The sequence below is a fragment of the Nocardia halotolerans genome (assembly GCF_042650145.1).
Lineage (GTDB): Bacteria > Actinomycetota > Actinomycetes > Mycobacteriales > Mycobacteriaceae > Nocardia > Nocardia halotolerans.
The window spans coordinates 114,522-170,735 of record NZ_JBHSDL010000014.1 but is presented as its reverse complement, the minus strand read 5'-3'; the positions used below and the strand labels follow the sequence as shown (position 1 = coordinate 170,735).

The window sequence follows — 56,214 nt, the reverse complement described above, 5'->3', positions numbered from 1 at the left end:
AGGCCGGGGTGCTCGGGGTGCTGCGCAAGTCCGAGGGTGTCGCCACCGTGGTCAGCGCGGTGCGCCGGGCCGCCTCCGGCGAGCAGGTGGTCACCACCGACTGGGCCGCGGCCATCGACGGTGACCCGCAGCTGTCCGACGTGGGGCTGAGCCCGCGCCAGGAGGAAGTGCTGATGCTCTACGCCTCGGGGGAGAAGGCGTCACGGGTGGCCCGGCTGACCGGGCTGTCCGAACAGACCGTCAACGACTACCTGGGCCGGATCCGGCAGAAGTACGCCGACGCGGGCCGGCCCGCACCCACCAAGACCGATCTGTACAAACGCGCCGTCGAGGACGGGTGGCTGCCCGTGCCGGAACGCCGGCAGCACACGTGAGCCCGACCGCGGTCGCCCCAGCGCCCGCACCCGTCGCCGACATCGAGCTCTCGCGGGCGGCGACCGATCAGATCCTGCGCCGGATCGGCCTGGTGCTCGGCATCGGCGCCATGATCGTGATGGCGCTCGAACTTCCCGCGGTGCTGGTGCAACCGAGCAATCTGTCGCACTGGCCCGAGATACACCTGGTGTCGGCGTACGCGCTGTTCGCGGTGCTGGCCGTGGTGTCGGTGCGCGGCAGTGTGCGCGGCATCCACCGGATCGCGGCCGCGGCCGCGGTGTGTTATCTGGGCGTCACCGTGATGACGCCGCTGGTGTATCCGGTGGTGCACGAGGGTTCGTACGCGTCCTGGCCGTACCGGGGGCTGGCGCTCGGTGTGCTCGCGGCCGGGCTGGCCTGGCCGCGGCGGGTGGCCGCGGGCTTCGCGGCGCTGCTCGCGACGGCGACCAGCGTGTCGAACATGTTCGTGGTGCCGGGCGGTTCGCTGTGGGACCTGTTCGGTGACATCACCCGGGCGCTCGGGGTGGCCGCGCTGTTCCTGTGGTGCGTGGTCTACGCGCGCTCGGCCGCCGAGCGCGTCGACCGGGAGGCGGTCCGGCAGCGGCACCGGGCGGCGACCATCGCGGCGACGGCGGCCCGCGAACGTGAAGGCGCCCGGTTCGCCGCGCTGATCCACGACGCAGTGCTCTCCACGCTGCTGGAAGCCTCGCGTTCACGCGAGTCCTCGCCGGTACTGCGCACACAGGCCGCGCGCACCCTCGACCAGCTCGAGCGCTCGCGCGGCGCGCCCGAGCTCGACCACTTCGATGCCGCGGCGACGATCGACTATCTGCGCGACGCGGTGCGCGAAGTGGATCCCGAACTCGCGGTGCAGGTTTCCTCGCGCCGCGATGCCGATCTGTGCCTGCCGGTGGAATCCGCCCACGTACTCGGCGCCGCGCTGATGGAGGCCGTGCGCAACAGCCTCCGGCACGCCGACGTCGCGGGCCGCGTGGTGCGCCGCGAAGTATCGGTCACCATCGCCACCGGCGGTATCCGGGTGGTCCTGGCCGACGACGGCGCCGGCTTCGACCCGGCCCGGGTGCCGGCCGATCGGATGGGTATCGCGGGCAGCATCCTCGCGCGCATGCGCAGCCTCGCCGGTGGCGCCGCCTTCGTCGAATCGGCACCGGGAGCCGGCACCGTGGTGACGCTGGTCTGGGGCAGCGATGGGTGAACAGGACCTGCCGTTCGGGATGCGCGACCTGTTCGGCCTCAGCGAGGGCACCGGGTGGCTGTTCCTGGTGATCTTCGAAGCCACCGTGGTGATGTATCTGGCGGTGAACTTCCAATTCGCGCCACCGGCGGCGGCTTTCGCGGCCCTGCTGGTGATGATGGTCGCCGCCCTGGTGGTGCTGGTGTTCCCGGTCGACCCGCTGCCGTGGCCGGCGACCGCCTACGTCGCCGCGGCCGGTCCGGTCGCGATGGCGCTGACGGTGCCGTGGGTGGACAGTCCCTCGGGCTTCTCCCATCAGCTCTGGACCGCCTACCCGACCTCGTATCTGCTGTCGATGCTCGTGCTGCGCGGCCGGATCGGGTCGGCCTGGCTCGGGGTGGCGGCCGCCGCGGCGGTGCTGGTGACCCTGGGCGTGTTCACCGACTGGTACCCCGAGACAGTGGTGCGGGCGCTGACTCCGGTGGCCACCGTCGGCGCGGTGACGGTGTTCATGGCGATCGTGCGGCCCACCCAGCGCACCCTGCGTGAACTGGGCAGCCAGGCCAATCGGCGCGCGTCCACCGAGGCGGCCCTGGTCGCGGCCACGGCCGAGCGGGACCGGCAGCTGGCCCGGCTCGATCGAGTGGCCCGGCCGATGCTGGCGCGCGTCGCGGCGGGCCGCACGCTCACCGATGACGAACGCGAACAGTGCAGGCTGCTCGAAGCCGAACTGCGTGACGGCCTGCGCGCCCCGGATCTGGTCACCGAGCGACTCAGCGCGGCCGCGCGGGGGGCGCGCGGGCGCGGCGTGGAGGTGACCCTGCTCGATGACGGCGGTTTTCGCGGCGTCCCGGAATGGGTGCGCCGCCACGTGATCGATGCCGCCGTCGACGCGCTCGAGGCCGCCGAGTCGGGCACGGTGACCGTGCGGGTACTGCCGGTCGGCAGACGGTGGGTGGCGACCGTACTGGCCGCCGCGCCGTCGGGGGATCGGCGCGTCGAGATCGATACCGCGGGCCAGGTGCGGGTCTGCGCCTGAGCGCGGCCGACTTGTCGGACCCCTGTGCCAGGCTCACGGGCATGCAGCGGATGAATGCGGCGGCGGCCAGGCGAACGGCCCTGGCCGCCCAGGGTTTCGGCAAACGCAGACCGGCGAATCCGAACCGGCGCGCGGTACTCGATGTGGTGGCCAGAACCCGCCTGCTGCAGCTGGATTCGGTCTCGGCGGTGGTGCGCGCGCACTACGCGCCGGTGTTCAGCCGGATCGGCCCCTACGACCGCACGCTGCTCGAACGCGCGGCCTGGAGCGACAGCCCGCGCGCCCGCCGCGGCCTGGTCGAGTACTGGGCGCACGAGGCGGCGCTGATCCCCGTCGCGGACTGGCCGCTGCTGCGCTGGCGGATGGCCGAATACCGGCACGGGCGCTGGGCGGGCATGCGCAAGGCCGCCGAACGTAATCCGACGCTGGCCAAGGACATCCTCGACGTGATCACCGAGGTGGGCGCCGCCGGCGCGAGCGAGATCGAACGGCACCTGGAGCTGGAGAAACCACGCACCAAGGGCACCTGGTGGAATCTCAGCGACACCAAGCTGGTGTGTGAGCAGCTCTTCGCCGCGGGGGAGTTGTCGATCGCGCGCCGGGCCGGCTTCACCCGTCACTACGACCTCACCGAGCGCGTGGTGCCCGCCGATGTCCGCGACCGCGAGATCGCCGAGGACGACGCCGTGCGCGAACTGGTGCGCCGCGCGAGCCGGGCCGTCGGCATCGGCACCGAGGCCGACATTCGCGATTACTACCGCCTGCACCGGCGCCAGAGCTCCCCGGCGATCGCCGAACTGGTCGACGCGGGTGAACTCGTGCCCGTGCAGGTCGAGGGCTGGAACGCGCCCGCCTATCTGCACGCGCAGGCGAGCACTCCGCGCCGGGTCACCGGGGCGGCTCTGCTGTGCCCGTTCGACCCGCTGATCTTCTTCCGCCCGCGCACCCAGCGGGTCTTCGACTTCCACTACCGGCTCGAGATCTACACCCCCGAACCGCAACGGGTGCACGGGTACTACGTGTTCCCGTTCCTGCTCGACGGCCGGCTCGTCGGCCGGGTGGACCTGCGCGCCGAACGCGGCAACGGCCGATTACTCGCCCCGGCCGCGTTCGCCGAACCCGGCCATGCCACCGCCGAGACCGCGCACGCGCTGCGCGGTGCGCTGCGTGAGATGGCCGACTGGCTCGAACTCGACGACGTGGTGATCGGCGAGCGCGGCGACCTCGCGCCGCTGCTGTGAGCGGCCCCGGTCACCAGCCCTTGGGGCCCTGCCCGCGCATCTGATCGCGCAGTGCGCCGGTGACGGCACCGGAGAGCCACGAATTGAGCGACTGGCCGTTCTGCTGCGCGGCCTCCTCGGCGCGCGATTTGAGTTGTTCGACCAGCCGCAGGGTGACCCGGCTGATGTCGCCGGTCATCTCCTCGAAGGTGGGTGGCTCGTCCGAATCCGTGGACGTGTTCTTGCGCACGTCGGCGACGACGTCGGTCCCGTCGAGCCGCAAGTGCACAGTGCGGTCACCGAGCTCGGTGCTGATCTCGGCGGCGAGCTCCGACATCGCCGCCAACAGCACGAGCCGACTCGAACTCTCCGCCGCCGCGGCCAGCGCAGCGGCGGTGGCCTGCGTTTTCTCGTCGCCGAGAGCGGCCGCGGCGATCAGTTCCTCGCGCAGCCGCGCGGTATGAGCGTTCAGATCCATGACATCAGTGTGATGTCACCGATGACATCACGCAAGGTAGTGAACCCTTCCCCGCGCCGACTTGGGCCGCTAGGGTGTCGAGAGGCGACTGGGGACCGGGTAGCCTTTCTGACCATGACGAACGGTGAATCGACGCCAACGGAGCTGCACGCGTCCGGCACGGTAGGTGTCGCGATGGTGACCCCCTTCAGTGCTGCGGGCAAGCTCGACGTCGATGCCGGGGTGGCACTGGCCGAGCGCCTGGTCGCGCGTGGTGTCGATCTGCTGGTGGTCTCCGGGACCACCGGCGAGTCGCCGACCACCACCGAAACCGAGAAGGCCGACCTGTTGCGGGCGGTCGTCGACGGTGTCGGCGACCGTGCCACCGTGATCGCCGGTGCCGGTACCTACGACACCGCCCATTCGATCGAGCTGGCCCGCGCCGCCGAGAACGCCGGCGCCCACGGCCTGCTGGTTGTGACGCCCTACTACTCGCGACCGACACAGGAGGGTCTGATCGCGCATTTCACCGCGGTCGCCGACGCGTCGTCGTTGCCGATCACGTTGTACGACATTCCACCGAGGTCGGTCGTGCCGATCGCCCTCGATACGATCCGGCGCCTGGCCGAACATCCCAACATCGTCGCGGTGAAGGACGCCAAGGGTGACCTCGTCACCGGCGCGGATCTCATCTCGAGCACCGATTTGGCCTTCTACTCCGGCGACGACGGGCTCAATCTGCCCTGGCTGTCGGTGGGTGCGACCGGATTCATCAGTGTAATCGGGCACCTGGTGCCCGAACGTCTGCGCGAGATCCACCGGGCCTACACGGCCGGTGAGGTGACTCGTGCCAGGGAACTCAACGCCACGCTGCTGCCGCTGTACGCGGCTATGACCCGTCTGGGAGGTGTGGCGATGTGCAAGGGAGGACTTCAATTGCTCGGAATCGATGTGGGTGAGCCGCGTTTGCCCCAGCTCATGCCCACAACCATCCAGCTCGACGAGCTGGCACTTGATCTGCAGGCCGCGGGGGTGACCGCATGACAGAACCCACCGGCCGCAAACCCCGCCGCCGCGCCGCTTCGCGCGCCGCCGGCGCACCGGAGCCGACACCGGCCGAAATCGCACAGGCCGAAACCGCACCGGCCGCCGCCGAGCCCGCCGCGCCGCCACAGGCCCCGGAACCGGCCGTCGCCGAGCCCCTCGCCGTGATCGGCGCGGAGGCGAACCTGGCCGGTGCGGCCGCGGGGAGCTCCGAGTCGCTCGAGATCGGTCAGGAACCCGCGGCACCCGAGCGCGAGGCCGCGCCCGAACGCAGCGCGCCGAAGAAGACGAGTTCGCGCCGCGCCAAGAGCAAGCCCCCCGCCGAACCGCAGGCTGCCCAGCAGCCCAGCCGGCGCGGTGGCGGCGGCAAGGGCAAGCAGGGTGGCCGTGGCCGCGGCGACGGACCGTCGGAGCCGCGCGTGAAGGCCGTCCAGGACCGCCTGTCGCTGCCGCCCAAGCTGCCCAAGAACGGCCTGCGCGTGTTCGCACTCGGCGGCATCGGCGAAATCGGTCGCAACATGACCGTGTTCGAGTACAACGGCAAGCTGCTGATCGTCGACTGCGGTGTGCTGTTCCCCGAGGATCAGCAGCCGGGCGTCGACCTGATCCTGCCCGACTTCCGGCCCATCGAGGACCGGATGGACGACATCGTCGCCGTCGTGCTCACCCACGGTCACGAGGACCACATCGGCGCGTTGCCGTTCCTGCTGCGCATGCGCTCCGACATCCCGGTGATCGGCTCGAAGTTCACCCTCGCGCTGGTCGCGGCCAAGGCCCGCGAGCATCGCCTGCAGCCCAAGCTGCGTGAGGTCGCCGAGGGCGAGACCACGGTGCACGGGCCGTTCGAGCTCGAGTACTTCGCGGTCAACCACTCGATCCCCGACGCGCTCGCCATCGCGATCCGCACCCCGGCCGGCGTCGTGCTGCACACCGGCGACATCAAGCTCGACCAGCTGCCGCTCGACGGGCGCCTCACCGACCTCGCGGGCTTCTCGCGCCTGGGCGACGAAGGCGTCGACCTGCTGCTGATCGACTCCACCAACGCCGAGGTCCCCGGCTTCGTCACCCCCGAACGCGAAATCGGCGGAGTACTCGACAACGTGATCGGCAAGGCGCGCAACCGCGTCATCGTCGCCTCGTTCGCCAGCCACGTGCACCGCATCCAGCAGGTGGTCGACGTGGCGCAGAAGTACAACCGCAAGGTGTGCTTCGTGGGCCGCTCGATGGTGCGCAACATGCAGATCGCCCAGGATCTGGGTTATCTGACGGTGCCCGACAATGTCGTCGTCGAAATGGACCAGGCCGCGAACCTGCCCGGCAACCGCCTGGTGCTGATCTCCACCGGCTCCCAGGGCGAACCGCTCTCGGCGCTGTCGCGGATGGCGCGCAACGAGCACCGCCAGATCAACATCCGCGAGGACGACCTCGTGGTGCTGGCTTCCTCGCTGATCCCCGGCAACGAGAACTCGGTGTTCGCCGTGGTCAACGGCTTGGCCCGGCTCGGTGCCACCGTGATCACCCAGCAGAGCGCGAAGGTGCACGTGTCCGGCCATGCCTCGGCCGGTGAGCTGCTGTACCTGTACAACGCGGTGCGCCCCACCAACGCCATGCCGGTGCACGGCGAATGGCGCCACCTGCGCGCCAACGCCGCACTCGCGGTGGCCACCGGGGTGCCCGAGGAGCGGGTGATGCTGGCCGAGGACGGCGTGGTGGTCGACCTGGTCGACGGCATCGCCTCCATCGTCGGCCGGGTGCCCGTGGGCTATGTCTATGTCGACGGCCTGTCGGTCGGCGACGTCGGCGAGTCGACCCTGTCGGATCGTCTGGTTCTGGGCGAGGGCGGTTTCATCTCGATCGCCATCGTCATCGACTCGACCACCGGCAAGGCGGTGAGCACTCCCGAGATCAACGGGCGCGGCTTCTCCGACGACCCGGGCGCGCTCGGCGGCGCCGGCGAACTGGTGGAGGCGGAGCTGCTGCGCCTGGCCGGCGAGGGCATCACCGACACCCACCGTATCGCGCAGGGCGTGCGCCGGGTGGTCGGTCGCTGGGTCGCCGACGTCTACCGTCGCCGTCCGATGATCGTGCCGACGGTGATCGCGGTCTGATCCGCCCCTGAACCACGAAACCGCCGGGTGACACTGTCACCCGGCGGTTTTCGTTGTTGGTGCCTATTCCTGGCAGGCGGCGGAATCGAGCTCGGCCGCCTTCACGATGTTGCAGGTGAACACGTGCGACACGCGCCAGCCGCCGTCGGCCGCCACGAATTCCACCGTCGCGCCCTCGACCGGGCGGCCGTCGATGGTGACGTCGGCGGGGGCTTTCACCTTGCCATCGGCCGGCGTGCCGACGCTGGTGATCTCGGCCTCGACATTGTTCTTCTTCGCGGCCTCGACGAACTTGTCGACCAGTTTCGGGTCGCGTTCGGCGTCTTCGATGAGGTTCGCCTTCTCCTCGTCGGTCAGCTCACCGGCCATGGCCTTGGTCAGGCGGGCGTTGAGCTCCTCGACGGTGGGCGCGGGCAGGTTCGGCACGGTGGTGGTCATCGGTGCGGCACCTTCCTGGGTGCCCTCCACCTTCGTCCCGGCCTCGAACTCGGCGCCCGCGCTGGTGCCGGGTTCGTCGGCGGCGGGTTCGCTGCTGCACGCGGACATGCCCAGCGCGGCGGCGATCGCCGTCACGGCGGCCGCCGTCTTGAACTTGCGGTTGTTCACTGATCTCCCCAGATGAGATGTGGCGCCGAAGTGACTCTCCGGCAGGTCGTCGCGGCTCACAGCTGATAGCCGGAGGTGCAGTTCCAGTTGATGATCCTGGCGGCGCCGCGGTTGGCGTTGAGCGCGCCGCGTTTGGCCGAACGCAGCGACGGCCCCGAGGCCCAGCTGTAGGAACGGTTCGATTCGGCCAGGGCGCCACATCCGTTGCGCCACGAAATCTTCACATCACAGCCCGGTCCGCCCCCGCTGCGCCGGCAGCCCGCCATCGCCGCGGATTCGGCCGCGGCGAAGCTCGCGTAGTTGGCTGTGATGCTGGACGCGCCGTTGCGCGAGAGCGCGAGCGCGCCGTAGTTGGCGGACTGCGCCTGAGCCGGCGCGACATGGCCGGCCAGCAAGGCGCCGACAGTCGCGGTCATGACCAGCGCGCCGGTGAAAACTCTCTTCACTTGATTCCCCTCGTATATCCGGCCCACGACCCGGTGGGCCAGGTGACAACGTACCGAGCCCAATGTGTTGTGCGCCACCCTTCGGGAGGCCAATTGCGGCCGGTCACAAGGGAACTGAAAGGTTTCGCGCGGTGCGTGCGCGCCCGGAGGCGCTCGCCGGGCGGCTCCGGGGCCCGCGAAACGCGGTTGCCGCGCGGGTTTTCCCTGCGCTGACCGGGGCCCCGCGACCTGCGCATCCGGGTGAGATCATCCTCGCAACCGGGGCGGGACCAGTGTTGCGGATGGTCGCGACGGTGCCCGAGCGGCTAGCCTGATGGTCATGGCAGGTAAGTCCCGCAGCACCACGACCTCTCGTGCGCGGGCGGGATCGAGCAAGCGGCAGCCGCCGTCGGCGCGAGCCCGTCCGGCGGCCCCGCGAGCGTCGTCGGCCTCGCGTGGGCGCACCACCGCTGCCCGCCGCCCGGTCAAACGGGCCTCCGACACCGCGCCGCTGGCCGTGCTCGGCCGCGGGATCGGCAGTGGCTGGACCATGCTGGCGCGCGGTGTCGGCGCCACCACTCGCACGCTGAGCCGTGCGGGCGAACTCGACCACGGACACCGGCGCGACGGCATCGGTTTGGCGCTCATCGCGTTGAGCGCGGTCATCGCCGCCGCGGTGTGGTTGTCGGCCGGTGGTCCGGTGGGGCGCTTCCTCGAGGATGTCGTGCGTGCGATCGCCGGGTCGGCGGCGGCGGTGGCGCCGCTGCTGTTCGTGGCCATCGCGGTGGTGCTGATGCGCACCGAACCGCACCCGGAGATCCGCCCGCGGCTGGTACTCGGCGGCCTGCTCGTGGTGCTGCCCGCGCTCGGTCTGTGGCATCTGGCGGCCGGTTCACCCGGCGACGCGGACGGGCGCTCCCGGGCCGCCGGTGCCGTCGGTTACGCGATCGGTGGGCCGCTGGGCCAGGGCCTCACCCCGTGGCTGGCGATGCCGATCCTGTTGCTGGCCATGGTGTTCGGTGTGCTGTTGCTCACCGGGACCACGGTGCGCGAGGCGCCGGGCCGGCTGCGTGAGTACTTCGGCCTGGGCGAGTACGCCGACGACGGCGACCCCTACGACCCGGCCAACTACGACGCCGACGGATTCCCGGTGCACCGCAACCGGACGCGTCGCGGTCGCAAGAACGACGACACCTATCCCAGCGAGGAGTTCGGCGGCTCCGACGCGATCACGGAGTCACTGGGCGAACCGCCGCTGCGCGAAGCCAAGCCGATCGTGGAGGACACCCCCGCCCCGAAACCGGCTCGCAAGCGCGCCCCGGCCAAGCCGGTCGACCAGACGCCACCGCCGGCGCCGCCGGAACCGGAGTTCGTCACCGACCGCGTCGTCGACGGCGACTACAAGCTGCCCCCGCTGACCCTGCTGCTCGACGGCGACCCGCCCAAGAAGCGCTCGGCGGCCAACGAATCGATGATCGAGGCGATCACCGAGGTGCTGGTGCAGTTCAAGATCGACGCCGCGGTCACCGGCTTCGTGCGCGGCCCGACGGTCACCCGCTACGAGGTGGAGCTGGGACCGGGCGTCAAGGTCGAGAAGATCACCGCACTGCACCGCAACCTCGCCTACGCCGTGGCCACCGAGAACGTGCGCCTGCTCGCGCCGATCCCGGGCAAGTCCGCGGTCGGTATCGAGGTGCCCAACGCCGATCGTGAACTGGTGCGCCTGGCCGACGTGCTCAAGTCGCCGCACACCCGCAACGACCACCATCCGCTGGTGATCGGTCTGGGCAAGAACATCGAGGGCGAGTTCGTCTCGGCGAACCTGTCCAAGATGCCGCACCTGCTCGTGGCCGGTTCGACCGGTTCGGGTAAGTCGAGCTTCGTGAACTCGATGCTGATCTCGCTGCTGCACCGGGCCACTCCCGAGGAGGTCAGGATGATCCTGATCGACCCGAAGATGGTGGAACTCACGCCCTACGAAGGCATTCCGCACCTGATCACGCCCATCATCACCCAGCCGAAGAAGGCCGCCGCCGCGCTGGCCTGGCTGGTGGAGGAGATGGAGCAGCGCTACCAGGACATGCAGGCCAACAAGGTGCGCCACATCGACGACTTCAACAAGAAGGTGAAGTCGGGCCAGATCACCGCCCCGCTGGGCAGTGAGCGCGTCTACCGGCCCTACCCCTACATCCTGGCCATCGTCGACGAGCTCGCCGACCTGATGATGACCGCCCCGCGTGACGTCGAGGACGCGATCGTGCGGATCACCCAGAAGGCGCGTGCCGCCGGAATCCACCTGGTGCTGGCCACCCAGCGGCCGTCCGTGGACGTCGTGACCGGCCTGATCAAGACCAACGTGCCCTCCCGGCTCGCATTCGCCACCTCCTCGCTGACCGACTCGCGCGTGATCCTCGATCAGCCCGGTGCCGAGAAGCTGATCGGCATGGGCGACGGGCTGTTCCTGCCGATGGGTGCGGGCAAGCCGACCCGTCTGCAGGGCGCGTTCATCTCCGACGAGGAGATCCAGGGCGTCGTCGAGTTCAGCAAGACCCAGGCCGAGCCGGAGTACCAGGAGGGCGTCACCGCGGGCAAGGCCGCCGAGGCCAAGGACGTCGATCCCGACATCGGCGACGACATGGACGTGCTGCTGCAGGCGGTGGAACTGGTGGTCACCTCGCAGTTCGGCTCGACTTCGATGCTGCAGCGCAAGTTGCGGGTCGGCTTCGCCAAGGCGGGGCGGTTGATGGATTTGATGGAGACGCGTGGCGTGGTGGGCCCCAGTGAGGGCTCCAAGGCGCGCGATGTCCTCGTCAAGCCCGATGAGCTGGACGGACTGCTGTGGTCGATCCGCGGCGGCGACCCGGAGGCAGCGGCGCAGGACTAGCCGTCACCGGCGGGTGGGCCGGGGGAGGGGGCACATGTGTGTGAAATCATGGCGCGCAATCATTCCGCTACAACGATTGAAACGGACATATTGGGCATGATGGACGACATGAACTTCATCGATCGGACCGCCACATGCAGGTGACCACGCTCGAGTGGGTGATCACCGGAGTCGTGATCCTCGGCCTGTTCGTCTTCGACTTCTTCGCCCACGTGCGCACGCCGCACGAACCGACCTTCAAGGAATCCGGCATCTGGTCGGCCGTGTACATCGGCCTGGCCCTGCTGTTCGGCGGATACGTCGCCTGGAAATGGGGCGGCACCTTCGGCGGCGAGTACTACGCCGGTTTCGTCACCGAGAAAGCCCTCTCGGTGGACAACCTGTTCATCTTCCTCATCATCATGACCACCTTCGCGGTGCCACGGATGTACCAGCAGAAAGTACTGCTGATCGGCATCGTGCTCGCGCTGGTGATGCGCGGTGCGTTCATCGCGGTCGGCGCCGCGGCGATCAGCGCGTTCAGCTGGGTGTTCTACCTGTTCGGCGCGTTCTTGATCTACACCGCGGTGAAACTGCTGCGCGAGAGCGGACACGAGGCCGAACACGAGGTGCAACGCGACAGCCGTGTCGTCGCGCTGGCCAAGCGGGTCCTGCCGACCACCGACGAGTACGACGGCGACAAGCTCGTCACCAAGATCAACGGCAAACGTGTGGTGACACCGTTGCTGATGGCCCTGCTGGCCATCGGATTCGCCGACCTGCTGTTCGCCCTGGACTCCATCCCCGCCATCTACGGCCTCACCGAAGAGCCGTACCTGGTGTTCACCGCCAACGCCTTCGCCCTGATGGGACTGCGGCAGCTGTACTTCCTCATCGGCGGTCTGCTCGACCGGCTGGTGTACCTGTCCTACGGCCTGGCCGCCATCCTGGCGTTCATCGGTGTGAAGCTGGTGCTGCACGCGCTGCACGAGAACACCCTCGGCTTCGTCAACGGTGGCGAGCACGTGAGCGTGCCCGAGATCTCCACCCCCGTCTCACTCGGGGTGATTCTCGGCATCCTGGTCGTCGCCACGGTGGCCAGCCTGCTGCGGACCCGCCGAGTGTCGGCCTGACAGCGCACTGCCCGGAACCCGTGTGGTTCCGGGCAGTGCTGTCCGGGCGTTCTACTCGGCGAACGCGCCGAGCACCGGCAGCCACTCGACCACGCGCACGGCATCGATCAGGCCCAGCAGCGCGAACGGGTCCTGCTCGAGCAGGGCACTCAGCGCGGGCGCGTCCTCGGCGCGGAACAGCAGCAGTGCGCCCGAACCGTCGGGATAGGGGCCGCTGGTCAGCACGGTGCCCGCGGCCACCAGGGCGTTGAGCCACTCCCGGTGCTCGGGCCGGTGCGTGGTCCGGTCGGCCGCGGTGGCCTCGGAATAGGTGTAGTGGACGGCGAAGATCGGCACGATCGATCAACTTTCTCGCGATGGACTTGCGGGCGGTCAGAGAGTCAGCAGCATGCGGGTGTTGCCGAGGGTGTTCGGCTTCACGAAACTCAGATCGAGGAACTCGGCGACGCCGGTGTCGTAGGAACGGCACATCTCGGCGTACACCTCGGCGGTGACGGGCGTGCCGTCGATCTCCACGAACCCGTGTCTGCCGAAGAAATCCACCTCGAAGGTGAGCACGAACAGTCGCTGCAACGCCAGCTCCCGCGCCACCGAGACGAGCCGCTGCACCACCGCGCCGCCCACACCACGCCCCTTGACCACCGGATCCACCGCGACAGTGCGCACCTCGCCCAGATCGGCCCACAGCACGTGCAACGCTCCGCAGCCGACCACCTGCCCGTCGAGCTCGGCCACCCAGAACTCCTGCACCGACTCGTAGAGGGTGACCAGGTTCTTCTCCAGCAGGATCCGGCCCGCGTACTCGTCGACCAGCCGCTTGATCTCGGGGACATCGGAGGTGCGCGCCCGGCGCACCGTCACCTCGCCGGGGGGCGCGATCAGCGGCGCGTCGCCGGGACGCGCGGAGGCCGCGATGGGCGCGGACAGGTGCGCGTCGCTGCTCGGACCACCCACTGGTCCCCGTGAAGTCATGGGGTGCACAGTAGTCGGCCCCCTTACCGATAGTCTGAACGTGTGCCGCACATCCTGTCGCTCCGCTCACCGCATCGCGCCGGGCTCGACGACCGGGTGCGTCGGCGTGGACCAGGCGGGCAAACTGCCCGCGAAACAGCTGGACGTCGGCGCAGTGCCGGTGAGTGCCGAGAGGGCGGGGCATGAGCGTGCGACCCGAAGAGATCGATCGCGGGTCGGATGCCGCAGCATTGGCGCGCGCGGCTCCCGAACGAGCCGAGCCCCAGGTTCCCCTGCTCAACATCGCCAATGTGCTGACCATCGCGCGCATCGCGCTGGTGCCGCTGTTCGTCGCCGCCCTGTTCGTCGACGGCGGCGACGACACGCGCTGGCGGATCATCGCCGCAGCGGTGTTCGGCCTGGCCGCGATCACCGACCGCTTCGACGGGCAACTGGCCCGCAAATACGGTCTGGTCACCGATTTCGGCAAGCTCGCCGACCCCATCGCCGACAAGGCGCTGATCGGCTCGGCGCTGATCGGACTGTCGATCCTCGGTGATCTGCCCTGGTGGATCACCCTGGTCATCTGCGGCCGCGAAATCGGAATCACGTTGCTGCGCCTGGTGGTGGTGCGGCGCGGGGTGATCCCGGCCGGCCGGGGCGGCAAACTCAAGACACTCGTGCAGTCGGTGGCGATCGCGCTGCTGCTGTTGCCGCTCTCGGGTGTGTTCGCCACCGCGGGCATGGTCCTGATGTACGCGGCCGTGGCCCTCACGGTGCTCACCGGCCTGGACTACGTGGGCCAGGCCGGGCGCGTATGGCTGGCAGGTGGACGCGCGCGCGGTGAGTCGCGCTCGTGAGCGACCCGCTCGGCGACGGCGCCCCGGTGACCGAACTGGTCCGGGCCCTCGAAACCGCGGGACACACCGTTGCCACCGCAGAATCCTTGACCGCGGGCCTGCTCGCGGCCACCCTGGCCGGTGTACCCGGCGCCAGTGCGGTACTGCGCGGCGGCCTGATCGTCTACGCCACCGACCTGAAGAATCGGCTGGCCTGCGTCGACAACGACATCCTGCGCCTCGACGGACCCGTTTCCGCCACCACCGCCGAACACCTCGCGATCGGGGCGCGCGAGCGCTGCGCGGCCCACTGGGGAATCGGATTGACCGGGGTCGCCGGACCCGATTCCCAAGACGGGCATCCGGTCGGCACGGTATACCTCGGATTGGCCGGACCGAGTCACAGCGAAGTGGTCCGGTTGAAACTGCACGGCGACCGGTGGACGATCAGGATCGGCGCGGTGCACAGCGCGGTGCGGGAGTTGCTGCGCTGTGTGAGCGCGGCGACACCGGATCCGGCGGAGAACTGACCGGACTCGGGAACCACCGGCCGAAGCTCGACGTTGTGCCATAAAGAGGTGAACACCGCCCCGGCGGTGACACGAGGTGGAGGAGAACGAGATGACGCTGCTGCGGGAGGCAATCGGGGACAGTCTGCGGCGTGCACGTCTCGCCCAGCATCGGACGCTGCGCGAGGTGTCGACCTCGGCGCGCGTGAGCCTCGGCTATCTGTCAGAAGTGGAGCGCGGCCGCAAGGAAGCCTCCAGTGAACTGCTCGCCGCCATCTGCGAGGCACTGGACGTGCCGCTGTCGCGGGTGCTGTGGGACGTGAGCACGCTCATGGCAGGCGCCGACGGCGCCGCGCCGCGTGAGCCCGCACTCACCGGCCCCGTCGCCGAACCCGAGCCCGCCGCCGACGCCGCGGCCGAGCGCTCGCCCGCCGAGACCGCGGCCGCCGCGGCCGAACGGATCGGCATCGCCGAAGACACCCGCATCGTCATCCCGGCACCCAGAGCCGAGATGCTGGTACTGGTGAAGGGGATGTGACGCGGTGAAACCCGCGCCCCACGCGCGAGACGCCGCACACCGCTGCTGAGAAAACGATAGATTCTCATCAGGCGTCGTGTGGGCCGGCCCGACCGGTCCGGGTGCCGCATGGTGAAGGATGAGCACATATCTGGTGCGTGACGGTCGCGCACCACCAGTCGCACGAGCGACGCACAGATGGAGGCGGGATCAATCGATGGCTAATCCGTTCGTGAAGGCCTGGAAATACATGATGGCCCTCTTCGACTCCAAGATCGAAGAGCATGCGGATCCGAAGGTCCAGATTCAGCAGGCTATCGAGGAGGCGCAGCGCCAGCACCAGGCGCTGTCGCAGCAGGCGGCATCGGTGATCGGTAACCAGCGTCAGCTGGAGATGAAGCTGAACCGCCAGCTCGACGAGGTCGAAAAACTCAACGCCAACGCCCGGCAGGCCGTTACCCTGGCCGACCAGGCGACCACGGCGGGCGACACCGAAAAGGCGATCCAGTACACCAACGCCGCCGAGGCGTTCGCCGCCCAACTCGTCACCGCCGAACAATCGGTGGAAGACCTCAAGGTGCTCCACGACCAGTCCCTGCAGGCCGCCGCACAGGCCAAGAAGGCGGTCGAGCAGAACGCGATGATGCTGCAGCAGAAGGTCGCCGAACGCACCAAGCTGCTCAGCCAGCTCGAACAGGCCAAAATGCAGGAACAGGTCTCGGCCTCACTGCAGCAGATGGACTCCACCCTGGCCACACCGGGCTCCACACCCAGCCTCGACGCGGTCCGCGACAAGATCGAACGGCGCTACGCCAACGCGCTCGGGTCCGCGGAACTGGCACAGAACACGGTGCAGGGACGGATGATGGAGGTCCAGCAGGCCAGCGTGCAGATGGCCGGGCACTCCAAGCTGGAGCAGATCCGTGCGTCGATGCGGGGTGACGCGTTGCCCACCGGTGGTAATGCGGGGGCGATCGATCCGGCGCAGCAGCAGCCTGCTTCGGCGCCGCAGATCAACAAGGGTGGGCAGGCCGCTCAGCAGTAGGGGGTGGGTTGTTGTCGGGGGTCCGTGCGCGTGGAAGTGCGTGGCGTTGGGCTCGGTGATGGATGCTCGGGTGTTGTGATGCGCGTTTTGTGAGCCCTTGGGCGGTTGTGCGTGTGTTGTGAGGCTCGGGGTTTGTGACCGGGTTTGTGTGACGGTCGGCGTTTGCGGCCGGGTGCTATATGACGTCTGGCGTTGTGACCGGGTGTTGTGTGACGTCTGGCGTTGTGACCAGGTGTTGTGCGACGTCCGGGCGTTGTGACCGGATGTTGTGCCACGTCTGGGCGTTTGCGAACCGCGATGCTCGGTGTTCGTGGTGCCTGTTGTGACGCTCGGGTCGGGCGTGTGGGCTTCTACGGACGTCTTGTGTGTGGTGTTGGGGGACGGTGTGGGCTGTGTTTGTTGGAGCGCTGGCGCGCTCGAGTTCGCGGCCCCCACGGGCCGCCGGTCAGCGCTCGAGACTGGCGCTTCGCGCTGCGCTTCGAGCGCTGACCGGCGGCCCGGCCGCGAACCGCCGCTGCGCGGCGGACCCTCCTCGAGGTCGGGTCGTGCGGGGCTGGGAGTGCGGTAGGTGGCGCGCTTGGGGTCTGGTGGGTGGCTGGGGGTGCGGTTGGTGGCCGGACTTGGGGGTTGGTGGGCGGTCGGGAGTGCGGTAGTGCGCACTCGAGTGCGCTGGGTGGCCCTGGATTCAGTCCGAGAGGCATCGCTACCGCGCCCTCAGCAAACTGGCGAACCTCGTGCTCAACGCCCGCTTGTCAAAGACGCCCCTCCGCAGGCGACCGCTTCCCGCCCGACGGTCCCTACAACCGGTGGCTCGGCAACCCGGCAGCTCGGTGGCTCGGCAGCCCGGCGACCCGGTGGCCCGGTGGCTCGGCAGCCCGGTGACCCGGTGGCCCGGTGGCCCGGCAACCCGGCAACCCGGCAACCCGGTGACCCGGTGGCCCGGTGGCCCGGTGGCTCGGCGACCCGGTGGCCCGGTGGCCCGGCAACCCGGCAACCCGGTGGCCCGGTGGCCCGGTGGCTCGGCAGCCCGGTGGCCCGGTGGCCCGGTGGCCCGGCAACTCGGCCGCCCCTCGAGTGCGCCGGCTCCCGCGCTCGCACGTGGCGTGGTGTTGTGTGTCGGACCGGCGTGGCACTCTTGAGTCGTGGGAGGGCGTTCGGGGCCTCGGATGAGGTGGCGGGCGGTGGTTCCTGGGCGGAAGGATGAGGATGAGCGCGAGGATGCGGCGTGGTCGCGGGGAAATTGTCGAGCCCGCTGCTGTGGTGTCGGCTGTGATCACCGGTGGGGCTCCTGCCACGTTGCGGGGTGTTGGTGAGCAGGCGCTGGTGGCGGTGCGACGGTGGGCTGATCCGCGGGAGCGGGAGTTGCGCCGGCGGCGGCGGATGCGGCGGCGCAGTTTTCAGCTCGGGACGGCCTCGGGGATCACCACTGTCGGTGCGGTCGGGTTGGCGGTCGTTTCGGCGCCCGCCTGGGCTGTGGTGGTGATCGGTGGGGGAGCCATCGCTTTCGTCACCGGTGCCGCGGTGAACGCTCGGCGTTATCTGCGGTCGCGGGGCCAGCCCTTGCCGCAGGCGGCGTTCGTGCCGCGCAAGTCACCGGGGTTGCGTTCGGCGGCGCGCGCCCCGATCCAGCGGTTGATCCGCGCGGAACGGGCGCTGCACGACCTGGGCGCCCAGATCGCGCGTTCGCACCGCCTACCCGACGACGAGCTGCGTGACCTGCTCGAAACCGCACGCTCGGGCGCGGGCGCCCTGCACGCGCTCGCCACCGACGTGGTCGCGATGGAACAGGCCGCCGACACCGTCGGCCGCGCCAACCCCGACACTGTCTCGGCGCTGAAAACCACCGTCAGCGGTGTGCTCACCCGCCTCGAGACAGGTGTCGTGGAATACGAACAGCTGGTGGCCGCCGCGGCCCGCATCCTCGCGGTTCCGGAGGACACCGTTGTCGCCTACCAGTTCAACGGGATCGTGGCCGACCTGCGCGAAGCCGCCGACCGACTCGACGGGTGGGCACAGGCACTCACCGAAATGGCCGACCACGGCCACCCGGACCTGTCCACCGCCCGACCGGACCCGACCCGCTAGCTACCCGGCCGCACCGGCTCACCCCGCGCGTACGCCGCCACCCCTCTCTCGGGGTGAACCCTGAACTACACCCGGATATCAGTGCTGACCTGGTGATTTATCGGCGTCGCAGTGGCAGCATCGAAGGAGACGGATCGCCGGAGAGCGGTCGCGGAACTGGCGAGGAGTCACATCATGGTCTTCAAAATCATCGGCATTGTCGCGGTAGCGATCATCGCGTTCTGGATCCTCGGCGCCGTGCTCGAGGCGCTGCTGCCGATCCTGGTGCTCGGCGCGATCGGCGCGGGTGGATACCTGCTGTACAAGGCGGTCAGCGGGTCGAACGAAAAGTCCCCGATCGACAAGCTCTAGTCCGGCGCCGCCTAGCATGGGCGGGATGGAGCAGGTACCTGAGGACTGGCAGCGCGGCCTGGTTGTCGTCGCGCATCCCGACGACATCGAATACGGCGCCGCGGCGGCGGTAGCCCGTTGGACGGGGCAGGGCAAAGACATTCGCTATCTGCTCGTCACCCGCGGCGAAGCCGGGATCGCCGGCATCGCGCCGGCGCAGGCCGGGCCGCTGCGCGAAGTCGAGGAGATAGCCGGTGCGCGCGAAGTGGGGGTGCACACCGTCGAATTCCTCGACCACCCCGACGGCCGCATCGAAGAGGGCTTGGCGCTGCGCCGCGAACTGGCCGCCGCGTTGCGCAGGCATCGCCCCGAAATGGTGGTGCTGTTCAACTTCGGCGACACCTGGGCGCCCGGCTTCGTCAACAGCGCCGACCACCGGGCCGTCGGCCGCTCGGCGATGGACGCCATCTCCGACGCGGGCAACGAGTGGATCTTCCCCGAGATCGCCGACCTGGCACCGTGGACGGCGCGCTGGGCCGCCGTGGTCGGCCCACAGGCCACCCACGCGGTCGATGTGAGCGCACACCTCGATCAGGCGCGCGCCTCCCTCGCCGCGCATCGACGGTATCTGCAGGTGCTCAGTCCGGTTCCGGTCGAGGAACAGGTGAACGAGATCGTCGCGATGGCGACCGGCCCCAAGGAGGGGTTCGGCGCCGCCCATGCCGTCGGCTTCGAACTGTTCACCTTCGCGGGCTGATCGAGGCCCGATCCCGGTGTGCGCCGGGCAGGTTCGTCGGACCGGTGTTGGCCGGTCCGGGCGAGCGCTGCCTGCGGATATGGCAGGGTGAGGCCCATGCGAGTAGCTGTGGTGGCCGGGCCCGACCCAGGGCATGCGTTTCCCGCGATCGCGTTGTGTCTGCGATTGCTCGAAGCCGGCGACGAGCCGGTGCTGTTCACCGGCCCCCGCTGGTTGGACGCCGCGCGTGCCGCCGGGATCAGCGTGCGCCGGCTCAAGGGGCTGGCCCCACGGCCCACCGACGACGACGGTGACGCAGGCGCCCGCATCCACCAGCGCGCCGCGCACATCGCGACCGAGAACCTGCCCGAACTCAGCGCGATGCTGCCCGACCTGATCGTCTCCGACGTACTCACCGCGGGCGGTGGTTTGGCGGCCGAACGCCTGGGGCTGCCCTGGGTGGAACTGTCACCGCACCCGCTGTATCAGCCGTCGAGGGCGCTGCCACCGATCGGCAGCGGGCTGGCGCCGGGCGACGGCGTCCGCGGCCGTGCGCGCGACGCGGTGTTGCGCACGATGACCGCGCGCGCGGTGCGCAACGGGCAGCGGCAGCGGTCGGCGGCTCGCGTGAGTATCGGTCTGCCCGCCGAGGACCCGGGCCCGCCGGCCCGCCTGATCGCCACCCTGCCCGCCCTGGAAGTGGACCGGCCCGACTGGCCGTCGAACGCCCATGTCGTCGGACCGCTGCTGTGGGAGCCCACCGATGCCGTCCTGGGGTTGCCGCCGGGTGACGCCCCGCTGGTGATGGTGGCGCCTTCCACCGCGCACACCGGGGTGGCCGAGATGGCCGAAACCGTGCTCGAAGGTCTCGCCGGACTCGGTGTGCGCGCGGCGATCTCGACACTGGACACCCCACCGGAGCGGTTGCCGGAGTGGGCTACCGCGGGCCTAGGCCGCCAGGACGAGCTGCTCACCCACGCCGCGGTGGTCGTCGGTGGTGGTGGGCACGGGCTGCTGGCCAAATCATTGGCCGCCGGGGTACCGGTGGTGACCGTTCCCGGTGGCGGTGACCAGTGGGAGCTGGCCAATCGTGCGGTCCGCCAAGGCAGTTCGCTGCTGGTCCGCCCGCTCACCCCCGAAGCTGTCGGGTCGGCCGTGCAGCGGGTACTCGACGACAAGAAGTTCGCTGCCGCCGCCCGCCGGGCCGCCGACAGCCTGGCCGAGGTCGAGGATCCGGTTCAGATCTGTCACCGCGTGCGGTAGTCGTGTCGAAGGGCGCGAGTATGTTGGGCACTGTGCGATTGACCGAATTCCAGGAGCTGATGCACACCGAGTTCGGCGTGGCGCGCGCCGATGCCCTGCTCGCCGATCACGTGGTACCGGCGCTGGGAACCACCGGCGCGGCCGCGATCGACGCGGGCGTCGACCCGCGCGATGTGTGGCGGGCGCTGTGTGCCGACTTCGATGTCCCCAGAAACCGGTGGTGAGGTAGAACATGGCCGTGACAGCGCAGAATTCCTCGCCTCGGCCGTATCGGTTCGACGAACGACTGCGAATGATTCCGGTCGACGCCGAGTCGCTGGCGGCCAGAGTCGCCGCCGCCGACCCGCACGACTTCGGCGGGCTGCGCCGGCTGGGCATCGCGCTGATGCTGCTCGGACGTTACGAGGAGGCCCTCGACCGGCTCGATCAGGCGCTGGTACTGGCCGATACCGAGCGGCGCCGGATCACCGTGTGGATCAACCTCGCCGACGTCTACCGCTACCAGGGTGAACCGGCCCGCGCCGAGACGCTGTACCGGCGTGCGCTCGACGCCAGCCGTGCCCTCGACCCCGATCTGGTCTCCTTCGCCGCCCACCACCTGGGTAAATCACTGGCCGAGCAGCACCGCCCGCAGGAGGCGCGTGAGCTGCTCAACGAGGCCATGCGGTTGCGGGTGGCCGACGGTGATTCCGAACTGATCGAGTCGACCCGCGCGGCCCTGGATCACCTCGACGAACTGGCGTTGCCGTTGCCGCCCGAGGTGGTCGAGTTGCTGGGTCCACTGCCCGAGTGGTCGGACGAGCACGCGGGGCGCGGCGGGAACCTGCGCCGGTCCGGCTCCTACTGGATCAAGCGGGGTCCGCGTGCGGTGGCCGAACACGAGCGCCTGGCCTGGTTGCGCGACAAGGGCATCGCGGTGCCCGAGATCGCCGCCTTCGCCGAGGACGTACTGGTCCTGGCGGAGGTGGGCACGGAGTCGGCGGCCGATGTGACATCGGAGCCGGCCGTGGTCGGGGCGCAGATGGGGCGGATTCTGCGCTCTTTGCACGAACTGCCGGTGGACGAATGCCCGTTCGACGGCGGTCTCGACGTCACGCTCGGACAGGCCGGCCGCGCCGTGATCGAAGGCTTGGTCGACACCGGCGACTTCGACGCCGACCAGCGCGGCCGCACCCCGGCCGAGATACTCGACCAGCTACTGGCTCAGCGGCCCGCCACGGAGGACCTCGTCGTCACGCACGGCGACTTCACGCCGGGCAATGTGCTCGCCGGTGGCGTACTGATCGATGTCGGCGGGCTGGGTCGCGCCGATCGCTACCGCGACCTCGCCCTGGCCGAACGCGACCTCGCCGAGGATTTCGGCGCCGAGGCGATCACCGCGTTCCGCCTCGCCTACGGCCTGCCCGAGCCCGACCGGGCCAAGCTCGGCTACTACCGGTTGCTCGACGAACTGTTCTGATAGTGGCGGGCGGCCTTGGCGCGGTTGCCGCAGGTCGCCATGGAGTGCCAGCGCCGGGTGCCGTTCTTGGACGTGTCGTAGAAGAACAGCACGCATTCCGGGTGGGCACACTGACGGATGCGGTGGGGTGCCTCGGCGATCAAGTGCAGCAGGTTGTCGGCGGCCAGCCAGCCGGGCAGCCAGGCCGGGTCGGCGACCTCGGGCACGTCCCGGGGGCCTTCGTCGGTGAGTTCGCGCCGGATCCGTCCGTGTTCGAGCACCCGGTTCAGCGGGGCGTGCTCGGCGGTGGTGACCGCGGTGTGCACGGCCTCGCGCGCGGCGTGCAGGGCGTTGAGCGTGTGCTCGTCGACGGGGACCCGATCGGTGAGGCCGGTGAGGTCGAGCCACAACCGCAGGCCGTCGAGATCGGCGAGCAGGTCCTCGGGGACGGCACCGGCCCATCGGGTGTTGAGCAGGTCGAGCGCTGGGGGTTCGCCGGTGTGCGGACGGGGATCGCGCATGCCTGAGGCTATCAATGCGACCTCCTGATCGTCGTCAGCGGTGACGCTGGTTGACGTAGGTGTTCGAGCGTCTTACTGTCTAACCAGTCAACAATGATTAGACGGTTGGCATTCCGGGTCTCGCCCGATTGTGCTGCCGATTTCGCCGGAAAGGTGCCCCACTGTGCGACCGCCACTGCCGCCCTTCGATGCCGAGTCCGCCCGCGCCAAAGTCCGCGCCGCCGAGAACGCCTGGAACACCCGGGATCCCGAGCGGGTCGCCGCCGCGTACACCGAGGACTCGGTGTGGCGCAATCGTGACGAGTTCTTCACCGGCCACGCGGCGATCATCGAGTTCCTCACCGGCAAATGGGCCACGGAGAACGGATACGCGCTGCGCAAGGACCTGTGGGCCTTCCATGCCAACCGCATCGCGGTGCGCTTCCAGTACGAATGGCACGACGACACGGGGCAGTGGTGGCGCAGCTACGGCAACGAACAGTGGGAGTTCGCCGCCGACGGGCGAATGGCGCGCCGTGAGGCCAGCATCAACGATGTGCGGATCGCGGAGTCCGAGCGACGGATCTTCGGCCCGCGTCCGGAGGGGGACGAATCGGTGCTGCCCCAGCGCTGACCGCGGTTTTGCGCCGGGATTGCCGAGCGGAGCGGGGGGTTGGCGTGTCGGTCGGGCGCGTCGCTTGACTCGAATGGGTGTTCGACTAACGTGGGCGCCAGAACTTGTCGGTGCCGGCCTCTACTGTGGGCGCCAACCAGAGAGACACTCACCTCGAGAAGGGGACCACAACATGGCACCGCAGGCCTACGATCGCGACAAAGCGCTGGAACTGGCACTGGCGCAGGTGGAGAAGAACTTCGGCAAGGGCGCGGTCATGCGCCTGGGCGACGAGGTCCGCGCCCCCATCTCCGTCATCCCGACCGGCTCCATCGCCCTCGACGTCGCGCTTGGCATCGGCGGGTTGCCGCGCGGTCGCGTCGTGGAGATCTACGGCCCGGAATCCTCGGGTAAGACCACCGTCGCCCTGCACGCGGTGGCCAACGCGCAGGCCGCGGGCGGCGTCGCCGCGTTCATCGACGCCGAGCACGCGCTCGACCCCGACTACGCCCGCAAGCTGGGCGTCGACACCGACGCACTGCTCGTCTCGCAGCCCGACACCGGTGAGCAGGCTCTCGAGATCGCCGACATGCTGGTGCGTTCGGGCGCCATCGACATCATCGTCATCGACTCCGTGGCCGCCCTCGTGCCGCGTGCGGAGATCGAGGGTGAGATGGGCGACAGCCACGTCGGCCTGCAGGCCCGCCTCATGAGCCAGGCGCTGCGCAAGATGACCGGTGCGCTGAGCAACTCCGGCACCACCGCCATCTTCATCAACCAGCTGCGCGAGAAGATCGGCGTGATGTTCGGCTCGCCCGAGACCACCACCGGTGGTAAGGCGCTGAAGTTCTACGCCTCGGTGCGCTTGGATGTGCGCCGCATCGAAACCCTCAAGGACGGCAGCGACGCGGTCGGCAACCGTACCCGCGTGAAGGTCGTCAAGAACAAGGTGAGCCCGCCGTTCAAGCAGGCCGAGTTCGACATCCTCTACGGCCACGGCATCTCCAAGGAGGGCTCGCTCATCGACATGGGTGTCGAGCACGGCTTCATCCGCAAGTCGGGCTCCTGGTACACCTACGAGGGCGACCAGCTGGGGCAGGGCAAGGAGAACGCCCGCAAGTTCCTGCTGGAGAACACCGATGTGCGCGACGAGGTCGAGAAGAAGATCAAGGAGAAGCTTGGCATCGGCGCCGATCTGACCGCCGAGGCCGACGTCCCCGCCGACTTCTGAGCCCGTGGGCACGCCGGGCTCCGGCGGTCGGCCCGATTCGGCCGATCCGGTCGAAGACATGCGCAGGCAGCTGGCCCGCCTCGGTATCGAGGTGGCGCCGGAGCCGCTGACGACTCGGCAGCCCGACCGCCGCGACGACGCGGCCATCGAACTCGTCCGGTCGGCACGTGAGCAACGAGCCGACCCGGACGCCAGGGGGATTCGGTCGGGTGCGAGCGATCCGCAGCGCGCGCACCCGACCGGATTCGCCGATGGTGACAATCCCCGGCATTTCGCTGCGGGCGTTGGGGATGATCATGAAGAGTGGGGGAGCGGGAGTCGGCGACGGCCCCGCGGCGCACGACGTGGACACAGGTCCACGCGGCGCGACGAAGTCTCCCTGTCGACCGGAGTCGGTGGTGACGACGGACGGCAGGCGGATCCGGTGGCGGCCGGATCCCAGCCGGGAGAGCCCGACAGGCGGGCCGGCACACGCCGGCTCGCCCCGGGCGACCGGCCCGACGCCACAGTGGAACAGGCCAAGGACGCCTGTCTGCGCCTGCTCTCGGTGCGGGCCCGCAGCCGCGCCGAACTCGAGAAACGACTCGGCGAGAAGGGGTTCCGCCTCGAGGTCACCGAACGCGCGCTCTCCCGCCTCACCGAAGTCGGTCTGATCGACGACACCGCCTTCGCCGAACAGTGGGTACACGCCCGGCACACCTACTCCGGCAAGGGAAAGAAGGCGCTGCAGCGTGAACTACGCGACAAAGGGGTGGCGCCCACCGACGCCGAGCAAGCCCTGTCGATGGTGACCGACGATGCCGAACACGCCCGCGCCACCGACCTGGTGCGCCGCAAACTGCGCACCCTGTCCCGGGACCTGGACCGCGACAAGGCGGTTCGCCGCCTCGTCGGCATGCTCGCCCGCCGCGGTTACGACCAGTCCACCGCCTTCGCCGTCGTCGCCGCCGAGATCGACGGCGCGGGTTTCGAACGCGCCCGACCCCGGTCCCGCGAAGACACCGCTGCCCCGGCAGCGGGCCCGGAAGTGTTCGACGACGCCGAAACAGGCAGTGCCACCGCGAACTCACCGGCCGACCGCTCCTCGCGCCGGCCGGTGCCCGGCGACGAACAAACCGCCATCGACCTGGTCCGCCGGAAGATCCGGTCCCTACCGGCCGGGCTCGACCATGCCAAAGCCAGTCGCCGCCTGGTCGACATGCTCGCCCGTCGCGGCTACAGCCCCGCCGTTGCCTACGCCGTGGTGAAAGCCGAACTGGCCGAGGCTGATCGATGAAGTACCGGCCGTGCGCGCGAGTGCCGACCTCGCTGCCCGAACGCCGACAAGGAGAACGGGCGTCGCGTTAGGATGAGCCCGCGTCGGTGAAACCTGGTTGTGCGCAGGCGGATCCGAGGTATCGGGTGATCCGGTGGATTGCGGGGGTGCCGGTGCGTCACCTGTGGTCCGGGTGGGCACCCCGGCGGACAGGGCCCGACGTGGCCGCCGAACTATGGGGAGGTGGACCCTGGACGCATTGTGGTCGTTCGTGGTGAACCGGCGCGAACAGTTGCTGGTCGATTCGTATCTGCATGTGTCGGCGGTGGTGCAGTCACTGGTGCTGGCGACGCTGATCGCGGTGGCGCTGGGCATCCTGGTCTACCGCAGTCCGCTCGGGTCCGCGGTGGCGACCGCCACGGCCGGCGCGATCCTCACGGTGCCTTCCTTCGCGCTGCTCGGCCTGCTGATTCCCTTCCTCGGGCTGGGCGTCGCGCCGACGATCGTGGCGCTGGTGCTGTACGCCCTGCTGCCGATTCTGCGCAATACCGTGCTCGGGTTGTCCTCGGTGGACCCCGCTGTCGTAGACGCCGCCCGCGGGGTCGGGATGAACCGGTGGCGCCTGCTGACCAGGATCGAACTGCCGCTGGCCTGGCCCTCGATCCTCACCGGCATGCGCGTGAGCACCCAGATGATCATGGGCATCCTGGCGCTGGCGGCGTACGCGAAGGGCCCCGGCCTGGGCAACTTGATCTTCTCCGGACTCGCGCGCCTGGGCAGCCCGAACGCGGTGCCCCAGGCGCTCACCGGCACCGTCCTCATCGTCGTGCTCGCACTCGTGCTCGACGGCGTCCTGGTTCTGCTCGGACGGCTCACCATCTCGAGGGGTATACGTGACTGACACCGGCACTGCCGCACCTGCATCCAGCACCACCGCATCGGCCGTTTCCGGTGTCGAGATCGTGCTGGACCAGGTCACCAAACGCTATCCGGCGCAGCCCGTCGCCGCGGTCGAGGAGGTCAGCATGACCATCCCCGCCGGGGAGATCGTGGTCCTGGTCGGTCCGTCCGGCTGCGGCAAGACCACCACCATGCGGATGATCAACCGGCTCATCGAACCGAGCTCGGGCACCATCACCATCGGCGGACGCGACGCGCTCGCGCTCGACCCCGACGAGTTGCGCCGCGGTATCGGCTACTCCATCCAGCAGGCGGGGCTGTTTCCGCACATGACCGTCGCCAAGAACATCGCCACCGTGCCCGGCCTGCTCGGCTGGGATCGCCGCCGCGCCGCCGCCCGCACCGAGGAGATGCTCGAGCTGGTCGGCCTCGACCCCGGCACCTACCGCAACCGGTACCCGCGCCAGCTCTCGGGTGGTCAGCAGCAGCGAGTCGGTGTCGCCCGGGCGCTGGCCGCCGACCCGCCGGTCCTGCTCATGGACGAACCGTTCGGCGCTGTCGACCCCATCACCCGCACGCTGTTGCAGGACGAACTGCTGCGTCTGCAAAGTGAACTGGGCAAGACCATCGTCTTCGTCACCCACGATTTCGGGGAGGCGGTGAAACTGGGCGACCGCATCGCGGTGCTCGGTGACCGTTCCCGCATCCTGCAGTACGACACCCCGGCAGCGATTCTGGCCGCCCCGGCCGACGACACCGTGGCCGGTTTCGTCGGCGCCACCGCCGCCATCGATCGACTGGGCCTCGCTGTGCTCGGCGATCTCGACCTCGATCCCGGTGTCGCCGTCACCGAGGACACCGATCCCGCCGCGATGACCACCGCCCTGCGGGCGGCGAAGCGGGCCTGGGGCATCGTGCTCGACCACCGAGGGCGGCCGTTGCGCCGGGTGTCGAAGGACGAACTCGCCCACGCCGACTCACTGGGCACGGCGGGCACGCCGATCGGCGCGACGCTGCCCGCCGAGGCCACCTTGCAGGACGCGCTCGCCGCCCTGCTCACCGAACGCACCGCCTCCGCCGTGGTCCTCGACGGCCGAGGCAACTATGCGGGGGTGGTCACTGTCGATACGCTCGTCGACCATCTCGCCACGTCGGCACAGGCACCGGCATGACGGGCGAACGGCGAATGCCCATGGTCGGGCCGGGCGTTCCCGGTACTCGGCGCGCAGCCGTGCGCAGTGCCGGCGGCGCCGCTCGCCGTTCGATTGCGCCGCTGGAAGGGGGCGGACGATGACGAATTCTCCGTCGACACGGCGACATTCGGTCGTGGATGTCCCTGCTGCGTCCGCGGCCCCGGCCACTCAGCGTCGCGCCGAACTGCTGCGCCTGCTCGCGCAGCCGGTGATCGTGGTGCTGCTCACCGTCGGGGTGCTGGTGTGGGCGTTGCGCCGCGAGCTGTCCACCATCCAGGAGGCCAGCCTCAGCGCGGGCAATATCGCCGCCGTCACCTGGCAACACGTGCTGATCACCGCGGCAGTGGTGGCGATCGTCGTGGCGGTGGCCGTGCCGTCGGGCACCCTGCTCACACGGCCCCGGTTTCGCCGTTTCGCCCCGATTTTCGTCGGTGTCGCCAATATCGGGGCCGCGGCGCCGGCCATCGGCCTGATCGTGCTGTGTTACCTGGTCACCCGCACCACCGGGTTCTGGGTGGGTGTGGCACCCATCGCGTTCTGCTCACTGCTACCGGTGCTGCGCAACACCATTCTCGGCTATCAGCAGGTGGACCCGGCCCTGATCGATGCCGGGCGCGGGCAGGGGATGTCGACAGTGCAGGTGTTGCGCCGCATCGAGTTCCCGCTCGCCGTGCCCTACATCCTGGCCGGCCTGCGCACCTCCCTGGTGCTGGCCGTCGGGACCGCCACGCTGTCGTTCATGGTCAGCGCGGGCGGACTGGGCATCCTCATCGACACCGGCTACAAACTGCGCGACACCGTGACCCTGACGGTGGGCGCGGTACTCGCGGTGTCGCTCGCCCTGTTCGTCGACTGGCTGGGCGCGCTGGCCGAACAGTATCTCGGTCCGAAGGGGTTGCGATGAGGATCAGTGGCTGGTGGCGTGGGCTCGCCCCGATAGCCGGGGCGCTGCTGCTCGCCGGTTGCGGTTTGCAGTCGGGCAGTTCGGTCCCGCTGCCGGTGGGGCCGGGCAGTATCGAGCCGGTCGCCGAACTCGACGGTGTCGCGGTGACCGTGGGCTCCAAGGACTTCACCGAAGCCAACATTCTCGGTTACGTCATCGAGTTCGCGCTCACCGCGGCCGGGGCGAATGTGCGCGACCTGACCAACATCCAGGGCTCCAACAGCCTGCGCGACGCGCAACTGAACGGCCAGATCGACATCGCCTACGACTACACCGGCACCGGCTGGATCAACTACCTGGGCAACGAGAAACCGGTATCGGCCGAAGACGTGAACGCCGCGCATCCCGAACAGGTCAGCGAGACCGACGTGGAACGCGCGCAGTTCGAGGCCGTCCGCGCGGCCGACCGCGCCGAACACGACATGGTGTGGGCGGCGATGGCGCCGATGAACAACACCTACGCGCTGGTCACCAGCCGGCGCACCGCGCAGGAAACCGGTGTGCGCACCCTCTCGGACTACGCGGCACTGGTAGCCACCGACCCCGCCGCGGCCGAGACCTGTGTCGGCACCGAATTCAACGTCCGCCCGGACGGTTATCCGGGCCTGGCCCAGAAGTACGGCATCGACGCGGGCCGGGCGCACAAGCAGATCGTCCAGGACGCGCTGGTGTATCAGGCCACCGCCGACGCCACCCAGTGCCGGTTCGGTTCCGTCGCCGCCACCGACGGCCGTATCCCGGCCCTGGACCTGGTGTTGCTCACCGACGACAAGGGCTTCTTTCCCAAGTACAACGCCGCCCTGGTGATGCACGGCCCGTTCGCCGACGCCCACCCGCGGGTCGCCCAGCTGCTGGCGCCCATCTCGGCGCGACTGACCAACGAGGTGATCACCGAACTGAACCGGCAGGTCGACATCGACGGCCGGGAACCGGCCGAGGTGGCGCGCGACTGGATGGTCGCCGAGGGATTGGTCACCGTCGACTGAGCTTCCGGTTTGCCGAACTGTTACCGGATCCGGTCGGATATGCCCGACTTCGTGTGATCGGCATGCCCCACGGAACCGGCGCTCGGGTCCATGATGGACAGCGGTGCGGACAGCGCACAACCGACACAGCGGAGCGGCCGCACCGCCGCTCCCGAGCTGGGAGGAACACGCATGGCCATCGCATTCCGCAAGGTGAGCGTACTGGGCACCGGGGTACTGGGTTCGCAGATCGCTTTCCAGACCGCCTTCCACGGCTTCGACGTCACCGCCTACGACATCGACGACGCCGCGATCGATGCCGCCCGCAAACGGTTCGGGGTGCTCGCCGAGACCTATCAGCAGGAAGTGGACGGCGCCGACGCCGGCAATACTGCCGCGACCGTCGACGGCATCACGCTGACCACCGAGCTGGCCACAGCCGCCGAGGCGGACCTGATCATCGAGGCGGTCCCGGAGGTGCTCTCGATCAAACGCGATCTCTACACCGAGCTGGGTTCGCTCGCCCCCGAACGCACCGTGTTCGCCACGAACTCCTCCACCCTGCTGCCCAGCGATATCGCCGAATACACCGGGCGCGCGGACCGTTTCCTGGCGCTGCACTTCGCCAACCGCGTCTGGAAGTACAACACCGCCGAGGTGATGGGCACCCAGGAGACCGACCCGGCCGTGTTCGCCGCCGTCGTCGAGTTCGCGAGCAACATCGGCATGGTGCCGATCGAGTTGCACAAGGAGAAGGCGGGTTACGTCCTCAACTCGCTGCTGGTGCCCTTCCTCAACTCCGGAATCGCCTTGGCAGCAGGCGGATACGCCGACCCGCCGGCGGTGGACGAGACCTGGCGCATCGCCACGGGCGCACCGATGGGTCCGTTCCAGATCCTCGACGTCGTCGGCCTGACCACGCCGTACAACATCCTGCGCAACGGTGGTGACAACGAGCAGCAGCTCGCGGACTGGCTGAAGACGAACTACATCGACAAGGGCAAGCTCGGCGCCGCCACCGGTGAGGGGTTCTACCGCTACACCGACTAGACGACAGCGCGGTGGGCCCGGACCCACCAGGTCCGGGCCCACCGCGTGGGAACTACTTCTTGGTGATGTCGACGCCGGGCGCGGCGTCGGTGACGATCGAATCGGTGGCGACCACGGCGCCGCCACCCTTCTTGCGCCGGCCCGAGCGCAAACGCTTCTCGATCCGGGTGGCCAGGAAGCTCAGCGCCATGTTGAGCGAGATCATGACCAGGGCAACGACGATCAGCGCGGGGATCGGGTTGCCCAGCGCCGCGCCTTCCTGCGCGCCGGAGCGGACCAGCTCCACGTAGGTGATCTGGTAGCCCAGTGCCGTGTCCTTGAGGACGACGACCATCTGCGACACCAACGCCGGCAGCATCGCGGTGACGGCCTGCGGGAGCAGGATCAGTCGCATCAGCTGGTTCTTGCGCAGGCCCAGCGCGACCGCGGCTTCGGTCTGTCCCTTGGGCAGGGATTTGATACCGGCCCGCACGATCTCGGCGATGACCGAGGAGTTGTAGATGATGAGCGCGATGACCACGGCCGCCAGCGCCAGCTGATCGGACGGGAACACCTTGTAGTCGGCGAAGAACGAGAACAGGAAGATCATCAGGATCAGCACGGGGATGGCCCGGGCGAGCTCGACGATCGTGCCCGCCGCCCAGCGGACCGACCGATGCTCCGACAGGCGCAGAACCCCGAAGATCATGCCGAAGACCATCGAGCCGACGATCGAGATCGCGGCGGCGATGAGCGTACCTTCCAGACCCGGCAGGATGTAGGTCTGCCAGACCTGGGCCTCCAGGAACGGCTGCCACTTGGCCGCGGTGAACTGGCCTTTCTCGGCGAAGGCGGCGTAAACCCACCACCCCGCGCCGATGAGCGCGACGACGACCAGTACCGAATACAGATGGTGACGCAGCCGGGCACGGGGCCCGGGAGCATCGAAGAGGACCGAAGCACCGCTCACCGTGCCACCTCGTATCGCTTGGCCAGCCAGCCGAAGAACAAGCCGGTCGGGAGGGTGAGGACGACGAAGCCGAGAGCGAAGATCGCACCGACAGCGAGGATCGCGGCCTCGTTCTCGATCATCTCGTTCATCAGGTACGCCGCTTCGACCACGCCGATGAGCGAGGCCACCGTCGAGTTCTTGGTCAGCGCGATCAGTACGCTGCCCAGCGGCGCGATGACCGCGCGAAACGCTTGGGGCAACACGATGAACCGGAGGTTCTGCGCGAACCCGAAGCCGAGAGAACGTCCCGCTTCGGACTGGCCGAGAGCGACGGTGTTGATGCCCGAGCGCAGTGATTCGCACACGAAAGCCGCGGTGTAGACGCTGAGTCCGATGATCGCCCAGCGATAGTTGATGACCTTGATTTCATCGCTGCCGAGCGTCCACCCGAGCGTGGAGTAGAGGCCGATCGAGGTGAAGACCAGGATCAGGGTGAGCGGGGTGTTGCGAATGACGGTGACGTAGGCCGTGCCGATCCAGCGCGCGACCGGAATCGGGGATACGCGCATGGCCGCGACGAGGGTGCCGATGACCAGTGCGCCGATCGCCGAGAAGATCGTCAGCTGCACGGTCACCCAGAAGGCGTCGAGGATGTTGTACCTCGAGATCAGGTCGAACACGGACTCGCGTCCTCCGATCGATGGGAAAGGGAAACAGGACTTCACCGCCGCGGTGACCGAGAGTCACCGCGGCGGTGCGCAGGGCAGAATCAGTAGCGGTCGACGGTCGGCGGCGCCGGGACGGCGAAGCCGGTGCCGGCGAAGGTCTTCTCCAACGCGGCCTTCCATGAACCGTCGGCGATCATCGCCTCGATCGCGTCGTTGATCTGGGTGCGGGTCTCGGTGTCGCCCTTCTTCAGGCCGATGCCGTAGTTCTCGGTGGTGAAGGTCTTGTTCACCAGCTTGTAGGTGCCCGGTGCCTGTGCGGCGTAACCGGCCAGGATGACGTTGTCGGTGGTCACCGCGTCGATCGTGCCGCCACGCAGCGCCTCGATGCACAGCGAGTAGGTGTCATAGGTCTGCAGTTGCGCCTGCGGGAAGTTCTTCTCGATGTTCTGGGCGGGGGTGGAGCCCTTGACCGAGCAGACCTTCTTGCCGTCGAGTGACTCGGGGCCGGTGATGTCGGTGTTGTCGGCGCGCACCAGCAGGTCCTGGCCGGCCACGTAGTACGGGCCGGCGAAGTCGACCTTCTCCTTACGGCTGTCGGTGATCGAGTAGGTGGCGACGATGAAGTCGACCTGACCGTTCTCGATCATCGTCTCGCGCTGCGCCGACGGGGTCTCCTTGAAGGTGATGTCCTCGGGCTTGACGCCCAGCTTCTCGCTGACGTACTCGGCCACCTCCACGTCGAAGCCGCTGTAGGTGCCGTCGGTGTTGCGCAGGCCCAGGCCCGGCTGGTCGAACTTGATGCCGACGGTCAGCTTGCCTTCCTTGGCGTGGTCGAGGGCGCTGCCCTCGTCGCCACCGCCGCAGGCCGCGGTCACAGTGGCGGCCAGCGCCAGAGCCACAGCACCGACACCGACCCGAACCGCACGATTGATCCTCATCGAGTTTCCTTCTCCCTCTGGTGGATTACTGCAAAGTCAGTGGCTGAGAATTTTGCCAAGGAAGTCTTTGGCGCGCTCCGAGCTCGGTGTGGTGAAGAAGGTTTCGGGTGCGGCGTCCTCGACGATCTCGCCGTCGGCCATGAACAGCACCCGGTCACCGGCGCGGCGGGCGAAGCCCATCTCGTGGGTGACCACGACCATCGTCATGCCCTCCTTGGCGAGTGAGACCATCACCTCGAGCACCTCGTTGACCATTTCCGGGTCCAGGGCGGAGGTGGGCTCGTCGAACAGCATCACCTTCGGGTCCATCGCCAGCGAACGGGCGATGGCCACGCGCTGCTGCTGGCCGCCGGAGAGCTGGGCGGGGTACTTGTCGGCCTGGTCGGCGATGCCGACCCGCTCGAGCAGGGCCAGCGCGTGCTTGCGCGCCTGGTCCTTCTTGATGCCGCGCACCTTGGTGGGCGCGAGCATCACGTTCTCCACGATCGTCTTGTGGGCGAACAGGTTGAACGACTGGAACACCATGCCCACCTCGGCGCGCAGCGCGGCCAGGGCCCTGCCCTCGGCCGGCAGTGCGACGCCGTCGATGGCGATGTCGCCGGAATCGATCGGCTCGAGCCGGTTGATGGTGCGGCACAGCGTGGATTTGCCCGAGCCCGACGGGCCGAGAACGATCACGACCTGCCCGCGGGGCACTTCGAGATTGATGTCACGCAGAACGTGGAGTTCACCGAAGTGTTTGTCCACGTTGCGCATCGAGATCATCGGCGGCGCGCCGGCAAGGGCGGCGGCGTCGGCGTTCCCGGTCGCGGGGGCGGCGTCGTCGGTCATGGACAGAAACCTTAGGCGCAATCGCCGAATTTGCCCTGGTTTCGGTGACTCGCCGTAACGGCACGCCGAGATGACACCGGCCGGTAACCTTCCGGTTTCCGCCCCGACTTCCCGACGCGACGCAGACCACACCGGGTGCGGCCCGTACCCTGGACGGGTGGATTCGAACGGACAGAACGCGACGGAGCGCGCGGTGACGCGGGCGCGTACCTACGAGCTCCGCACCTTCGGCTGCCAGATGAACGTCCATGACTCCGAACGCTTGTCCGGCCTGCTCGAAGACGCGGGTTACGTGCGGGCCGCCGCCGAGCAAACTCCCGATCTGGTGGTGTTCAACACCTGCGCGGTGCGCGAGAACGCCGACAACAAGCTCTACGGCACCCTCGGGCACCTGGCGCCGGTGAAACAGGGCCGTCCCGGCATGCAGATCGCCGTCGGCGGCTGCCTGGCGCAGAAGGACCGCGAGACCGTGGTGCGCAAGGCGCCGTGGGTGGATGTGGTGTTCGGCACACACAACATCGGGTCGCTGCCGGTGCTGCTGGAACGGGCCCGCCACAACGAGCAGGCCCAGGTCGAGATCCTCGAATCGCTCGAAGCGTTCCCCTCGACCCTGCCGGCCAAGCGGGAATCGGCGTACGCGGGCTGGGTGTCGATCTCGGTGGGCTGCAACAACACCTGCACGTTCTGCATCGTGCCCGCGCTGCGCGGCAAAGAGGTGGACCGCCGCCCCGGCGACGTGCTCGCCGAGGTGCAGGCACTGGTCGACCAGGGTGTGCTCGAGGTGACCCTGCTGGGCCAGAACGTCAACTCCTACGGTGTGAACTTCGTCGACCCGGAGCAGCCGCGCGACCGTGGCGCCTTCGCCCAGCTACTGCGCGCGACCGGGCGGATCGAGGGCCTGGAGCGGGTGCGGTTCACCTCCCCGCACCCGGCCGAGTTCACCGACGACGTCATCGAGGCCATGGCCCAGACCCCCAACGTCTGTCCGCAGCTGCACATGCCGTTGCAGTCCGGTTCGGACCGGGTGCTCAAGGCGATGCGCCGCTCCTACCGCAAGCAGCGTTTCCTCGGCATCATCGACAAGGTCCGCGCCGTGATGCCGCATGCCTCGATCACCACCGACATCATCGTGGGCTTTCCCGGCGAGACCGAAGAGGATTTCCAGGAGACCCTGGACGTGGTGCGCAAGGCGCGTTTCACCAGCGCCTATACCTTCCAGTACTCCAAGCGTCCCGGCACGCCGGCCGCCGAGCTGGCCGATCAGGTGCCCAAGGCAGTCGTGCAGGAGCGCTACGACCGGCTGATCGCCCTGCAGGACCAGGTGTCCTGGGAAGCCAATCAGGCCCTGATCGGCACCGAGGTGGAGTTGCTCGTCGCCGATGGCGCGGGCAAGAAGAACGCGGCCACCGCCCGGATGAGCGGTCGCGCCCGTGACGGCAGGCTGGTGCACTTCCGGCCCGGTCCCGATGCCGGGATCCGGCCCGGCGACATCGTCGTCGTCGACATCACCGAAGCCGCACCGCATCACCTCATCGCCGACAGCGTGGTGAAGTCGCATCGGCGCACCAAGGCCGGCGACGCGCACGAACGCGGGGTGACGCCCAAGACCGACCCGATCGGTGTCGGTCTCGGCCTGCCCAGGATCGGCGCACCGGTGAGCGTGCCGGTTGTGGAGAGCGGTTGTTCGACCGGGTGCGCGTCGTGAGCGGCCATGATCCTGATCCCGAACCTACTACCGGTCGTAGTGGGCCGGATGCGGGCGGCGATCCCGGTGGTGGCACAGTGGAGCCCGGCGCACACGAGCCGAGCAACGATCAGCCTGCCGACAGGAGCGAGGACGCGGTGAACCGGGTGGACGACGACCAGGAATTCGAACAGTTCCGCGGCGAACTCGACGCCGTGGAACGCCGTATCGCCGGGGAGATCGATCCGGGCGCGCGGGCGCTGGTGGTGGCGGGCGCGGTCTTCGCGCTGCTGATCTCGCTGGTGCTGCCGACCGCCGGGTCGGCCCGCGGTTTCGACGTGCTGCTCAACACCGAGGCCGCGGGCATCGAACACATCGGCCTGCCCTCACGCATCTTCGTCTGGATCGTCATCGTCTTCGGCGTGAGTTTCTCCCTGCTGGCGCTGATGACGCGCCGCTGGGTGCTGGCCTGGCTGGCGTGCGCGGGCTCGGCCGTGGGCAGCGTGTTCGGCGTGCTCTCGATCTGGCACCGGCAGACTCCCGGCCTGGGCAACTACGAAGGCGCGGGGCCCGGCATCGGCCTGATCCTGGGTGTCCTGGCGATCATGGTGCTCACCTTCCACTGGATCCGCGTGGTCTGGAGCCGCACCGCGGTTCAGCTCGCTGCCGAAGAACAGCGCCGCAACGCCGCTCGTGACGCCGAAGACCGCGACCGCAAGCGTCTCACCGGCGAGTAACCTCCCTCGAACACAAACCTCCCCGCGACCGGCAACAGGTCGCGGGGAGGTTCTCGTTCCAACCGGTTGTGCTACATGTTGCTGACGGCACCTTCAGCGGCTTCGGCCCATTCACGCCACTGCTTGGCCTGCTCGAGAGCCTTGTCCGCGTCGCGCTTCTTGCCTGCCGCGGTGGCCTTGGCAGCCTGCTCCTCGAACTGGGCGACCCGCTCACGGAACTGCGCCGCGCGCGCCACGGCCTCGGGGTCGGTGCGGCGCCACTGCTGGTCGGCGGCCTCGCGCACGCGCTTCTCGATCGCGCGCAACTTGCCTTCCAGTTCCTGCATGCGTTCCCGCGGGACCTTGCCGATCGCGTCCCACTTGTCCTGCAGTTCGCGCAGCGCGGCGCGGGCGGCGTCGAGCCCGTTGGCCGGGTCGATGTGCTCGTAGGCACTGAGCAGTTCCAGCTTGGCCGCGGCGTTGTCTTCGAACTCGGCGTCGCGTTCGGAGGCCGCGGCGTTGCGGGCGGCGAAGAACACGTCCTGGGCGCTCTTGAACCGGCGCCACAGCGCCTCGTCGGCTTCGCGTGGTGCCCGGCCCGCGGCCTTCCACTCGGTCAGCAGGTCGCGGAACACCGCCGCGGTGCCGGTCCAGTCGGTGGAGTCCGACAGGGCCTCGGCGCGCGCGCACAGTTCTTCCTTGCGCGTCTTGGCCGAGGCGCGTTCGCGGTCGAGTTCGGCGAAGTGGGCGCCGCGGCGGCGGTTGAACGCCTCGCGCGCCTTGGAGTAGCGCTTCCACAAGGCGTCGTCGACCTTGCGGTCGACTCCGCGGATGGACTTCCATTCGTCGAGGATCTCGCGCAGCCGGTCGCCGGCGGCCTTCCACTGGGTGGACTCGGCGGCGATCTGCTCGGCCTCGGCGGCGAGGGCTTCCTTGCGCTCGGTGTGCTCGTGGCGCGCGCGCTCCTTCTCCTCCTTGGCGTGCGCGGCGGCTTCCTCGGAGTGTTCGGTGATTGCCTGCAGGCGGGCGGCCAAACCCTCGAGGTCGCCGATCACGGCGGCGGTGGGCAGCGACTCGGCCAGCGCGAGCGCGGCGGCTCTGGTCTTGCGCGCGTCGGCGCCCGCGGCCAGTCTGGCCTCGAGCAGCGCGACCTCGGTGGCGAGGTCGTCGAAGCGGCGGCCGAAATGGGCTAGCCCCTCGGCGGCGGCGCCGGCCTGCCAGGAACCGACGATCCGTTCACCGTCGGACGTCTTCACCCAGGCGGTGCCGTCCTCGTCGACACGCCCCCACTTGCCCGGATCGGTAACGGTCGGCACGACGACGGGATGCGGGTGCGGATGGTCGGTGCCCGGCGCGGGCTTGACGGCATGCGGCTTCGGCGGCCGCGGTGCGTGTTCGCCGGGCTTGGGGGTACCGGACGGTCGCGGGCCCGGACCGGGGGTGGGCTTCGCTGTTCCGTTGCTGTCGGTCATTGCTCTCCGTCCCTGCCGCGCGTCACGGCTGCCTGGTTACGCCCTAGCACATCCCATTGAACCCGCTTCGAGCCGAGGAAACCATCGATCCCGAGGATCGGATGCCGCGTTTCCTGGGATTTCGACCCGGACGCCGGGGGTGGTCGCATCAGAAAACACTAGCAATCTCGACGGCCGTCACCGCGCCGGACACTCGCGGACCGCGCCCCGGTCCCGCGGCGCCGGATGCGGGTGGTGGCGTGCGGTCGGGCTACGGTTGTCCGGTGTTCTCGATAGCGGCCCTGGTCCCGTCGCCGCCGATCCTGGTGCCCGAACTGTGCGGGCGGTCCGTGACGGCCGGCGGTGCTCCCGACGACCCGACGACGCTGCTGCGCGCGGCCGCCCTCGACGCCGCGGCCACGCTGGCCGCCCGCGCCGAGCGCTGGACGGTCGTCGGCGTCGGCGAGCACGACCGGAACTTCGCCGCCACCGCCCGGGGAACCTTCCGTGGGTTCGGTGCCGAGGTTCTCGTCGGGCTCGGGCCTTCCGGCCCCGCGGACGGCCGGGCAGACGCCCAGCTTCCGCTGCCGGTGCTGATCGCCGGTTGGTTGCGGGAACAGGTCGCGCCCGGCATCTCGGTGTGTGCGCGGCTGCTGGCGGCCGACACCGCGCCCGCGCAGTGCGCCCGGACCGGCGCCGCGTTGCGCACCGAACTCGACGCCGATCCCGTGCCGCACGCGGTCCTGGTGGTCGCCGACGGCGCCGCCACCTTGAGCATCGATTCCCCCGGCTATCTCGACGAGCGTGCGCGGCCGGTGCAGGACGCGCTCGACACCGCTCTGCGCACCGGCGCCCGGACCGCGCTGGCCGACCTGGACCCCACCCTGTGCGACCAGTTGCGCCTCGAAGGACGCGCCGCCTACCAGGCGCTGGGCGGTCTGTTCGCCGCCGATCCCGCCGATCCGCTGGTGCGGACGCTCTACCAGGGCGCGCCCTACGGGGTGGGCTACGACGTGAGCCTCTGGCAACCGGGCGCCCAGGAAGGTGAGCGGCGGTGACGAGCAGGGCGCCGCGTCCGATCGCGGTCGTCGGTCCCACCGCCACCGGCAAGACCGACCTGGCGCTCGAACTCGCCGAATGGCTCGGCGGCGAGATCGTCAACATCGACGCCATGCAGCTGTACCGGGGCATGGACGTGGGCACCGCCAAACTGCCCCCCGGGCAACGCCGCGGCATCCCGCACCACCTGCTCGACGTCCTCGACGTCACCGAGACGGCCACCGTCGCCGCCTACCAGCAGTCGGCCGCCGCCGTGGTCGAAGACATCATGGCGCGCGGGCACACACCCGTCATCGTGGGCGGATCGATGATGTACGTCCAGGCACTGCTCGACCAGTGGGACTTCCCGGCCACCGACCCGGCGGTCCGCGCCCGCTGGGAGGCGCTGCTCGCCGAGGGCGGGGCGCCGGCCGTCCACGCGGCCCTGCGGCAGGCCGACCCGGCCGCGGCCGCCACGATCCTGCCCACCGACGGCCGCCGGATGGTGCGCGCGCTCGAAGTCGTCGAGCTCACCGGAAAGCCGTTCGCCGCCTCTGCCCCGACCATCGGCGCACCCCGCTGGCACACCGCCATCCTCGGCGTCGACCGCGACACCGCCGCCCTGGACTCGCGTATCGAGGCGCGCACCGCGCTGATGTTCGACACCGGACTGGTCGAGGAGGTGCGCGGCCTGCTCGAGGTCGGCCTGCGCGAGGGCCTGACCGCGCGTCGCGCGATCGGCTACGCCCAGGTGCTGGCCTACCTCGACGACGAATACGACCTCGCCCACGCCCGCGAGCGCACCCTCATCGGCACCCGCCGGTACGTGCGCAGGCAGCGGTCGTGGTTTCGCCGCGATCCCAGAGTGGCCTGGCTCGACGGCGCCGACCCCGAGCTCGCCGCGACCGCACTGGCGCTGCTCGACGACCACCCGACAGGACGGACAGCGCAGTGACGCGACGAGTCAGTACCCGCAACGCCTCGGTGCAGGTGTGGCAGGCCTACCTCAACAACCGGACCAAACGACACCGCGACGGCCGGTTTCTCGTGCAGGGCGTGCGCCCGATCACGCAGGCGCTGGCCAACGACTGGCCACTCGAGACGTTGCTGTACCGGTTGGGTAATCAGGAACTGTCGAGCTGGGCGCGTGAGCTGCTCGACACCACCGACGTGCCGCAGGTGGGGCTGGTGCCGGAGTTGATGGCCGAGCTGGGCGAGAAGGCGGCGAGTGTGCCCGAGGTCGTGGCGGTGGCGGTGTCGCGGCAGCCGGAACTCACCGACTACACCCCGGGCGAACCGGGCGAGGACGCCCCGGTCGTGGTGGTGTTCGACAGGCCCAACTCGCCGGGCAACCTGGGTACCCTGATCCGCTCGGCCGACGCCTTCGGTGCCTCGGGGGTGATCGTCACCGGCCACGGCGCCGACCAGTTCGATCCGCAGACCGTGCGTGCCTCCACCGGATCGCTGTTCTCGGTGCCGGTACTGCGCGCGCCCGGTCCCGCCCAGGTGGTCGAGTTCCGTGATCGCCAGGTCGCGCGCGGGATCCCCACCCGCATCGTGGGCACCGACGAGCACGCGCCGAGCACCGTCTACGACCACGATTTCAGCGAGGCCACGATCCTGGTGGTCGGCAACGAGACCAGTGGCATGAGCTCGGCCTGGGCCCAGGCCTGCGACGATCTGGTCACCATCCCGATGGGCGGCACCGCCAGCTCCCTCGGCGCACCGTCGGCGGGGGCGATCGGCCTCTACGAGATCGCCCGGCAGCGGCGCACCTTCGCCCGGTAACGCGGACCCGCCGAGCACAGAGGAGAATGAGGATCGTGTCCGACATCGAATTCAGCAAGGGCCACGGCACCCAGAACGACTTCGTGGTGCTCCCCGACCTCGACGTCCGCCTCGAGCTGACCGCCGAACGGATCGCCGCGCTGTGTGACCGGCAGCGCGGGCTCGGCGCCGACGGCGTGCTCCGGGTCGCCACCGCCGGAGCACTGCGCGACGCCGGGGTGCTCGACGTGCTGCCCGCGGGCGTGGACAGCACGGACTGGTTCATGGACTACCGCAATGCCGACGGCTCGATCGCCGAGATGTGCGGCAACGGCATCCGGGTGTTCGCGCACTACCTCAACGCCACCGGGCTCGAAACGCGCACCGACTACGTGATCGGTAGTCGCGCGGGTGCGCGGCCGGTGGTCGTGCACGCGGCCGGGCCGGTCGGGGGCGAGGTCACCGTGGACATGGGGGTGGTGCGCGAACTAGGCACCTCCACCGCCACCCTGGGCGGCTGGGCGCTGGCCGGGATCGGTATCGATGTGGGCAATCCGCATCTGGCCTGTGTCGATGCCGGGCTCACCGCCGACGCGCTGGCCAAACTGGATCTGACCGTGTCGCCGGGCTTCGATCCCGACCTGTTCCCGCACGGCGTCAACGTCGAGATCCTCACCCCGCTCGACGCCGGCAACGCCGTGGACATGCGTGTCTACGAACGGGGCGTGGGCGAAACCCGCTCCTGCGGAACCGGAACCGTGGCCGCCGCGGCCGCCGCACTCACCGCGGCCGGAGTGCCGGTACACACCGGCACGGGCGAGGTCACCGTGCGTGTGCCCGGCGGCGAGGTGTGCGTCACCATCGACCACGGACATGCCTGGATGCGCGGTCCGTCGGTGCTGGTGGCCACCGGTTCGCTGGCGCGGCAGTGGTGGGACGCCGGGTAGCGCCGATAACCGGATGCGCCATGTCACTGTGACGTGGCAGCATGGAGGTTGTATGACGAAATCAGAAGCACGCACAGACACCACATCGGCCCAGGACACCACCGCGGCCGATCCCGACGTGGCCGCCGACCGCGGCGACGTCGACGACGCGCTCGCCCGCCACGCGGAGCGGATGCAGCGCCCCGGCTGGTCGGCCGAACCCACCCGCGGCGAGATGCAGCTCGACGAACGCACCTCGCTGCGTCGCGTGGCCGGGCTGTCCACCGAACTCACCGACATCACCGAGGTCGAATACCGCCAGCTGCGCCTGGAACGGGTCGTGCTCGTCGGGGTGTGGACGGCAGGCAGCGCCGCCCAGGCCGAGGCGAGCATGGTCGAGCTGGCCGCGCTCGCCGAAACCGCGGGCTCGGAGGTCCTCGAAGCGCTGATCCAGCGCCGCGACAAGCCCGATCCGGCCACCTATATCGGCTCGGGCAAGGCCGAGGAACTGCGCACCGTGGTCCTCGACACGGGCGCCGACACCGTGATCTGCGACGGTGAACTCACCCCCGCCCAGCTGACCGCGCTGGAGAAGGTCGTCAAGGTGAAGGTCATCGACCGCACCGCGCTGATCCTCGACATCTTCGCCCAGCACGCCACCTCCCGCGAGGGCAAGGCCCAGGTCGCGCTCGCCCAGATGGAATACATGCTGCCGCGACTGCGCGGCTGGGGTGAGTCCATGTCGCGTCAGGCCGGTGGTCGCGCCGGTTCCAACGGTGGTGTCGGTCTGCGAGGACCGGGTGAGACCAAGATCGAGACCGACCGTCGCCGCATCCGCGAACGGATGGCCAAGCTGCGACGTGAGATCCGGGAGATGAAAACAGCCCGCGACACCATGCGCGCACGCCGGCACGCCAGCGGTGTGCCGTCGGTGGCCATCGTCGGCTACACCAACGCGGGCAAGTCCAGCCTGATGAACGCGCTCACCGGTGCCGGCCTGCTGGTACAGGACGCGCTGTTCGCCACCCTCGACCCGACCACCCGCCGGGCCGCGCTCGACGACGGTCGCGAGATGGTGTTCACCGACACCGTCGGCTTCGTGCGTCACCTGCCCACCCAGCTGGTCGAGGCGTTCCGCTCGACGCTGGAGGAGGTCACCGGCGCCGATCTGCTGCTCCACGTCGTCGACGGATCCGACCCGCTGCCGCTCGAACAGATCAAGGCGGTGCGTGAGGTGATCACCGATGTGATCAGGGAGCAGGGCACCCCGGCGCCGCCGGAACTGCTGGTGGTGAACAAGATCGACGCCGCCGACCCGAACGAGCTCACCCGCCTGCGTGGCATGCTCACCGACGCCGCGTTCGTCTCGGCGCAGACCGGGCAGGGTGTGGAGGAGCTGCGTGAGCGGCTCTCGGAGGTGCTCGGCGGGCTCGATGTCGACATCACCGTGCTGCTGCCCTACAGCCGGGGCGACCTGATGGCGCGCATTCACGCCGACGGCCGGATCATCTCCTCCGACCACGAGGAAGGCGGCACCCGGGTGCGCGCTCGCGTGCCACGCGCGCTGGCCGCCGCGCTGTCGGACTACGCCCATTCCGGTCCTGCGGAGGCCACGCAAGGCTGATCCGGGCCGCGCGTTTTACCTTTCGATTGCTACCAACCTTGATGCGACACAGCAATTTTGGCGCGCTATGGTCGAATATCGACAGCAGGAGGGTGTTATGTCGAACGACCGGCGGGGTGCGAAAGTTGTGACAGGGAATCAGACCGACACGCTCGAACAGGGCGAACATGTGCTGACCGATGGGGCGCCGTGGAATCCGGCGCCCAGCGAATGGGAGATCCGGGCCTTCGAAGCGGTGTTCGCGCCGGTGCGGGCCTGGGCGAGCCCGCGATTCTTCGGCCTCGACAACATTCCGGCGCAGGGGCCGGTGTTGATCGTGGCCAACCACAATCTGCTCGGCGGCATCGACGCGCCGCTGCTGATGCCGCAGATTCTGCGCGAACGCGGGCGCCTGGTGCGGGGGCTGGCCGAGCACGTGCTGATGGTGCCGGTGGTGCGGCAGATCCTGCATCGTTTCGGCGCAGTGCGCGGCACGCGTGCCAACTGCCTGGCGCTGCTCGAGCGCGGCGAAGCGGTGGTGGTGTTTCCCGGCGGTGGTCGCGAGGCGATCCGGCGCAAGGGCGAGAAGTATGTGCTCAAGTGGGAGGGTCGCACCGGATTCGCGCGGATGGCCATCCAGGCCGGGGTGCCGATCGTGCCGTTGGCGATGATCGGCATCGACGACGCCTACGACATCGTCTTCGACGGGCAGCACCCGGTGATGCGGCCGCTGCGCTGGACCTGCGACCTGCTCGGCATCAACCCCGAGCTCAACCCGCCGCTGGTCAAGGGCATCGGGCCCACCTTGATCCCACGCCCGGAGCGCTTCTATTTCTCCGCGGGTACTCCGATCGACCCCACGCCGTGGATCGGTGCCGGCGACCTCGACACCGCCGCGGCGGACTTGCGTGATGTGGTCCAGAAGGGGCTGGAAGAGGAACTGCAGTTCTTGTTCAACGAACGCGAGCGCGACACCGGCCGCGGTCTGCTCGGCCGGTTGCGCGGCGCACTGCCCTTCTGACGCATTCGCGCTGTGGGCGGCCCAAAACGCCCACAGCGCGCGCCGCTGACGCTCAGACCTTGCGGATAACGGTGACGACCTTGCCCAGGATTTGCGCGTCGTTGCCGGGGATCGGCTCGAAGTGCGGGTTGTGCGGCATCAGCCACACGTCCTTGCCGGTGCGCTTGAACGTCTTCACCGTGGCTTCGCCGTCGATCATGGCCGCGACGATATCGCCGCCCTCTGCGACGTTCTGCTGACGGACCACGACCCAGTCGCCGTCGCAGATGGCGGCGTCGACCATCGACTGGCCGACGACCTTGAGCAGGAACAGGGAACCGTCGCCCACGAGTTCACGGGGGAGTGGGAACACTTCCTCGACGGCCTGCTCGGCCAGGATGGGGCCACCGGCGGCGATGCGGCCCAGTACCGGAACGAAGGTGGGGGTGGGGCGGCTCGGGTCGTCGACGAGCGCGTCGGCCGGTTCGGGCAGGGTCGTCACCGACCGGACCGCCTCGTCGAGACCGCGGACGTTCACCGCGCGTGGACGATTCGGGTCGCGGCGCAGGTAGCCCTTGCGTTCCAGCGCGCGCAGCTGATGGGCCACCGAGGAGGTGGAGGTGAGCCCCACCGCGTCACCGATCTCGCGGATGCTGGGCGGATAGCCACGTTCGGTCACCGAGGACCGGATGACGTCGAGGACCGTGCGCTGACGCACGGTGAGATCCGCGCCGGATCCGGATGTGACGGTGCCGGTAGCACTTTCGTCGCCCGTGCCGCCTGTGTGGGTCACCGTATCCCGCCCTTTCGCTGGTCGAATTCGCCCTTTCGAGGCTAGTCGGGCCACGCCGAACTATCAAACATCTGTTCGAGCATGTCGGGCGTTTCGTGCTGACAGGGCCGCTCGCACGTGGTAGAAATCGAACATCAGTTCGTCGCACAGGTGTTCGAACAACGGGAGGCATCGCCGCCTCACCTGCACTTTCATCCAGCGGAGCACACCACCCCGGAGGTTCTTCCGATGAGCTCAGCGATCAGCGCCCTGTCTGCCCTCGACTCCACCGCGCCCCAGGAGCCACCGCTGCGCCGCCGTCGCACCGCACGCGCCCCACGGCCTTTCGCGCTCCTTCGCGGCGCAACCCGGAAACCAGCCGCCCCGCGTACGCCTGTGCGCCGTGCTGTGGGCACTGCCCCGGGCGATCCGGCTGGTGTGCCCACGACGTCGGGCATTACGGCCGGTGCACCCACAACCTCGGGCACAGTGGTTGATAGGTCCACGATCTCGTGCGAGGTTGCCGCCGGGTCCACGGTGTCGGGTGAAGTGGCCGATGCGCCCACGGTCTCGGGCCGACCCGGCAGTGCGCATGGGGAACCGCGCCGTGCTGCTGGCGCCAGGTGGGGCGGTGGTGATGTCGCGTCGCCGAACGTCGGTCGCGGTGGTGCGCGCGGCCTGGTCGCTCGGCCGGCCCCGCAGGATGGCCGCGTGCCGACGTCCACCGCCCTCGTTCGCGGAGGTCGGCGCCCCGGGGCGGAAACGCGGGTGCGTGACCGTGCGCGCGGACCTCGGACGTTCGACATCACGATGGCCGAAGTCGACCTCGCCTTTGCTACGGTGCCGCGCAGTGAAGCTGCCCGCCACCCGGCGCTCATCGCGCGCACGGCGGAATGTGGGCCGGGTGCTCGTACCGGTGAATCCGCACGCCGTGCAGGCGCATCCGCCCGGTCTGCGGTGGATCGTGGGCCGGGGCACACCGGTTCGTTCAGCGACCTGTCGTCATCTGTCCGCCGCTCCTTACCCGAGGGTCGTCGCGCCCGGCTCGCGCATCCGCTGAATCGAGTGGAGCGGGCCCAGCTCGGTTTCGCCGCGTTGGCTCTGACCGCCCTGATGACCGCGCTGATCGTTGTCGCCTTTCTCGGATTGGCGCATTTGCGCGCGGGCGGCTTCAGTGACCGTCTGGAGCCCGCGCGCGACAGTGTCTCCGAGCGGGTGGATCACTCGGTGGACGGCTTGTCCTGGCCGGTGCGATAGGCGCGAGTCATTCGGCCGGTGTCCACCGGACGCTGCGGCGTAGCGTGCCCGCCGCGCATGCGCCACCGATATCGATGACGACGCGAACAGCCAGGGTGCGTGCGCTTCTCGCGCTCGGCGCGGCGGCACCGCCAACTCGTCGGCTGGTGCGAAACGCCCACCAAAACTAGAACACGTTGCTACCGTGGCGAGCATCCTGAGCTGGGGCGGGGACGGTGCCGCAGCCGAGATCGGATGCGAGGTCGTGTGCGCCGCTACTGGATCGCCCTGCTGGTCGGACTCGTGCTGGCCGTCGTGCCCGCACCCTTCGCACACGCGGACCCCGGGTACGCGAAGTACCTGGATCTGCCCGCGATCAATGCCGACGGTGAATTCGGCGGCGGCCTGCATCCGTCGCTGCCCTCGGTCGAACAGCCATTGCGGGAAGCGCTGACCGCCGCAAGAGCCGACGGCGTAGACCCCACCCGCTACGCCACGCTGTTGCACCAGTACTGGCTGGTCGTCGCCACCGACAAGGCCGCCATCGACCTCGACGCCTGGGCACCCGAGCGCGGTGTGGCGGCGAACGCGGCGACCTTCGCCCAGGTGTATGTGAACTATTTCCGCCTCGCCGCGGCCCGGCCGGATTTCTACTGGGCGGGGCTGGCCGGGCTCGCCGGTGGATCGTTCGCGTCCGGGTTCTTCGACGTCAGCGATATCGGCGGGGTCCTCTCTGTCGCCGGCATTCACGAACTCGGTTCCGCCGTGGCCGAGATGTTGCGAGCCACACCACCGGAACTCGTCGCCGCCGTACCACCCGACATCGCGCGCCTGGCGCTACTCGGGCCACGCCTGACCGCGGCCGACCTCGCCTGGTATCAGGGCAGGCTGATGGCGATGCAGAAGCACATCTTCACCGACCTGGTGCCGATGCACGAGGCCTACCTCGCGGCGGGCATGGCCGGGATCGACGAGATGCGGGCCGCGGGCGTGCTCGATGACGACATCCACGCCGCCTGGGCAGGCATCGACAGCGGCACCGCGGCGGGTCGCGCCGATGCGCTGATCCGGATGACCGACCGCGAGCAGAACCACATCGTCGCCGATCAGTGGGACGCCACCGCCGCCGATCGTGCGGGGATGGGCCGAGTGCTCACCTACGTCACCACCGTGGCCGGCAAACCCGCGGTGCCCGGTACCCGCGCGCCCGGGGTCTACGCCCCGGCCACGGTGCGATCACCGATCCCCGGCAGCGCACTGGGCTTGCGGATGCCGCTGCCGGCGTTCAATTGGGCCGACCGTGCCGACCGCTGGGCCTATATCACCGCCGACCTGGTGCCCCGCCAACTCGACCTCGTCGCCGACCCCGCGCACGCGGTGACGGTGTATCGCGAACCGTTCCCGGCCAAGCTCGACCGTGGCCGGATGCTCGCCCGGTTACCGGAGCTGATCGCGGACCTGACCACGCAGTGGCAGATAGTTGACTTCTGACCGGTATCCTGTCAAGAGCCATGGAGTAGCTGCGCATCGACGAAGGAATCCTCGGATGCATTGCCCGTATTGCCGACACCCCGACTCGCGCGTCGTCGACTCGCGGGAAGCCGAGGAGGGCAGCGCGATCCGGCGCCGACGATCCTGCCCGTCGTGTGGGCGCCGATTCACCACCGTCGAGACCGCCATCCTGTCGGTGGTCAAACGTAGTGGAGTCACCGAACCGTTCAGCCGGGAGAAGGTGATCGTCGGTGTGCGGCGAGCCTGTCAGGGCCGCGAGGTCGACGACGACGCACTGAACCTGCTGGCCCAGCAGGTGGAGGACGCGGTGCGCGCCAAAGGTTCTCCCGAGGTGCCCAGCCACGAGGTGGGCCTGGCGATTCTCGGCCCCTTGCGCGATCTCGACGAGGTGGCCTACCTGCGTTTCGCCTCGGTGTACCGGTCCTTCACCAGCGCAGCCGATTTCGAGCGCGAGATCACCGAGATGCGCGCCGCCCGCGCCGCCGCCACGACCGAGTGACCGCCCGCCCGGTGCGCCGCGGCTGCCGTGCCGGGGCCGAACTCAGCGCCGGATCGAGCTGATCGCCTTCTCGATGCGCTTGGCCGACACCGGATACGGCGTGCCCAGCTTCTGCGCGAACAGGCTCACCCGCAATTCCTCGATCATCCACCAGATCTCGGTGACGTCGCGGGCGTTGCGACGACCCTCGGGCAGGCCGCGCAGGAGTTTGTCGTAGGCCGCCAGCATCCGGTCCACCTCCACCATGCCCTGACGATCGCGCACCGCTGAACCCGGCAGCGAGTGCAGGCGCTGGGCCGCCGCGAGCAGGTAACGGGGTAGTTCCCGCAGCCGGGTGCGTCCCCATTCAGCGACGAAACCGGGGAACAGCAGGTCGTCCAGCTGCTGACGGACATCGTCGGCGATATCGGACTCGGCGGTGTCGGCCAGTGCCGCGCGCGCCTGGTGCGCGGCCGAGAGCACCGGCGCGACCGCCCGGATCAACCCGGCGACCGCGCTCGGCAGCTGCGGACGCACCTTCGCCACGAGGGCCTGGAAATCCTCGGGTGTGCGGACCGGTCCGCCCGCCTTCGCGATCAGTTCGTCGGCGGCGGCGATACGGCAGTCCTCGACGAGCTTGTCGAGTGAGCCGTCCGGGTTCTGGCTCAGCGCCAACCGGTCGGCGGCGGACAGGCCGCTGGTCACCGCACGGGTGGAGGTCCCGATCGCGGCCAGCAACAGGGTGCGTACTCCCGCGCGCATCGCGGCCGCCTGCTCAGCGGGGGAGCTGAGCACCCGCACGGCGACACCGTCGCCTTCGGGTACCAGCGCCGGATACCCGGTCACGGTCTGCCCGGCCACTTCGCGGCGCACGGTCGGCGCGACCGAACCGAGCGACTCGGAGGTCCACACCGTGGCGGGCGCCCGCTCCGCCCCTGCGGTGGCCCGCGCCACCGAGGCCGAAACCTGCTCCGCCAGAACAGCTTTGAGCTGAGCGAGGTTCTTGCTCTTGGCGAGCACCTGACCGCGCTGATCAACCGCGGCGAAGGTCATCCGCAGGTGATCGGGCAGCGCGGTCGGAATGAGGTCGTCGGTCGTGATGGTCGCCGAGCCCAGTCGTGACAGTTCCCTCGACAGCCCGGTGCGCAGTGGTTCGGCCCGCGGAACGAGCCCGCGCAGCGCGGCCGCGGCGAAGTCCGGGGCCGGAACAACACTGCGGCGCAAGGCTTTCGGCAAGGTCTTGATGTAGGCGGCGGCCAGTTCTTCACGCATGCCCGGTACCAGCCAGTCGAAGCCGACCGCCCGCACGTGCGCGAGCTGTTCGACCGGGATCCGCACCGTGACACCGTCATCGTCTCGGCCCGGCTCGAACTGGTAGGTGAGCGGAAACGAGAGTTCCCCCTGGCGCCAGGCGTCGGGGAAGTCGGTGGGGTCCAGGGCCGCGGCACCGGCGTTGACCACGGTGTCGGTCGAGAAGTCCAGCAGCTCCGGGTCTTTGCGTTCGGCCTTGCGCCACCAGCTGTCGAAGTGGCGCACCGAGACGATGTCGGCGGGCACCCGCTGGTCGTAGAACTCGAAGAGCACCTCGTCGTCGACGAGGATGTCGCGGCGCCGGGCCCGATGCTCGAGATCGGCCACATCGTCGACGAGAGCGCGGTTACGGGTGAAGAACCCGTGCCTGGTCTGCCATTCGCCCTGCACGAGGGCATGGCGGATGAACAGCTCCCGCGACAGTTCGGGATCGATGCGCCCGTAGTCGACGGGTCGGCCGGTCACCAGCGGCACGCCGTAGAGCGTGGCGCGCTCATAAGCGCGAGCCGCACCGCGCTTGGCGGACCAATGTGGTTCGGAGTAGGTGCGTTTCACCAGTTCGCCGGCGAGCTTCTCGGCCCACTCCGGTTCCACCTTCGCCGCGATCCGACCCCACAGCCGGGAGGTCTCCACCAGTTCGGCGGCCATCACCCAGCGCGGCGGCTTCTTCGCCAGCGACGAGCCGGGGAAGATCATGAACTTGGCGTTGCGCGCCCCCAGGAATTCGCGCGATTCCGCTTCGCGCACGCCGATGTGGGAGAGCATGCCCGCCAACAGCGACTGGTGGATCTGGACGCTCGGCCACGGCATCGCGGCATCTGCGTCGGCCACCGGGACCCCGCCCGCTGTCGTCGCGTGCGAGGGCTGGTCTTGCTGTGTTCGGCCCCCGCGGCCACGGTCTCGCCGAGCGCTTCGGCCCGGCTGTGTCGGCTCCTGCGCGCTGCTGGTGTGTGCGCTGTCCGTGGTGGCCGATTGCGGCAGTGCGCGTGTGGTCTTCGCGCGTCCACGGCCGCCGCGGGAGCGGTTGCCTCCGGTGGTCGCCTCGGGCGTCGAGACCGTGTCCTCGGAGTTCGCTCGCCCGGCCCCGCCCGTGCTGTTCCAGCCGAGCCCGCGGGTGATGGTGCGCAGCTGGCCGTGCAGGTCCTGCCACTCCCGAATACGTAGATAGTGCAGGAATTCCTCACGGCACATCCGGCGGAACTGATTCGACGACAGCGACCGGCGCTGCTCGGTCAGGTAGTCCCACAGTCGCAGGTAGGCCAGGAAGTCCGAGCCGTCGACGGTGAACCGCGCGTGCTGGGCGTCGGCGGCCTGCTGGTGCTCGACCGGACGTTCGCGCACATCCTGAATCGACAGCGCCGCCACGATCACCAGCACCTCGTCGAGGCACCCGTTGCGCTGAGCCTCCACCAGCATGCGCGCCATCCGCGGGTCCACCGGCAGCTGCGCCATCTCCCGGCCGATCGGGGTGAGGGTGAGGTGCCCACCCGAATCGGCTTCACCATGGGCGGCTTTCGCGCTGCCGTGTGCCAGCGCACCGAGCTCCTCGAGCAGTGCGATGCCGTCGCGGATCGCGCGGTTCTCGGGGGCCTCCACGAACGGGAAGCTCTCGATGTCACCCAGACCCAGCGCGGTCATCTGCAGGATCACCGCGGCGAGGTTGGTGCGCAGGATCTCCGGTTCGGTGAACGCCGGGCGCGACTCGTAGTCGTCCTCGGAATACAACCGGATGGCGATTCCGTCGGCGACGCGGCCGCAGCGACCGGAACGCTGCCGCGCCGAAGCCTGCGACACCGGCTCGATCGGCAGCCGCTGCACCTTGGTGCGCATCGAATAGCGCGAGATGCGGGCGGTGCCCGGGTCGATCACGTAGCGGATGCCCGGCACCGTCAGCGAGGTCTCGGCGACGTTGGTGGCCAGCACCACCCGGCGGCCGGTGTGCGGGGCGAACACCTTGTGCTGCTCGGCCGCCGAGAGCCGCGCGTACAGCGGCACGATCTCGGTGCGCGCCAGTTTCAGGTCACGCAGCGTGTCGGCGGTGTCGCGGATCTCGCGTTCGCCCGACAGGAACACCAGCACGTCACCGTCACCCTCGGCGAACAGTTCGGTGACCGCGTCGGCGATGGCGTCGGTGGGATCACGGTCCACGACACGGGTCTCGTCCTCGTCGTCGGCGGCGGGCAATTCCAGCGACAGCGGGCGATAACGCAACTCCACCGGGAACGACCGGCCCGACACCTCGACGATCGGGGCGGGCGCACCCTGGGCGTCGGCGAAGTGGCGGGCGAACAGCTCGGGATCGATGGTCGCCGAGGTGATGATCACCTTGAGATCGGGGCGCTTGGGCAGCAACTGCTTCAGATACCCGAGCAGGAAGTCGATGTTGAGGCTGCGCTCGTGTGCCTCGTCGATGATGATCGTGTCGTAGCGGCGCAGCATCCGGTCGCGCTGGATCTCGGCGAGCAGGATGCCATCGGTCATCAATTTGACCAGGGTGCGGTCGGAGGCCTGATCGGTGAAGCGGACGGTGTAGCCCACCGCATCACCCAGTTCGGTGCCCAGTTCCTCGGCGATGCGTTCGGCCACCGTACGCGCGGCCAGCCTGCGCGGCTGGGTGTGGCCGATGGTGCCGCGCACACCCCGGCCGAGCTCCAGGCAGATCTTCGGGATCTGAGTGGTCTTGCCGGAACCGGTCTCACCGGCCACGATCACCACCTGGTTCGCGGCGATCGCGGCGGCGATGTCGTCGCGGCGCGCCGAGACCGGCAACTGTTCGGGGTAGGTGATCGGCGGAACCGCCGCACGGCGATTGTCGATGCGGGTGGCCGCGGCGGCGATCTCTGTTTCCAGCGCGGGCAGATCGTCGGGGCGCGCACGGTCGAGTTTGCGCCGGAGCCGATGTTCGTCGCGCAGCGAGACCTCCGCCAGGCGGGTGCGCAGCGCGCGGGTTCCGGAGCTAGCTGTCCTGGTCATTGCGTCTCCCAGCCTAGCGAAGCCCGCCACCGGTTTTCCCGGCGCGGCCCGCGCGGGAGACCGACGACACACCGCGCCACTGTCGCGACGCGAACGCCAACTCCCGGTCGGCACCGGTTCGTCGTGCGAGGATCCGAGCACGAACCGGCCGGTCGGGCGCCCCGCAGACAACCCGATGAGCCTGCGCGGCGCGGCCTGCCCCCGAAGGAGCCGACATGAGCACAGCGGAATCGACAACGTGGTGGATCAGGGCATACCGGATCGGCTTCGGAGTGCTCGGGATCGTGGCTCTGCTCTGGATTCCGTTGCGCAACATCGACTCGGCGACCTTCTCGCTCACCAACTATCTGAGCTACTTCACGATCGAATCGAACATCCTCACCGTGGTGGTGCTCCTGATCGGCGGGGCGGTGGCGCCGCAGAACGCGCGCTGGCAGAGTTTCCGCGGTGCGGTCGCGCTGTACATGCTGATCACGATGGTGGTCTACGCGGTCCTGCTGGCCGAGGTCGACGTGATGCTCAACGACAAGTGGATCAACGACGTGCAGCACCGGATCCTGCCGCTGGTGATGTTGGGGGACTGGATGCTGGTCGCGATGACGCGGCGGATGCGCCCGACTCCGCTGCTGATCGCGCAGTGGTTGACGTTTCCGCTGGTCTACGGCGTCTACACGCTGATCCGCGGTCCGTTCGCCGACTGGTATCCGTACCCGTTCCTCGACCCGCGCGAACAGGGGTACGTGTCATTGGTGATCGGGCTGGTCGTGCTGACGGTGGTGTTCGTGGTGCTCGCCGTTGCCATGGCGTCGCTGGGTGATGTGCGTGCCCGGTGGCGTGACCGCGCGCCCACGACCTGAGCTACGGGTGGGTCCGGCGAGCGCGGTGGCTCCGGGTGGGGTAATTGTGGAGCCATGAATGCGCTCTGGCATGGATTCGCCGATATGGGTGCCGTCGATCGTGACGGTGCGTTCGTGGTCGCCCGCGGCGACGGTGCCTACGTCTACGACACGGCGGGCAAGCGGTATCTCGACGCCACCGCCGGGCTCTGGTTCGCCAATGTCGGCCATGGTCGCGCGGAGATCGCCGACGCGGTCGCCGACCAGTTGCGCACCATCGCGCACTACTCCAACTTCGGTGACCTGACCGAACCCGCCACCCAGGAGCTGGCCGAGAAGCTGTCCTCGATCGCCCCGGTGCCCGGCAGCAAGATCTTCTTCACCTCCGGCGGCTCGGACTCGGTGGAGACCGCGGCCAAGCTGGCGCGCCGGTACTGGCACGAGCAGGGCCGCCCGGACAAGAAGATCCTGGTCGGGCGGCGGTTGGCCTACCACGGCATGCACTATGCGAGCACCTCGCTGGGCGGGCTCACACCCAACACCGAGGGCTACGGGGTGCTCGTCGAGGACACCCGCACCATCGAATGGGACGACGCCAAGTCGCTGCTCGCGCTGATCGAAGAGGTCGGCGCCGAGCGGATCGCCGCGTTCTTCTGCGAACCGATCATCGGCGCGGGCGGGGTGTATCCGCCACCCGAGGGTTACCTGGCCGAGGTGCGCCAGATCTGCCGCGACCACGACATCCTGTTCGTCGCCGACGAGGTGGTCACCGGTTTCGGCCGCATCGGCGGCTCCTGGTTCGCCTCCACCCGCTTCGACCTGCGACCCGATCTGATGACCACCGCCAAGGGCCTCACCTCCGGCTACCTACCGATGGGCGCGGTCTTCATCGCACCGCACGTGGCGGAGCCGTTCTACGCCGGTGGTGTGTGGTTCCGGCACGGCTACACCTACGGCGGCCATGCCGGGGCGGCCGCGGCGGCCCTGGCCAACCTCGCCATCGTCGAACGCGAAGGTCTGCTCGAGGAAGCGGCCCGCCTCGAGACCACTTTGCACACCGCGCTGGCCCCGCTGGCCGACCATCCGCGCGTCGCCGAGGTCCGCAGCGGTCTGGGCGCGGTGGCCGCCGTGCAACCGGCCGACCCGGCCGAGGCCCCCGCCCTGGTGAAAACCTTGCGCGAACACGGCATCTCCGGTCGCGCCGCCGGCGGCGGCGCCATGCAGATCTCCCCGTCGTTCGTCATGACCGACGCCCAGGTCGCCGACCTGGCCGACGGCTTCGCCCGCGCCCTGGGCTGACCCGATCCCGCCGGCGCTCGCGCACCCCATCCGCGGCCGTCGGCGGACCCATTTCCGCGGGCCCACCTGCGCAGTCCGGGCCCGCGGACAACGGACTCGCCCGTATCGAGGACAGCTTCTTCGCCACAACGCAGCCGTGCAGGACACCACCGATCCGCGCGCGCCACGCGGTGACCGACGAATCGCGTAGTGCGGGGAGTCGTTCGGCTCGGGGGTGGCGGGGTGGAAAACCGTGCGAGAGTCCGGAGTTCGGTGCGACGATGGTGGCGACGCGGCTTGCGACGGTCGTGTTGCGGCGGCGCGCGCGGTGGGTGGCGGGCGCGGTGCGCGGGGTGGCGACTCGGAGGTGGGGTGTGGCCGAATTCGTTCAGGACTACGCGTTCGTGCGGTGGCCGGTGGTGGTCGCGTTCGTGCTGGCGGCGGGGATCGTGGCGGTTCGGCTCACTCGGCGGGCGGTGCCGGTGGGGCGCGGCGATGCCGCCGCCGACAGTGCGCATCTGCTGATGTGCCTGGTGATGCTGGTCATGTTGGTGTTTCCCGCGGGGGCCGACCCGCATGCGGTGCGTGGGGTGCTCGTCGCGCTCACCGTCGCCTACGCGGCTCTGCTGCTCGAACGGGTGGTGCGGTGGCGCACCGGAATCGAGACACCGGACGGGGTGCTCGCGCTCGGTTATCACACTGTCGCGGCGGCGGCCATGCTGTACGCGATGGGCGCCCACGGGGCCGACGTCCCGGTGTGGCCGATGCTCGCGCTGGCGCTGCTGTTCACCGTGGATGCCCTACTGGCGTTCGGCATCGCCGGTCACCGCCCGCGCTGGCACCGCTTCGTCCATCCGCCCGGTACACACCCGCTGACCTCGGCATTGGTCCCGCATGTGGTGATGGATATCGGCACCGCGTTCATGCTGATCGCCGCGGTCGGCGGGTGAATACCGATCCACAACGGCGCGCGCTGCGAATTGCCGTAGTGCGGACAGGAATTCGACGATGAATGGTCAACGTGGTTCGACAGCGGGTCGGCGCGGCACCGGTGCGCCCGAAATCCGGTCCGGCGCCGAAGATCGCGAGCAGTTGCGTGCGCTGTACCGCGACACCGGCGCCGCCGCCTTCGGCTTGGCGCTGCGCGTGCTGCACCGGCGCGGGGCAGCCGAAGAGGTTGTGCGTGAAGGGTATCGGCAGGGGCGCGCGATACCGTGGATCACCGGCGACGACTCGACCTGCGAGGAATCCGATCCGATCCCCACCGCCCCGGTACCGCACCCCGACCTCGGAACGCCCTGGGGTCGCGCGGCCTTCGTGGCCAACGAACCACGCACCGACCTCGATCCTGGCAGCCCGGGCGCGGTCGACGTCGCGTTCGGTCGCGGCATCGTCTACGGCCCCGCCCCCGAGGCGCGTACCCCCGCCCCCGAACCG

54 protein-coding genes and 1 pseudogene (2 of these 55 running past the window's edge) are annotated in these 56,214 nt (G+C 69.4%); 42 read left to right on the top strand and 13 right to left on the bottom strand.

Annotated features, from left to right (window positions below; genetic code table 11):
• The 4 genes in view from ACFO5K_RS11425 to ACFO5K_RS11410 are tightly spaced (at most 41 nt apart) and all read left to right on the top strand, a layout consistent with a single transcriptional unit that may run on beyond the window.
• Window positions 1-374, top strand: partial view of a response regulator transcription factor gene (locus tag ACFO5K_RS11425; protein ID WP_378560198.1) — the 3' portion only. The gene continues 301 nt to the left of window position 1, outside the view; the window shows 374 of its 675 coding nt (coding positions 302-675); its start codon lies beyond the left edge, outside the window; its stop codon occupies window positions 372-374.
• Window positions 371-1,591, top strand: coding sequence for a sensor histidine kinase (locus ACFO5K_RS11420; protein WP_378560195.1), 1,221 nt, complete (start codon window positions 371-373; stop codon window positions 1,589-1,591). The genes ACFO5K_RS11425 and ACFO5K_RS11420 overlap by 4 nt, the downstream gene beginning before the upstream one ends.
• Window positions 1,584-2,609: a hypothetical protein gene (locus ACFO5K_RS11415; RefSeq protein ID WP_378560192.1), complete on the top strand. Its 1,026-nt coding sequence runs from the start codon at window positions 1,584-1,586 to the stop codon at window positions 2,607-2,609. The genes ACFO5K_RS11420 and ACFO5K_RS11415 overlap by 8 nt, the downstream gene beginning before the upstream one ends.
• Window positions 2,610-2,650: 41 nt before the next feature.
• Window positions 2,651-3,850, top strand: coding sequence for a winged helix-turn-helix domain-containing protein (locus ACFO5K_RS11410; protein WP_378560189.1), 1,200 nt, complete (start codon window positions 2,651-2,653; stop codon window positions 3,848-3,850).
• A 10-nt stretch (window positions 3,851-3,860) separates the two neighbouring features.
• Here the strand turns inward: ACFO5K_RS11410 and ACFO5K_RS11405 are convergent, their stop codons facing one another.
• The gene (locus tag ACFO5K_RS11405; protein ID WP_378560186.1) at window positions 3,861-4,307 is read right to left on the bottom strand and encodes a hypothetical protein; all 447 of its coding nucleotides are present in this window, start codon (window positions 4,305-4,307) and stop codon (window positions 3,861-3,863) included.
• Between the two features lie 114 nt (window positions 4,308-4,421).
• Here ACFO5K_RS11405 and dapA point away from each other — a divergent pair, with 114 nt between their 5' ends.
• A complete protein-coding gene (gene dapA, locus ACFO5K_RS11400; protein WP_378560183.1) occupies window positions 4,422-5,330 on the top strand; it encodes a 4-hydroxy-tetrahydrodipicolinate synthase in 909 nt (302 codons plus the stop codon).
• Window positions 5,327-7,438, top strand: coding sequence for a ribonuclease J (locus ACFO5K_RS11395; RefSeq protein WP_378560180.1), 2,112 nt, complete (start codon window positions 5,327-5,329; stop codon window positions 7,436-7,438). The genes dapA and ACFO5K_RS11395 overlap by 4 nt, the downstream gene beginning before the upstream one ends.
• 63 nt (window positions 7,439-7,501) lie before the next feature.
• Here the strand turns inward: ACFO5K_RS11395 and ACFO5K_RS11390 are convergent, their stop codons facing one another.
• Both ACFO5K_RS11390 and ACFO5K_RS11385 read right to left on the bottom strand, forming a co-directional pair.
• A complete protein-coding gene (locus ACFO5K_RS11390; protein WP_378560177.1) occupies window positions 7,502-8,044 on the bottom strand; it encodes a hypothetical protein in 543 nt (180 codons plus the stop codon).
• A 56-nt stretch (window positions 8,045-8,100) separates the two neighbouring features.
• On the bottom strand, window positions 8,101-8,490 hold the full coding sequence (locus ACFO5K_RS11385; protein WP_378560174.1) for a DUF4189 domain-containing protein: 390 nt from the start codon (window positions 8,488-8,490) through the stop codon (window positions 8,101-8,103).
• Window positions 8,491-8,809: 319 nt separating this feature from the next.
• Between ACFO5K_RS11385 and ACFO5K_RS11380 the strand changes: the two genes are divergently transcribed.
• Both ACFO5K_RS11380 and ACFO5K_RS11375 read left to right on the top strand, forming a co-directional pair.
• Complete coding sequence (locus ACFO5K_RS11380; RefSeq protein WP_378560171.1) at window positions 8,810-11,353, top strand: DNA translocase FtsK; 2,544 nt, start codon at window positions 8,810-8,812, stop codon at window positions 11,351-11,353.
• Window positions 11,354-11,487: 134 nt separating this feature from the next.
• On the top strand, window positions 11,488-12,465 hold the full coding sequence (locus ACFO5K_RS11375) for a TerC family protein (protein WP_378560168.1): 978 nt from the start codon (window positions 11,488-11,490) through the stop codon (window positions 12,463-12,465).
• A 51-nt stretch (window positions 12,466-12,516) separates the two neighbouring features.
• Here the strand turns inward: ACFO5K_RS11375 and ACFO5K_RS11370 are convergent, their stop codons facing one another.
• Both ACFO5K_RS11370 and ACFO5K_RS11365 read right to left on the bottom strand, forming a co-directional pair.
• Window positions 12,517-12,801 (bottom strand): YciI family protein, encoded by a 285-nt coding sequence (locus ACFO5K_RS11370; RefSeq protein ID WP_378560165.1) that lies wholly within the window; start codon window positions 12,799-12,801, stop codon window positions 12,517-12,519.
• A 36-nt stretch (window positions 12,802-12,837) separates the two neighbouring features.
• Window positions 12,838-13,437: an amino-acid N-acetyltransferase gene (locus ACFO5K_RS11365; protein WP_378560162.1), complete on the bottom strand. Its 600-nt coding sequence runs from the start codon at window positions 13,435-13,437 to the stop codon at window positions 12,838-12,840.
• Between the two features lie 182 nt (window positions 13,438-13,619).
• On the opposite strand from ACFO5K_RS11365, the gene pgsA reads away from it, so the two are divergent.
• The 10 genes from pgsA to ACFO5K_RS11315 all read left to right on the top strand — a co-directional run bounded on the left by pgsA (window position 13,620) and on the right by ACFO5K_RS11315 (window position 22,199).
• Complete coding sequence (gene pgsA / locus ACFO5K_RS11360) at window positions 13,620-14,276, top strand: CDP-diacylglycerol--glycerol-3-phosphate 3-phosphatidyltransferase (RefSeq protein ID WP_378560160.1); 657 nt, start codon at window positions 13,620-13,622, stop codon at window positions 14,274-14,276.
• Window positions 14,273-14,785, top strand: coding sequence for a CinA family protein (locus ACFO5K_RS11355; protein ID WP_378560157.1), 513 nt, complete (start codon window positions 14,273-14,275; stop codon window positions 14,783-14,785). Before pgsA ends, ACFO5K_RS11355 begins: the two co-directional genes overlap by 4 nt.
• 91 nt (window positions 14,786-14,876) lie before the next feature.
• Window positions 14,877-15,302 carry a helix-turn-helix domain-containing protein gene (locus ACFO5K_RS11350; RefSeq protein WP_378560154.1) on the top strand — a complete coding sequence of 142 codons (426 nt, stop codon included), beginning with the start codon at window positions 14,877-14,879 and terminating at the stop codon, window positions 15,300-15,302.
• Window positions 15,303-15,498: 196 nt separating this feature from the next.
• The gene (locus ACFO5K_RS11345; protein WP_378563717.1) at window positions 15,499-16,326 is read left to right on the top strand and encodes a PspA/IM30 family protein; all 828 of its coding nucleotides are present in this window, start codon (window positions 15,499-15,501) and stop codon (window positions 16,324-16,326) included.
• A 1,206-nt stretch (window positions 16,327-17,532) separates the two neighbouring features.
• The gene (pspM, locus tag ACFO5K_RS11340) at window positions 17,533-18,411 is read left to right on the top strand and encodes a phage shock envelope stress response protein PspM (RefSeq protein ID WP_378560152.1); all 879 of its coding nucleotides are present in this window, start codon (window positions 17,533-17,535) and stop codon (window positions 18,409-18,411) included.
• Between the two features lie 174 nt (window positions 18,412-18,585).
• A complete protein-coding gene (locus tag ACFO5K_RS11335) occupies window positions 18,586-18,762 on the top strand; it encodes a hypothetical protein (RefSeq protein ID WP_378560149.1) in 177 nt (58 codons plus the stop codon).
• Window positions 18,763-18,787: 25 nt separating this feature from the next.
• The gene (locus ACFO5K_RS11330; protein ID WP_378560147.1) at window positions 18,788-19,498 is read left to right on the top strand and encodes a PIG-L deacetylase family protein; all 711 of its coding nucleotides are present in this window, start codon (window positions 18,788-18,790) and stop codon (window positions 19,496-19,498) included.
• Between the two features lie 96 nt (window positions 19,499-19,594).
• Window positions 19,595-20,740: a glycosyltransferase gene (locus tag ACFO5K_RS11325; RefSeq protein WP_378560144.1), complete on the top strand. Its 1,146-nt coding sequence runs from the start codon at window positions 19,595-19,597 to the stop codon at window positions 20,738-20,740.
• A gap of 32 nt (window positions 20,741-20,772) precedes the next feature.
• Window positions 20,773-20,964 carry a DUF3046 domain-containing protein gene (locus ACFO5K_RS11320; RefSeq protein WP_378560141.1) on the top strand — a complete coding sequence of 64 codons (192 nt, stop codon included), beginning with the start codon at window positions 20,773-20,775 and terminating at the stop codon, window positions 20,962-20,964.
• Window positions 20,965-20,972: 8 nt separating this feature from the next.
• On the top strand, window positions 20,973-22,199 hold the full coding sequence (locus tag ACFO5K_RS11315; RefSeq protein WP_378560138.1) for a tetratricopeptide repeat protein: 1,227 nt from the start codon (window positions 20,973-20,975) through the stop codon (window positions 22,197-22,199).
• Here ACFO5K_RS11315 and ACFO5K_RS11310 read toward each other — a convergent pair.
• Window positions 22,172-22,699: a CGNR zinc finger domain-containing protein gene (locus ACFO5K_RS11310; protein ID WP_378560135.1), complete on the bottom strand. Its 528-nt coding sequence runs from the start codon at window positions 22,697-22,699 to the stop codon at window positions 22,172-22,174. The genes ACFO5K_RS11315 and ACFO5K_RS11310 overlap by 28 nt on opposite strands.
• A gap of 163 nt (window positions 22,700-22,862) precedes the next feature.
• On the opposite strand from ACFO5K_RS11310, the gene ACFO5K_RS11305 reads away from it, so the two are divergent.
• The 9 genes and pseudogenes from ACFO5K_RS11305 (at window position 22,863) to ACFO5K_RS11265 (ending at window position 30,828) form a co-directional block, all read left to right on the top strand.
• Window positions 22,863-23,312, top strand: a complete 450-nt coding sequence (locus ACFO5K_RS11305) for a nuclear transport factor 2 family protein (protein WP_378560132.1) — start codon at window positions 22,863-22,865, stop codon at window positions 23,310-23,312.
• Between the two features lie 172 nt (window positions 23,313-23,484).
• The gene (gene recA / locus ACFO5K_RS11300; protein ID WP_378560129.1) at window positions 23,485-24,522 is read left to right on the top strand and encodes a recombinase RecA; all 1,038 of its coding nucleotides are present in this window, start codon (window positions 23,485-23,487) and stop codon (window positions 24,520-24,522) included.
• A 424-nt stretch (window positions 24,523-24,946) separates the two neighbouring features.
• Window positions 24,947-25,486 (top strand): annotated as a pseudogene (gene recX / locus ACFO5K_RS11295) (recombination regulator RecX); the annotation flags it as partial.
• A gap of 63 nt (window positions 25,487-25,549) precedes the next feature.
• Window positions 25,550-25,798 (top strand): hypothetical protein, encoded by a 249-nt coding sequence (locus tag ACFO5K_RS11290; protein WP_378563714.1) that lies wholly within the window; start codon window positions 25,550-25,552, stop codon window positions 25,796-25,798.
• A 214-nt stretch (window positions 25,799-26,012) separates the two neighbouring features.
• On the top strand, window positions 26,013-26,678 hold the full coding sequence (locus ACFO5K_RS11285; RefSeq protein WP_378560126.1) for an ABC transporter permease: 666 nt from the start codon (window positions 26,013-26,015) through the stop codon (window positions 26,676-26,678).
• Window positions 26,671-27,849 (top strand): ABC transporter ATP-binding protein, encoded by a 1,179-nt coding sequence (locus ACFO5K_RS11280; RefSeq protein ID WP_378560123.1) that lies wholly within the window; start codon window positions 26,671-26,673, stop codon window positions 27,847-27,849. The genes ACFO5K_RS11285 and ACFO5K_RS11280 overlap by 8 nt, the downstream gene beginning before the upstream one ends.
• A gap of 118 nt (window positions 27,850-27,967) precedes the next feature.
• A complete protein-coding gene (locus tag ACFO5K_RS11275; RefSeq protein WP_378560120.1) occupies window positions 27,968-28,774 on the top strand; it encodes an ABC transporter permease in 807 nt (268 codons plus the stop codon).
• Window positions 28,771-29,799 carry a glycine betaine ABC transporter substrate-binding protein gene (locus tag ACFO5K_RS11270; RefSeq protein WP_378560117.1) on the top strand — a complete coding sequence of 343 codons (1,029 nt, stop codon included), beginning with the start codon at window positions 28,771-28,773 and terminating at the stop codon, window positions 29,797-29,799. Before ACFO5K_RS11275 ends, ACFO5K_RS11270 begins: the two co-directional genes overlap by 4 nt.
• Before the next feature lie 171 nt (window positions 29,800-29,970).
• Window positions 29,971-30,828, top strand: coding sequence for a 3-hydroxyacyl-CoA dehydrogenase (locus tag ACFO5K_RS11265; RefSeq protein ID WP_378560114.1), 858 nt, complete (start codon window positions 29,971-29,973; stop codon window positions 30,826-30,828).
• Window positions 30,829-30,880: 52 nt separating this feature from the next.
• Here the strand turns inward: ACFO5K_RS11265 and ACFO5K_RS11260 are convergent, their stop codons facing one another.
• The 4 genes from ACFO5K_RS11260 to ACFO5K_RS11245 form a co-directional block, all read right to left on the bottom strand.
• Entirely contained in the window at window positions 30,881-31,777 is an 897-nt protein-coding gene (locus ACFO5K_RS11260) for an amino acid ABC transporter permease (RefSeq protein WP_378560111.1), read from the bottom strand.
• On the bottom strand, window positions 31,774-32,439 hold the full coding sequence (locus ACFO5K_RS11255) for an amino acid ABC transporter permease (RefSeq protein WP_378560108.1): 666 nt from the start codon (window positions 32,437-32,439) through the stop codon (window positions 31,774-31,776). Before ACFO5K_RS11255 ends, ACFO5K_RS11260 begins: the two co-directional genes overlap by 4 nt.
• A gap of 89 nt (window positions 32,440-32,528) precedes the next feature.
• Window positions 32,529-33,365, bottom strand: a complete 837-nt coding sequence (locus tag ACFO5K_RS11250; protein ID WP_378560105.1) for a glutamate ABC transporter substrate-binding protein — start codon at window positions 33,363-33,365, stop codon at window positions 32,529-32,531.
• A gap of 36 nt (window positions 33,366-33,401) precedes the next feature.
• Complete coding sequence (locus ACFO5K_RS11245; RefSeq protein ID WP_378563711.1) at window positions 33,402-34,130, bottom strand: amino acid ABC transporter ATP-binding protein; 729 nt, start codon at window positions 34,128-34,130, stop codon at window positions 33,402-33,404.
• Window positions 34,131-34,389: 259 nt separating this feature from the next.
• Between ACFO5K_RS11245 and miaB the strand changes: the two genes are divergently transcribed.
• Entirely contained in the window at window positions 34,390-35,901 is a 1,512-nt protein-coding gene (miaB, locus tag ACFO5K_RS11240) for a tRNA (N6-isopentenyl adenosine(37)-C2)-methylthiotransferase MiaB (protein ID WP_378563708.1), read from the top strand.
• A gap of 137 nt (window positions 35,902-36,038) precedes the next feature.
• Complete coding sequence (locus ACFO5K_RS11235) at window positions 36,039-36,617, top strand: Rv2732c family membrane protein (protein ID WP_378563705.1); 579 nt, start codon at window positions 36,039-36,041, stop codon at window positions 36,615-36,617.
• 71 nt (window positions 36,618-36,688) lie between these two features.
• On the opposite strand, the gene ACFO5K_RS11230 is transcribed toward ACFO5K_RS11235, so the two are convergent.
• Window positions 36,689-38,068, bottom strand: coding sequence for a DUF349 domain-containing protein (locus ACFO5K_RS11230; protein WP_378560102.1), 1,380 nt, complete (start codon window positions 38,066-38,068; stop codon window positions 36,689-36,691).
• A 263-nt stretch (window positions 38,069-38,331) separates the two neighbouring features.
• Here ACFO5K_RS11230 and ACFO5K_RS11225 point away from each other — a divergent pair, with 263 nt between their 5' ends.
• The 6 genes from ACFO5K_RS11225 to ACFO5K_RS11200 all read left to right on the top strand — a co-directional run bounded on the left by ACFO5K_RS11225 (window position 38,332) and on the right by ACFO5K_RS11200 (window position 44,402).
• A complete protein-coding gene (locus ACFO5K_RS11225) occupies window positions 38,332-39,105 on the top strand; it encodes a hypothetical protein (RefSeq protein ID WP_378560099.1) in 774 nt (257 codons plus the stop codon).
• Window positions 39,102-40,040 (top strand): tRNA (adenosine(37)-N6)-dimethylallyltransferase MiaA, encoded by a 939-nt coding sequence (gene miaA / locus ACFO5K_RS11220; protein ID WP_378560096.1) that lies wholly within the window; start codon window positions 39,102-39,104, stop codon window positions 40,038-40,040. Before ACFO5K_RS11225 ends, miaA begins: the two co-directional genes overlap by 4 nt.
• Window positions 40,037-40,873, top strand: a complete 837-nt coding sequence (locus tag ACFO5K_RS11215; RefSeq protein WP_378560093.1) for a TrmH family RNA methyltransferase — start codon at window positions 40,037-40,039, stop codon at window positions 40,871-40,873. The genes miaA and ACFO5K_RS11215 overlap by 4 nt, the downstream gene beginning before the upstream one ends.
• 44 nt (window positions 40,874-40,917) lie before the next feature.
• The gene (dapF, locus tag ACFO5K_RS11210; protein ID WP_378563702.1) at window positions 40,918-41,799 is read left to right on the top strand and encodes a diaminopimelate epimerase; all 882 of its coding nucleotides are present in this window, start codon (window positions 40,918-40,920) and stop codon (window positions 41,797-41,799) included.
• Between the two features lie 172 nt (window positions 41,800-41,971).
• On the top strand, window positions 41,972-43,402 hold the full coding sequence (gene hflX / locus ACFO5K_RS11205) for a GTPase HflX (RefSeq protein WP_378563699.1): 1,431 nt from the start codon (window positions 41,972-41,974) through the stop codon (window positions 43,400-43,402).
• Between the two features lie 127 nt (window positions 43,403-43,529).
• Window positions 43,530-44,402 (top strand): lysophospholipid acyltransferase family protein, encoded by an 873-nt coding sequence (locus ACFO5K_RS11200; protein WP_378560090.1) that lies wholly within the window; start codon window positions 43,530-43,532, stop codon window positions 44,400-44,402.
• 52 nt (window positions 44,403-44,454) lie between these two features.
• On the opposite strand, the gene lexA is transcribed toward ACFO5K_RS11200, so the two are convergent.
• Entirely contained in the window at window positions 44,455-45,099 is a 645-nt protein-coding gene (gene lexA, locus ACFO5K_RS11195) for a transcriptional repressor LexA (protein WP_378563696.1), read from the bottom strand.
• Between the two features lie 864 nt (window positions 45,100-45,963).
• On the opposite strand from lexA, the gene ACFO5K_RS11190 reads away from it, so the two are divergent.
• The 3 genes from ACFO5K_RS11190 to nrdR all read left to right on the top strand — a co-directional run bounded on the left by ACFO5K_RS11190 (window position 45,964) and on the right by nrdR (window position 48,400).
• On the top strand, window positions 45,964-46,410 hold the full coding sequence (locus tag ACFO5K_RS11190; protein WP_378560087.1) for a hypothetical protein: 447 nt from the start codon (window positions 45,964-45,966) through the stop codon (window positions 46,408-46,410).
• Between the two features lie 234 nt (window positions 46,411-46,644).
• Entirely contained in the window at window positions 46,645-47,880 is a 1,236-nt protein-coding gene (locus ACFO5K_RS11185; protein ID WP_378560084.1) for a hypothetical protein, read from the top strand.
• A gap of 55 nt (window positions 47,881-47,935) precedes the next feature.
• On the top strand, window positions 47,936-48,400 hold the full coding sequence (gene nrdR / locus ACFO5K_RS11180; protein WP_378560081.1) for a transcriptional regulator NrdR: 465 nt from the start codon (window positions 47,936-47,938) through the stop codon (window positions 48,398-48,400).
• Window positions 48,401-48,442: 42 nt separating this feature from the next.
• Here nrdR and hrpA read toward each other — a convergent pair whose 3' ends face one another.
• Window positions 48,443-52,663: an ATP-dependent RNA helicase HrpA gene (gene hrpA, locus ACFO5K_RS11175; protein ID WP_378560078.1), complete on the bottom strand. Its 4,221-nt coding sequence runs from the start codon at window positions 52,661-52,663 to the stop codon at window positions 48,443-48,445.
• A gap of 215 nt (window positions 52,664-52,878) precedes the next feature.
• Here hrpA and ACFO5K_RS11170 point away from each other — a divergent pair, with 215 nt between their 5' ends.
• The 4 genes from ACFO5K_RS11170 to ACFO5K_RS11155 form a co-directional block, all read left to right on the top strand.
• A complete protein-coding gene (locus tag ACFO5K_RS11170) occupies window positions 52,879-53,520 on the top strand; it encodes a Pr6Pr family membrane protein (RefSeq protein WP_378560075.1) in 642 nt (213 codons plus the stop codon).
• Between the two features lie 54 nt (window positions 53,521-53,574).
• Window positions 53,575-54,798 (top strand): aminotransferase family protein, encoded by a 1,224-nt coding sequence (locus ACFO5K_RS11165; protein WP_378560072.1) that lies wholly within the window; start codon window positions 53,575-53,577, stop codon window positions 54,796-54,798.
• Between the two features lie 353 nt (window positions 54,799-55,151).
• Window positions 55,152-55,727, top strand: coding sequence for a DUF5134 domain-containing protein (locus ACFO5K_RS11160; RefSeq protein WP_378560069.1), 576 nt, complete (start codon window positions 55,152-55,154; stop codon window positions 55,725-55,727).
• Window positions 55,728-55,785: 58 nt separating this feature from the next.
• Window positions 55,786-56,214, top strand: the 5' end (the start) of a protein-coding gene (locus tag ACFO5K_RS11155; RefSeq protein ID WP_378560066.1) for an RskA family anti-sigma factor. It continues 630 nt past the right edge of the window; only the first 429 of its 1,059 coding nucleotides appear in the window; its start codon is at window positions 55,786-55,788; the stop codon falls past the right edge of the window.

Excerpts from the sequence above, each read along its gene's own strand:
- ACFO5K_RS11415 (WP_378560192.1), top strand. The coding sequence starts at position 1,584 with ATGGGTGAACAGGACCTGCCGTTCGGGATGCGCGACCTGTTCGGCCTC.
- ACFO5K_RS11190 (WP_378560087.1), top strand. The coding sequence starts at position 45,964 with ATGGCCGAAGTCGACCTCGCCTTTGCTACGGTGCCGCGCAGTGAAGCT.
- ACFO5K_RS11275 (WP_378560120.1), top strand. The coding sequence starts at position 27,968 with ATGACGAATTCTCCGTCGACACGGCGACATTCGGTCGTGGATGTCCCT.
- ACFO5K_RS11250 (WP_378560105.1), bottom strand. The coding sequence starts at position 33,365 with ATGAGGATCAATCGTGCGGTTCGGGTCGGTGTCGGTGCTGTGGCTCTG.
- ACFO5K_RS11330 (WP_378560147.1), top strand. The coding sequence starts at position 18,788 with ATGGAGCAGGTACCTGAGGACTGGCAGCGCGGCCTGGTTGTCGTCGCG.
- ACFO5K_RS11345 (WP_378563717.1), top strand. The coding sequence starts at position 15,499 with ATGGCTAATCCGTTCGTGAAGGCCTGGAAATACATGATGGCCCTCTTC.
- ACFO5K_RS11405 (WP_378560186.1), bottom strand. The coding sequence starts at position 4,307 with ATGGATCTGAACGCTCATACCGCGCGGCTGCGCGAGGAACTGATCGCC.
- ACFO5K_RS11375 (WP_378560168.1), top strand. The coding sequence starts at position 11,488 with ATGCAGGTGACCACGCTCGAGTGGGTGATCACCGGAGTCGTGATCCTC.
- ACFO5K_RS11185 (WP_378560084.1), top strand. The coding sequence starts at position 46,645 with ATGCGAGGTCGTGTGCGCCGCTACTGGATCGCCCTGCTGGTCGGACTC.
- ACFO5K_RS11410 (WP_378560189.1), top strand. The coding sequence starts at position 2,651 with ATGCAGCGGATGAATGCGGCGGCGGCCAGGCGAACGGCCCTGGCCGCC.
- hrpA (WP_378560078.1), bottom strand. The coding sequence starts at position 52,663 with ATGACCAGGACAGCTAGCTCCGGAACCCGCGCGCTGCGCACCCGCCTG.
- ACFO5K_RS11365 (WP_378560162.1), bottom strand. The coding sequence starts at position 13,437 with ATGACTTCACGGGGACCAGTGGGTGGTCCGAGCAGCGACGCGCACCTG.
- dapA (WP_378560183.1), top strand. The coding sequence starts at position 4,422 with ATGACGAACGGTGAATCGACGCCAACGGAGCTGCACGCGTCCGGCACG.
- pspM (WP_378560152.1), top strand. The coding sequence starts at position 17,533 with ATGAGCGCGAGGATGCGGCGTGGTCGCGGGGAAATTGTCGAGCCCGCT.
- hflX (WP_378563699.1), top strand. The coding sequence starts at position 41,972 with ATGCAGCGCCCCGGCTGGTCGGCCGAACCCACCCGCGGCGAGATGCAG.
- ACFO5K_RS11230 (WP_378560102.1), bottom strand. The coding sequence starts at position 38,068 with ATGACCGACAGCAACGGAACAGCGAAGCCCACCCCCGGTCCGGGCCCG.
- ACFO5K_RS11165 (WP_378560072.1), top strand. The coding sequence starts at position 53,575 with ATGAATGCGCTCTGGCATGGATTCGCCGATATGGGTGCCGTCGATCGT.
- ACFO5K_RS11270 (WP_378560117.1), top strand. The coding sequence starts at position 28,771 with ATGAGGATCAGTGGCTGGTGGCGTGGGCTCGCCCCGATAGCCGGGGCG.
- ACFO5K_RS11170 (WP_378560075.1), top strand. The coding sequence starts at position 52,879 with ATGAGCACAGCGGAATCGACAACGTGGTGGATCAGGGCATACCGGATC.
- nrdR (WP_378560081.1), top strand. The coding sequence starts at position 47,936 with ATGCATTGCCCGTATTGCCGACACCCCGACTCGCGCGTCGTCGACTCG.
- ACFO5K_RS11395 (WP_378560180.1), top strand. The coding sequence starts at position 5,327 with ATGACAGAACCCACCGGCCGCAAACCCCGCCGCCGCGCCGCTTCGCGC.
- ACFO5K_RS11310 (WP_378560135.1), bottom strand. The coding sequence starts at position 22,699 with ATGCGCGATCCCCGTCCGCACACCGGCGAACCCCCAGCGCTCGACCTG.
- recA (WP_378560129.1), top strand. The coding sequence starts at position 23,485 with ATGGCACCGCAGGCCTACGATCGCGACAAAGCGCTGGAACTGGCACTG.
- ACFO5K_RS11335 (WP_378560149.1), top strand. The coding sequence starts at position 18,586 with ATGGTCTTCAAAATCATCGGCATTGTCGCGGTAGCGATCATCGCGTTC.
- ACFO5K_RS11315 (WP_378560138.1), top strand. The coding sequence starts at position 20,973 with ATGGCCGTGACAGCGCAGAATTCCTCGCCTCGGCCGTATCGGTTCGAC.
- ACFO5K_RS11380 (WP_378560171.1), top strand. The coding sequence starts at position 8,810 with ATGGCAGGTAAGTCCCGCAGCACCACGACCTCTCGTGCGCGGGCGGGA.
- ACFO5K_RS11245 (WP_378563711.1), bottom strand. The coding sequence starts at position 34,130 with ATGATCTCGATGCGCAACGTGGACAAACACTTCGGTGAACTCCACGTT.
- ACFO5K_RS11285 (WP_378560126.1), top strand. The coding sequence starts at position 26,013 with ATGGGGAGGTGGACCCTGGACGCATTGTGGTCGTTCGTGGTGAACCGG.
- pgsA (WP_378560160.1), top strand. The coding sequence starts at position 13,620 with ATGAGCGTGCGACCCGAAGAGATCGATCGCGGGTCGGATGCCGCAGCA.
- ACFO5K_RS11265 (WP_378560114.1), top strand. The coding sequence starts at position 29,971 with ATGGCCATCGCATTCCGCAAGGTGAGCGTACTGGGCACCGGGGTACTG.
- ACFO5K_RS11325 (WP_378560144.1), top strand. The coding sequence starts at position 19,595 with ATGCGAGTAGCTGTGGTGGCCGGGCCCGACCCAGGGCATGCGTTTCCC.
- ACFO5K_RS11350 (WP_378560154.1), top strand. The coding sequence starts at position 14,877 with ATGACGCTGCTGCGGGAGGCAATCGGGGACAGTCTGCGGCGTGCACGT.